The following is a 57,051-nucleotide window of genomic DNA, read 5'->3' on the forward strand; positions in this document are numbered from 1 at the left end:
ATTTTATCACAGCGAATCGTCCGGCGCAAGGCGCAAAGCGCACCAATCGACGCATTCCGCCCCGCGGGTTTTTGGAACGCATGCCCGCGGCAAACACAAAGCGGCATGGCTGACCCGCCATGCCGCTTTGCGCCGTCCCTGTTCCCTTACGGGTTAACTGTTTTGGGATTGGTTTGCGCGCCGGTATCCGCCGTACCGGTCGTCGTGCCGTTGTCGTTGCCTGTCACGGCGTCGCCGGCCTTGTCCATGCCGTTATCAATGGCATTTCCGGCGTTGTCCATGCCGTTCTCCACGGCGTCGCCCACATTGTCCATCCCGTTCTGGATATCGTCGCCGACCGTATTGCCATCATCGACCACACCATCGTGGTTCTGATCCTCGGTCATGTTGTTGTCCGTGCCGTTTTGGTTGGTTTCATCCGTCGTGTTGGAGCAGCCGCAGGCGAACACCATGGTCAGCGCGGCAAGCAAAGCGATAAGCCTTTTCATTGCATTTCCTCCTTGTGCATTTGCCGTTAGTATAGGAGGCGCTTCGCTTTTTTATACGTTAAAATCAATTTTTTGCATGTGCGACAAAACGATCGAGCAGGTCAGCCCGGTCACCAAACCGAGCGGCACGCTCATCACCAGCAGCACCGGCAGATAAGCGACCACCGCGCCGGTCTGCATCCAGATGACCGCTGCGGCGATCTGTCCGATGTTGTGCGCCGCCGCGCCGGCGACGCTCACGCCCAGAAGCGAGCAGAACCGTCCCTCGGCGTGCAGCAGCAGCCACATGACCGCGAGCGACAACAGTCCGCCAAACAGCGAAAACAAAAACGCCGTCACGCTGCCCATGAGCAGACTGGCCAGCGCCACGCGGCACAGCAGCACCGCCAGCGCGTCGCGCGCAGACAGGCGCGTGAGCGCAAACAGCGTCACCACATTGGCAAGGCCGAGCTTGACGCCCGGCACGGGCACGACCGCATCCAGCGGGAACAGCCGCTCGACCAGCGACAGCACGATCGCCAGCGCGGTCAGCATGCCGCACAGCGTCAGCTTTTTCGCTTTCACGTTTTCACGCCCCTTCCGTTATGTGACGATCGCATCGATCTCGCCCGTCTCGCCCACGATTTTTAGCACCACCCGGTTGGGCAGACAAACCGCGACCTGTCCCGCCCGCGTCAGCGTACCCGTGCGCACGCAGACCTGATCGCGGCAGTCCGCCGACTCCATGCGCGCGGTTTTGCCGGACAGCACGATCACGTTATGCCCGTCCAGATCGATCGTGCGGTCGGTGTCATCGGTCAGCGCGACGCGCTCGACCAACTGGTTGTCCTGCCAGACCTCGGCATACAGCCGGTCGCCCGTTGCGCCCGCGGCGAGCACGGCTGTCACCGCCGCCGCCAGCACCAGCACCACGCCGATGATGACGAAATCGCCCCACTTGATCCTACTGCGCATCCGTGTACCCCTTTTCCTCACCGAGGAAGGTGTAGGTGCAGGCCGAAGCCACCGCATCCGAAGGATAGATCTGCTTGTCCGCGGTGATGAACACCGCCGCAATGTTGTTTTCTTTGCAAAACGCCAGCCCGTCATCCAATCCCATGACGAACAGCGCAGTCGTCATCGCGTCCGCCCGGGTGGAATTTTGGTCGATCACAGTCACGCTGCGCAAGCCAGTATCCGCCGGATAACCGGTTTCCGGGTCGAAAATGTGGTGATACCGCTTGCCGTCCTGCTCAAAATAGCGCTCATAGTCGCCCGAGGTGACAACCGATGCGTCCCGCACCTCGACCGTTGCTACGAACTCGGCGTTATTGTCCGGATCGGCAACGCCGACCACCCAGTTTCCGCCGTCGCGCGACGGGTTGTCGCCAAAAGCGCCGATGTTGCCGCCCAACTGCACGAGCGCGCCGGTGGCCGCGCCCTCCGGCTGCTGCGCGAGCAGCGCCGAAACCGCGTCAGTGGCAAAGCCCTTGCCGATGCCGCCCAGATCAAGCTGCGCGCCGTTTTCCAGCTGCACCTGATTGTTGCCGAGCAGCTTGATATTCTGATAGCCGACATGGGTCAGCGCCTCGTCGATCTCGGCCTGCGCGGGCACATGCGCGTTATCCGTATTAATGCCCCACAGGTCGGTCAGCGGCGCCATGGTCGGATCGAACGCGCCGCCGGTCAGCTCGGCGTACTGCACCGCCGCCTCGATCGCGGCATAGGTGTCCTCGCTGACCTCGCACACCGCGCCGCCCGCGTGGTTAAGCCGGTACAGGTCGCCGTCCTCCCGCGTGCGCGACAGCGCAGGCTCGAGCGCGTTGACCGCCTGTTCACAGGCGACGGCCGTCTGCTCGGCATCGTCCTGCTTGTCCCCATAGACGGAAACCGACATAAATGTGTCCATCGCAAAAAAATCCGTCGTATAGCTTGCCTGCTGCCCGGCGCAGCCCGCCAATCCCAAAAGCAGCAAAAATGCCGCAAAAATCCGCTTCATATCGTGCTCCTCATTACAAAAAGTCATGTATCATTATAATACACCCGGAAACGATTCGCAAGGCCGCTTTGTGCGCGGCCTTTTTTATGTGACACAGTCACAGAAGTTCCCCCACCATTCTGCTATGATACAGTCACAAAGAAAAACCACGACAGATAAGGAGAATGAACGATGTCTGTACTGCATATTACCAAGGAAAACTTTGAAGAGCAGGTCCTGCACAGCGACAAGCCGGTGCTGCTCGATTTCTGGGCCAGCTGGTGCGGCCCGTGCCGCATGGTTTCCCCGACCATCGACGAGATCGCAAACGAGAGAAGCGACATCAAGGTCGGCAAGGTAAACGTCGATGAGCAGCCCGAACTCGCCAGCGCTTTTCAGGTCATGAGCATCCCGACGCTTGTGGTCATGAAGGGCGGCAAGGTTGTCAACCGCACGATGGGTGCGCAGCCGAAGGCGCAGATCCTGTCCTTACTTTAATTTGCTTTTTCCCTTTTCACCTTTTCTTTTTTCCCCGCGCAAACAAAAAAGCGCTGCGGCCATGCAAGCCGCAGCGCTTTTTTGCATATTCCGGGTTTAGCCGAGCACAACCTTGTGGAAGGTCTTTTTGCCCTTTTTGACCATGCGCTCCTGGGTAAAGAAATCCTTGTCCAGCATGGTCTTGAAGTCCGCGACCTTATCGCCGTCGATCGACACGCCGCCGCCCTGCACGAGCTTGCGCGCTTCGCCGTTCGAGGAGGCCAGGCCGCACTTGACCAGCAGCGTCAGCACGCCGATCTGGCCATCCGTGAAGTCCGCGTCGGTCAGGGTCGTCGTGGGCATATTCTCGCTCGAACCGCCGCCCGCAAAGATGTTCTTGGCGGCCTCCATCGCCTTGTCGGCCTCTTCCTTGCCGTGTACCAGCGAGGTCAGCTCGTAGGCGAGGATCTCCTTTGCCTTGTTCAGCTGCGCGCCTTCCCACTTGTCCATCTCCTCGATCTGCTCAAGCGGCAGGAAGGTCAGCATGCGGATGCACTTGAGCACGTCCGCATCGTCCACGTTGCGCCAGTACTGGAAGAAGTCATAGGGCGAGGTCTTGTTCGGGTCAAGCCATACCGCGCCCGCGGCGGTCTTGCCCATCTTCTTGCCCTCGGAATTGAGGAGCAGCGTGATGGTCATCGCGTGCGCGTCCTTGCCCAGCTTGCGGCGGATGAGCTCGGTGCCGCCGAGCATGTTAGACCACTGGTCGTTGCCGCCGAACTGCATGTTGCAGCCATAGTGCTGGAACATGTAATAGAAGTCATACGACTGCATGATCATATAGTTGAACTCGAGAAAGCTCAGGCCCTTTTCCATGCGCTGCTTATAGCACTCCGCGCGCAGCATGTTGTTGACCGAGAAGCATGCGCCGACTTCGCGCAGCAGCTCGATATAGTTGAGCTTCATCAGCCAGTCGGCGTTGTTGAGCATGAGCGCCTTGCCGTCGCTGAAGTCGATGAAACGCTCCATCTGCTTTTTGAAGCAGTCACAGTTGTGCTGGATGGTCTCGACCGTCATCATCGAGCGCATGTCCGTGCGGCCGGAGGGGTCGCCGACCATGCCCGTGCCGCCGCCGATCAGGGCGATCGGCTTGTTGCCCGCCATCTGCAGGCGCTTCATCAGGCAAAGCGCCATAAAGTGGCCGACGTGCAGGCTATCCGCCGTCGGGTCAAAGCCGATGTAGAACGTGGCTTTGCCGTTGTTGATCATCTCGCTGATTTCTTCCTCGTTGGTCACCTGCGCGATCAGCCCGCGCGCCTTGAGTTCTTCGTAAAGTGTCATCTGTTTCTTCTCCCGCATTTAATTCGTAAATTTGAAAACTGATGGATACGCCCGCCCGTTCACGGCGCGCGCTCTTGATACCGCTCGTCGATGATAACCATGCCTTCAGCCCTCCTGCCCGGCCGCTTCCAGCAATTCTTCGGCATTGCGGCGCGCCGCATCCGAAATCTGCTCGCCGGACAGCAGCCGCGCGATTTCGTCGATGCGCTGCGCACGGTCCATCGGGCTGACGTCGGTATAGCTGCGCCCGTCGCGCACGGATTTGGCAATGCGCAGATGATGGTCGCCCATCGCCGCGATCTGCGGCAGGTGCGTGACGCACAGCGTCTGCTTCTTTTTCGCGATCGCGGACAGCTTGCGCGCGATCTGCTGCGCGGCATGGCCGGAAACGCCGGTATCGATCTCGTCAAAAATCAGCATACCAACATCCTCGCCCGCCGTCAAGACGTTTTTGAGCGCCAGCATGATACGGCTCAGCTCGCCGCCGGACGCGACCTTGGAAAGCGGCTTCTCCGGCTCGCCGGGGTTGACCGAAATTTCAAACGTCACGGTATCAAAGCCGTGCGCGGTCAGCTTGGCGCCTGTATGCACCGCGACCCGCATTTTGACCTTGTCCATGTCCAGCCCGGCCAGCTCGCGCACGATCTCGGCTTCCAGCCGGCTTGCCGCCTCGCGCCGCCGCGCGGTGATCTCGCCCGCCAGCCGCTTGGCTTCGGCCAGTTCCGCGCGGTACTGCTCGCGCAGCTCTTCGCGCCGGTTGTCCGAATCGGCAAGCGTTTCCAGTTCCGCCGTGATGCGGTCGTGATACGCCAGGATCTCGGCGATCGTGCCGCCGTATTTCTGCCCCAGCCGGTAAATGAGGTCGAGCCGCTGCTCGACCCATTCGCGCTCATCCGGGGAAAAATCCAGATTGTCGCTGCGGCTCACCACGCTGTCGCGCAGATCGGCGGCCAGCAGCCGCACCTCTTCCGCCTGCTCGGCCAGCGCGTCAAACGCCTCGGATACCTCATGCAGCCCGGCCAGCGCCGCCGCGGCCTGATCGAGCAGCGCGCACGCGCCGCCGACCTCATCGTCCCCGTTCAGGGCGAGCCGCGTCTGCTCGAGTGCGCCCGCGATTTTGCCCGCGTGGTCAAAATACGCCTTGCGTTGGGCGAGCGTCTCATCCTCGCCCGGCTGCAGCGCCGCCTGCTCGATCTCCTCCTTGTGGAACGTGAGCATATCGATGCGCTGCAAGCGCTCCTGCTCGCCGGTTTCCAGCGCGGTGATCTCGCGCCGCAGGGCCTGCAGCGCCTGATACTTGGGCCTGTACTGCGCGAGCAGGTCGTCCAGCCCCGCGTACCCGTCCAGATAGTCGATGTGATGCTGCTCATCTAGCAGTTTCTGGCCGTCATTCTGGCCGTGAATGTCGATCAGATAGGGCGCCAGCTGCCGCAGAACGGATACCGATACCGGCTTCATATTCACCCGACAGGTGCTTTTGCCGTCCGCCGTGATCTGCCGCTGCAAATGCAGCGTGTCCGGCTCGTCGCCCGTGAGCGCCAGCTCCTCGAGCAGCGCGGTCAGCCCGTCCGACAGGCCGGTAAACACCGCGCTGACAAAGCCCTTCTGCGCGCCCGCACGCACCAGATCGCGGCTGACGCGCCGGCCGAGGATCGCGCCGATTGAGTCGATCACGATCGACTTGCCCGCGCCGGTCTCGCCGGACAGGACGGTCAGGCCGTCCTCCAACTCGATGTCCGCCCGCTCAATGACCGCGATATTTTCAATGTGGAGTAATTGCAGCACCGCCGCTTCCTCCTCTGCTTACTTCAAAATGTCCTGTGCCTGCTGACAAAAGCGCGCAGCGCTTTCATTGTCGCGCATGACGGCAAACACCGTGTCGTCGCCGCCGAGCGTGCCGACCACGTCGGAAGCGCGCATGGCGTCGATGGCCATGGCAGCCGCCTGCCCGAGTCCGGGCAGCGTCTTGATGACCACCATGTTCTGCGCGGCATTGATCTCGGTGACGCATTCGCGGAAGATGTTGCGCAGGCGGGTGGTGAAACTGTCCGCCGCGCCGCCTGCCGCCGCGGTATATTTATACTTGCCGGTCTCGGCGGATAGCGACTTGATCAGCCGCAGCTCCTTGATGTCGCGCGAAACCGTCGCCTGCGTCGTATTATAGCCGAGCGCCCGCAGGTGGTCGGTCAACTCTTCCTGTGTTTCGATCTCAAACCTGTCGATCAGTTCGAGGATTTTGGCCTGTCTTTGAAATTTCATTTTCGCGCCCCCTGTCAGAGCTTTTTCTGCAAAATTTTATAAAAGCTGATTCCCTTGAGCCGCACCAGACGGGTGCGCAGCGAGGATCGGGTGATCTCCACCCGGTCGTCCGGCCGGATGGCAAAACCCTGTCCGCCGTCCGCGGAGAGGAACACCTCGCTGCCGCCCTCGCAGGCCGCAGACAGCGTGATGCGCCGCTCGGGTGCGAACACGAACGCCTTCGCCGCCAGCGCATGCGCACAGATCGGGATCACCGCGAGGTTTTCCGCGCTCGGCTCGATCACCGGGCCGCCTGCGGACAACCCATATGCCGTCGAACCGGTCGGCGTAGCGACGATCAGGCCGTCGCCGTTGAACTGCGTGACTTCCTCATCATCCGCCGAGATGCACACACACACCACGCGGAACGCCGTGCCTTTTGCCAATACGATATCGTTGAGCGCGTCGTTCTCATACACCACGCGGCCCTGCCGGTAAACCGCCACATGCAGCATCATCCGGCTGTCGATCGAATACTGGCCGCTGAAGAGCTTTTCCATCTCGCCCAGCTCGCCCGGCTCCAGCTCGGTCATAAAACCGACATGGCCGACGTTGATGCCCAGCATCGGCAGCTCCTGCTGCGCGGCTGCGCGCGCCAGCCGCAGCATGGTCCCGTCGCCGCCCAGCACGACCGCCAGATCGGCAAACTGCACCGCCGCGCCGGTTTCCATATAATCCACATCGGTCACGTCGAGCGCCGCCGATCGCAGCTGCATGGGCAGCATCAGCCGGACGCCGTCGCGCCGCAGCCGGTCGCAAACCTGCGGCAGCACGGCATACGCGCCCTCTTTTCGCATGTTGGGATAGATAAAAAAGCGCTTCATTTCTGTCTCAGCCATCCAATTCCTCATGTGCCTGCCGCACCACTTCGCGCAGGTCGGGCACGTTGTCCTCCCCCTGCTTCCATAAGTAGCCCAGAAACTCAATATTCCCCTCCGGCCCCTTGATGGGCGAGAAGGTCACATCGCGCACGGCAAACCCTGCCGCATGCGCGTTTTCGACAAACTGCTCGAGCACTTCCAGATGGATCTCCGGCTCGCGCACCACGCCTTTTTTGCCGACCTTGCCCTTGCCCGCTTCAAACTGCGGCTTGATCAGGCAGGCGACGCGTCCATCCTCGGTCAGCAATCCCGAAACGACCGGCAGCACCAGCCGCAGCGAGATGAACGAAACGTCAATCACGCAAAGCGAGGGCGTTTCCTCGAGCATATCCGGCGTTACATAGCGGATGTTGGTGCGCTCCATGCACTTGACGCGCGGGTCCTGCCGCAGGCTCCACGCCAGCTGTCCGTAGCCGACGTCGATCGAATACACCTTGACCGCTCCGCGGCGCAGCAGGCAGTCGGTAAACCCGCCGGTGGACGCGCCCACGTCCATGACGGTCAGCCCCGCCGGGTCAATCGCAAAGTAATCCAGCGCCTTTTCGATCTTCTTGCCGCCGCGGGAGACAAAAGCATTTTCGTTGCCGCGCACTTCCAGCTCGGCGTTTTCATCCACCATATCGCCCGCTTTGCCCGCCTTCTGGCCCGCAATATAGACGATACCCTCCATGATTGCGGTTTTTGCGCGCTCGCGCGAGGGGCAAAGCCCTTTTTCAAACAGCAGTACATCCAAACGTTTTTTAGCCAAGGTCGTTTTCCTTTCTCGTTCGGTTTTGCAGGACAAACGAAGCGATGCCCTCCGCGTCAATACCGCAGTGGCGATACAGATCGCTTACGCCGCCATGCGGCAGGAAGCGGTCGCCGGTATTGAGCCGGTCCACCCGTCCGTCCAGATGCGCGGCCGCCCATTCGCCCAGACTGCCGCTTTCCACAACATCCTCCACGACCACGCACCAGCCGGACAGCACGTCCTCCCGCTCCCGTAAGGCCTGCTCCAGCGCAGCGCTGATCTGGTTGACTTTATAAACCTGCGCCGGCACGCCCTGCTGCTCGAGCAGCTCGGCCGCAGCCAGCACTTCATTGACCATCACGCCATGCGTCAGCAGCGTCAACTGATGGCCGGCCGCTTCGCGCACGCAGGCCACGGTCTCCCGCGACGTGTCCTTATGGAACGCACCTTCGCCGCCGCGCGGATACCGGATGGCCACTGGCCCGCTCTCATGGTACAGCGCGTCCGACATCATACTGCGCAGCTCGGCAAAATCCGACGGGCAGAAGATCTTCATGCCCGGGATCGAGCGTAGGAACGCCACATCCAGCACGCCGTTATGCGTGGCGCCGTCCGCACCAACGATACCGGCACGATCCACGCAAAACACCACATGCAGCCCCTCGATCGCCACATCGTGGACGAGCTGATCGTAGGCGCGCTGCAAAAAGGTGGAATACATCGCCACCACCGGCACCAGTCCCTGTGCCGCCATGCCGGCCGCCATCGCCACCGCGTGCTCCTCCGCGATGCCGACATCGAAAAAGCGGTCGGGAAAGCGGGAGGCAAAGCGCGTCAGTCCGGTGCCGGACGGCATCGCCGCCGTGATTGCGCAGATGCGCGCGTCCTTTTCCGCAAAAGCACACAGCTCGCGCCCAAAGCAGGCGGAAAAGTCCTCCTTTTTCGCGGCCTTGAACGCGCCGGTCAGCGGGTCAAAGGGCGAAACACCATGGTATTTTTCCGGCTCGCGCTCGCTGGGCACATAGCCGCGCCCCTTCTGCGTCATCACATGCAGCAACACCGGTTTTTTGATTTTTTTCGCCTGCGCCAGCAGCTCGCACACGCTTTTGAGGTCGTGCCCGTCCACTGGGCCGAGGTAGATAAAGCCCATCTGCTCAAACAACGAGGTCGGCAGCAGCAGACGCTTCATGCGCGCCTTGACGCGGGAAATGCCGCGCGACACCGCGCCGCCGCCCGGAATGCGCGCCAGACGCTCCTTGACCCGCGCTTTGGTATGCAGATAGCGCGGGCTGACACGCAGACGAGACAAATGCCGGCTCAGTCCGCCGACATTCTGCGCGATCGACATGTTGTTGTCATTGAGCACCACCAAAAGCGGCTCGCCCGAAGTGCCGGCGTTGCTCAGCGCCTCATATGCCATGCCGCCGGTCAGCGCGCCGTCGCCGATGACGGCGACCACATGGTATTTCTGATTTTTCAACGTGCGCGCATGCGCCATACCCAGCGCGACCGACACCGAATTCGACGCATGTCCGGTTACACAGGGGTCGGCAATGCTCTCCTCCGGCTTCATAAAGCCGGAAAGACCGCCGTACTGCCGCAATGTATCAAAGCGGTCACGGCGGCCGGTTAAAATTTTATGCACATAACTCTGGTGGCCCACATCGTAGATGATGCGGTCGCGCGAGGAGTCAAACTCTCGCTCGAGCGCCACGGCCAGTTCCACAATACCCAGATTCGAGGCCAGATGGCCGCCCGTGCGCGACACCGAATCGACGATGAATTCGCGCAGAGAAGCGCACAACACCCCCAGCGTATCATACGACAATCCGCGCAGATCCGCGGGGCTTGTGATATTGTCCAGAATCCCGTATCTCTTCATCATATCTTTCCCACCAAGGAAGCATTTTTCTCTATCTCTTGCTGTCCAGCGAAAACGGCAGCACGCTCAGAATCCGTCCGCAGATCGCCAGCACCTTGCTGCTGAACGCGATCGCAACGCCCTTGCCGGCGGCCTTGCCGCCGATGGTCATGGCGGAGATCAAACCGGTCACGAGCAGCGACACCAGCACCACCTGCACGCCGTTTAACCCGGCCGTGATGTTGGCCACGATCAGCGCGCCCGTCGCACCCGAAATGATGCCGCAGATATCGCCGACCACGTCGTTGCAGATGCTCGACACCTTTTCCGCGTTGCGCGTCATCCACACCGCTTCCTTTGCGCCGCGCACCCGGTGCGCCGCCATGGAATGGAATTCTTTTTCGGTTGCGGATGCGGCGGCAATGCCGATCATATCAAATACTATGCCCAATGCGATGAAGAAAAACAGCACCACAAAGGACAAAATCGTGCCCGCGCTGTTCAGCGCTTCGTTCGACATGTAACTCATCACGACCGACAGCACAAAGCTGATCGGCATGATGGTCGCCACCCATTTGGTGTTGATCAGCCGCGGCTTTTGCGGCGGCTGGTTCTTTTTTCTCGGTTTATCCGATGCTTCCAACAGAATACTCCTTAATAATTTCAAAAACCTTTCGGTTGTTTTCACCTAAAAAAAGAAGTGACGGCAGGCCGAGTTAATCTTGCGGCTTGAGGTTCGGTTGGCTTTCCCCGCGGACTGCCACGCGTCGCCGTCGTGGGGGTTTCCCATTATAGTCCGTGCCGGGATGTTGCCATCACCGGGACCGAATTGCCACTGAGTCCGCACTGCAATCCTCTGCCTGCCTCATTGCTGAATAGCCTAGGTGATTTCCACTGCAGGCAACACGATTCTTAGCCTCTTTTGCAGACATGGTTTCAACCGTCAATTCCCGCGGCGTTCCTGGCCGGGAAACCGCAGGCGGATACGATATCCACCATGGCCACGCAAGGCAGGCTACACTGTACACAGCGTTTTGGGCAAAACGCGGGCTTCCGGCCGCAATGGCCGGCGTCTTCCGCGCAGTCCCCGCCGCACCGCAATACAGGTTTCATCCTGTACCGTAAGGCATCCGTCAATCGGAATGATGCTATAGGTGCCCCACGCATACAGGTCTCCACGGCGAGAGGGTCGGTACTTCATGCCATTGAAGCGCGCCCGCAAGCCTTAACCTCCAGCATCCACCCCAAACTGGGCGTAAGAAGCAAACACCAGAGACTTCATCGATATGCCCTTCTACGGATTTTTAGGCCCGTCCTGGGAATCGTATGCGCTGACTAGGATACTACGTCACTTATCTGATATTCTATCACATGAATCGGTTTGATTCAAGAAAACCGCGCAAAAAACAGCGTTTTAATTCATCCGATCGGTCAAACTGCGCGCCAGTTCGACCAGAAACGCGCTGTTCTCCTGCCCGGAAACCGCCTGCACGGCCTGCTCGGTCAGGCCCGCCACCTGCCGGCGGCACTCTTCCATCCCCAACAGCGACGGGAACGTGGATTTTTCGCTCTTTTCGTCCTTGCCGACCGTTTTGCCGAGCGTTGCGGTATCGCCCTCGATATCCAGCATATCGTCCCGGATCTGGAACGCAAGGCCGAGCTTTTCGCCGTAAGTGCGCGCCATGGCGAGCGTCTCGTCGTCGGTTTTGCCTGCCGCAACGCAGCCCAGCTCACACGCCGCGCGCAGCAGACAGCCGGTTTTCAGGCTTTGCAGCAGACGCAGCTCGTCGAGCGAAATCCTGCGGTGCTCCGCGCCCATATCGAGCACCTGCCCGCCAATCATGCCGTTCATGCCCGCGGCCTGCCCGAGAATGCGGATGCAGCGAAGTGCGGTCTCCGCGGACACACCCTCGGCCGCGGACGCGGTCTCAAACGCCGCAGTCAGCAGGCCGTCGCCCGCGAGGACGGCAGTCGCCTCGTCAAACGCCTTGTGACAGGTCGGACGGCCGCGGCGCAGGTCGTCGTTGTCCATGCACGGCAGGTCGTCGTGGATGAGCGAATAGGTGTGGATCATCTCGAGCGCGCACGCAAACGGCAGCGCCTTTTGCGTGTCGCCGCCGCACAAGCGGCAGAACTCGAGCACGATCACTGGCCGCAGGCGTTTGCCGCCCGCCATCGCCGAATATTTCGCGGCTTCAAAGATGCGGTCGTACCCCTCGCCCGTCTCGCGGGACAGAAATTGCTCGAGCGCGGGCTCGATGACCGCGATATCCGCTTTCAGCTGCTCTGCAAACGTCATTTGCCCGCCTCCTCCGCGTCAAACGGCTGCTCGGTCAGCTCGCCCTGCATGTTTTCCTGCATGACCGTGACCTTCTGTTCGGCCTTGTCCAACATTTTGCCCAGAGAGGCAGACAGCTTGGTACCTTCCTCAAACAGCTTGATGCTGTCCGCGAGCGGTGCTTCACCCTTTTCCAGCAGGCGGACGATCTCCTCGAGCCGCTCCATCTGGCTTTCAAATGTCTTTTCCGCCATTGTTTCGTTCCTCCTCGATATCGGTCACGCGGCAGTTTGCCGCGCCTTTGGCAAATCGGATATGCAGGCTGTCGCCTGTCTTGAGCACCGCCGCATCGGTGATCACCGCGCCGCGCACGCCCTTGGTCGCTACCGCGTAGCCGCGTGCGAGCACGCGCAGCGGGCTGATCGCGTCGAGCGTAGCAACCGTCCGCGCAAAACGCAGGCGACGGCGCTGTACGCCGTCCCGTCCGGCCGCCAGCAATCGGCGGCGCAGCAGCGTCAGCTTCTGTTCCTCCCGCGCGAGATACGCCGGGAACGCCGAAAGCAGCCGGTCGGTCGTCCGGTCGAGCAGCACACGCTTTTCCTCGATATACCGCGTCGGATTGCGCGCTTCCAGCCGCTGCTGCAAGGTGTGCAGCTGCCGCTGCCGCTGCTGGATCTGTCCCAGCGCCGCCGCGTGCAGCCGCGTATCCAGCGTGCGCAGGCTGAGCGCATACTCCGCGCGGTCGGGCACCGCAAGCTCGGCCGCGCCCGAAGGCGTCGGCGCGCGCAGATCGGCAACAAAGTCCGCAATCGTGACGTCCGGCTCGTGGCCGACCGCCGAGATCACCGGGATTTCGGACGCGAAGATCGCCCGCGCGACCGCTTCCTCGTTGAACGCCCACAGATCCTCCATCGACCCGCCGCCGCGTCCGCACAGAATGACGTCGGCCTCGCCGATCGCGTTGGCAAGACCGATCGCCCGCGCAATGCTGTCCGCCGCGCCCTGTCCCTGCACCTGCGCGGGATAGAGCGTCACCTCCGCCAGCGGCCAGCGCCGGCCTAAAATCCGGATCATATCGCGCACCGCCGCGCCGGTCTGCGAAGTGACGAGCGCGATCTTGCGCGGCATGCGCGGGATGGGCTTTTTGTATGCCGGGTCAAACAGACCTTCGGCCTGCAATTTGGCTTTGAGCTGCTCGAAAGCCAAATTAAGTGCGCCCGCTCCGTCCGGGATCACCTCGGAAATATACAGCTGTACCTGTCCGGTGCGCGGGAACGAGCTGACGCGCGCCCGCACGATCACCTTCATGCCGTTTTCCAGCCGGAATTTCAGGCGCATCGCGTCCGAGCGGAACATCACCGCATTGATGGACGCGCCCGCGTCCTTGAGGCTCATGTAGTGATGCCCGGACGAGTGCGCCTTGTAGTTGGAGATCTCGCCCTGCACCAGCAGATTGCGGTAGCCCGGCACGGCGTCCAGCAGCTCCTTGATTTCGTTATTCAGTTGGGTCACCGAATAGATCGTACTCACGTTTTATCCCTTTCATAAAGCCGCGCGGCAAGCACCGCCACGCCGACCGCGTTGTCGCCCGACAGCACCGGTTCGGCAAACGAAACACGCGCCCCAAACGCTCGCTCCATACGCGCACGCAGCACGCGGCTTGCCATCACGCCGCCCGCGCACAGCACCGGACAGTCGTACTGACCAATCGCCTGCTCGGTCGCCTTGACGACCGCGTTCGCCACGGTTTCGAGCGCAAACCGCGCCATCTGCGAGGCTTTCGCGGTCTTGAACTTATTTTCCACTTGATTCTGCATGCCGGACAGCGAAAACCGGCAGTCCGTCACCTTGGGCCGGTAGCCCTTTTCCGGTTCTGCTTCGACCGCCAGCGCGTCCAGCGCCGCCCCCGACGGAAACGGCAGCCCGAGCAGCGCGCCCGCGCGGTCGATCAGCTGACCGGCGGCAAGGTCGGTCGTGCCGCCGATGCAGGTGCAGTCCGGCAGACCGTCCTTCCCCGGCGTCACATGCAGCAGCTCGCTCGTCCCGCCCGACAGGTGCCACGCGAGGAACGGCTCGTCCAGCAATTCCAGCCGCCCGGCGGAGAGCGCCGCCGCCGCGATATGCCCCTGCTGGTGCGACACGGTAAAAAGGGGCACAGATAGCAAATGCGCCGCGCTGCGCGCGACGCTCTGACCTGCCAGAAAGCAGGGCATATACGAACCCTCGACCGCGCGCGGACGGGTGCTCACGCCGATGGCGCGCACCTCGCCCTGCGGCAGGGCTTCGATTTTCTCATGCAGATGCACGGTATGCTGAAACAGCGCATCCGACTGGCGCAGGCCGATCGCGCCCTCGGGCACAGAAAGCAGGCTGCCCTCGTTGTGCCACGCGCCGCTTTCAGTGTCATACACCGCCGCGGACGTGCGGTAATTCGAGGTGTCGATCCCCAGAAAGCGCTCAGGCATCGCCGTTCTCCTGCGGTACGGCCGCAGCATCCGCTGCCGGCGCGGCATCGGACTGCGCAGCGCGCGCGACCGAACCGAGCACGCCGTTGATGAACGCAGCGGCCTCGTCCGTGTCATATACCTTGGCCAGCTCGACCGCTTCGTTGATCGCCGCGCCCACCGGCACGTCGTCCACATAGCGCATCTCATAAATCGCAAGGCGCAGCACCGCGACCGTCATGCGCGACATGCGGCTGATCTTCCAGCCCTTGGAATAGGCCGCGATCGTCTCGTCCAGCTCCTGCTGGCGCGCGGCCACGCCCTTGACCACCGCGCGGATGTACTCGGTCTGCGCTTCGGACAGTTTGCCCGCATACAGCGCAATATCGCCGCTGATCGAAGCCATGATGGACTCGTCCAGCCGCTCTTCCAAATTCTCGTCGTCAAACTGCTGGAACCCCATCTCGAAGATCAGGTGCAGCGCAATTTCTCTTGCTTTCGTTCTGCTCATCACACTCACGGCGGCAGCTTCCTCCCATTTTTCGGTTACGCCTTATTTTATCCTATTTTCGCCAAACTTGCAAGGTCGTATTCCCGGAAAAGACCGCCCGGACAAAAGAAAACGGCAGGGCGATCCGCCTTGCCGTTTCCGATACGGTTTTTATTCCTGTTCTGCGGGCTGTTCTTCCGCCGCCGGTGCGGGCGCAAAGGTGACGCCGCCGACATGCACATTGACCTCGGTGACCTTGAGGCCGGTCATGGACTCGACCGAGGACCGCACGCTCTCCTGCACCTGTTTTGCCACCTCGCAGATGTTATGGCCGAACAGTGCAAGGAAGCCGATCTCGATTTTGACCGTTCCCTCTTCGCCGATTTCAATACGGACGCCCTTGGAAAGGTTTTTCTTGCTCAGGAAGCTGACGATATCGCTTGTCAACGTGGAATACAGGCCGCTGACGCCGGCCGTTTCCGAAGTGGCAAGCGCTGCAATGGACGCGACAACGTCCTCAGAGATACGGATGGAACCCTGATCGCTCTCGGTTGACCAATATTCCTTGTGATCCGCCATAGTGCTCACTCTCCTTTATAACGGGATTATAGCACAGTTTTGGCAAAATGCAAAGCAAAAATACGCATCCCGGCGGCTCACTCGGCCTCGACGATCTTGACCTGTCCCGCGGTCATGCCGGTCTCACTGACCACAATGTCCTTGATGACCGTCACATCGGTTGCCTGCAAACCGCCGTCCGGCGGCGCGACCACGACGTTGACGCTGCTGTCGCCGATCATCACGACCGCATCCGCATAGCCCTTGGCGCGGATCAGACTTTCGATATTGGCTTCGGCCACCGAATCATCCGCCAGCGCGGAGATCTGCGCGGCCGCCTCGTCCTTTGCGGCCTGATCCGCGTCCTCGCTCTCGCTCAGTTCGCGCAGCGTACTGACCGCCTCATCGCGCGCCTGCTCGCGCGTCAGGCGCGAAGTTGCAAAGTAATCCTCGCCCTCGGTCGGCGATGCGGCATCCGTATCCGCCGCGTCGCCGTCGGTCTGGCCCGCCACCAGCAGTTCCTCCGGCGCATCGACGTAGCTCCAGTTGAAATAAACCGCCGCGCAAAGCAGCAGCGCGATCACACCGTATACCGCGCCGCGTTTTTTGATTTTTTTCATCACTGCTCGCCCTCCTGTATTTGGTTACTTATTTTTATGAAGCATCGGACATTTTCAGAACCGTAACTTTGTCCGTGCCGATGCCGCACACCGTGCTGACCGCCTGCGTCACCGCCAGACGCACCTGCGCGTCGTCCGCGCCGTCGCACAGAACGACCGCGCCGCGGAAGGTCGGCAGCAGGTTTTTGACCGTGACCGGTTTTTCCCCATAGCTGCCGTCGCTGAGCACGGTCAGATCGCTTTCATAGCTCTCGCTGCTGTCCATGCCGGTCGTCTGGCGGGTGTTGACCGCATAGACCGCTTCGCCGCTCTGCTCGAGCGACAGCATCAGCTCGACCCGCCCCACGCCGTCCACCGCCGCGAGTTTGCCGCACAGCTGCTGCTCAAACGAAGCAAGGTCGAACGACGACGGCTCGGCCGATACGTCGGTTGCCGCCGTCTCCTGCTTGGCCCCGCGTCCCCCGGACGCGAGCAGCAGCACGCCCGCCAGCAGCACGATCAGCACCGCGCGGTATTTGACCGCGAGCGGCAGGATTTTTCCCTGCGCCGCCCGCAGCCGCTCCTTCCACTGTTCTTTCATTGCGCTATCCACTCCTGTCTGTCCGCATCCACACCGCAGCCCTCGGAAACCAGCGTTTTCAGTTCGTCCAGCCGCGCTGCATCCGTGCTCTGATAATAAACGGTCACGCGGCCGACCTGTAAGATCCCGTCCGCATCGTTTTCCATCGTCACATGCACCGTGCAGTCAAAGCCCTGTTCCTGCGCGCTGCGCTCGAGCGCATCCGCGATGCTGGAGGCGACCGTGCTCATCGCGGTCTGCGCGTTCTGCGCCTGGATCGCGTCCACGTCCACTTGGGACGCGCCTTCCCAGATGCCGTCCCAGCCGGTCAGCCGCAGCGCCGCCAGCGGCTGGAGCAGCGCCAGCAGCATGAGCAGCCCGGCCGCCAGCTTGACGATCTCGCGCAGCGCGCCGCCCCCGACCACGCGCAGCGCCACCGCGGACGCCACGCCCGCCAGCGTCACGCGCAGCAAAATGGTATGTAACAATTCGGTCATATCGGCTTCACCATCGCAACCACATAAACCAGCTCCAAAAACAAGATCAGGCAGCAGGTGCTCAGCATGCCCAGCAGCAGGCCGAATCCCGTGCTGACCCCTTCCAGCAGCTGCCGCAGGCTGCCCGCGCACAGTGGGGACAGCACGGCTGCGCCCGCCTTGTAACACAGGTAGCTTGCGCCCACACGCACAAACGGGATCAGGCAGATCGCGGCCACGCACAGCATGCCGAACACGCCCACCGAGCTGCGCAGCAGCGCCGCGCCCGAAAGCACGGTCTCGGTCGCGTCCGAGATCACGCCGCCGACCACCGGCACCGCGCCCGAAACCGCAAATTTCGCGGTCTTGAGCGCCATGCGGTCCACGCTGCCCGACACCCCGCCTGCAATGGTCAGATAAGCGGTAAACAGGGTCAAAATCAGCTTGAGCGCGCCCGAGGTCAAGCTTTTGATGCCATCCGCGATGCCGTGCAGCATACCGTTGCCGGTCGCGGCGTCCACCGCGACCACCGCAAGGTACGCGCACGCCGCGGGCACGAGCAGCGTGTTCACCAGCCGGATCACCAGATCGAACACCACCATCGTCGCCACCTGCAAGGCGGTCGCGGTCGCGGCGTTGCCGCCGGAGGCCAGCACGGTCGCCAGCACCGGCTGCAACGTCCCGGAAAACACGCTGATCTCCGACAAGGTTTCGCGGCACAGCGCCAAAACGCCGGTAAAATCCTGCAAAAGCACCGCCGCACAACCCAGCGCGCCCGCCATGTCGATCCACGCATCCGCTGCGCCGCCCGCCGCCGCGGAAAATCCGCGCCCGACCGCGGTCAGGATCACGATCACCGCCACGCGCACCAATCCGCCCAGCGCGTTTTGCAGCGCGCTGCGGCTATCCGCCGCTGTGTTTTCCAGCAGACGGGCAAACGACCCGGTCAGCTCGTCCGCCGTTTCCGGATCGATGCCGTCCAGATACGCGCGCTGCTCTCCCGGCACCGCGCCGCGCAGCGTGTCCCCCTGCGCGGTTTCTCCCTCAGCCGCGGCTGCCCCGGTCATGCACGCCAGCAGCACCAGCAGCACGGCAAACACTCTTTTCATCCGTCCGGTTCCTTTCATAACGTCCAGTCCGCCACCAGTTCGAGCACCTGCTCGAGCAGCGGCAGGCAAAGGGAAAGCGCGAGCACCGCGCCGACGATCTCCAGCTTGGCCGCAAGCGCCGACTGCCCGTTGTCCCGGCACAGCGCGCTCATGATGCGCACCACGACCGCAACGCCGACCGTCTTGAGCACCGGCAGATACAGGCGCTGCGTCAAACCGCCCTGCGCCAGCAGGCCGGAAAACCGCTGCATCGTGCCGCCAAGCATGTCGAACGCGCGCAGCAGTAGGAGCACGCCCGCCGTCAGCGTCAGCAGGAACGCGATCGCGGGCACCTCTTTTTTGAGCGTCATGGACAGCACAAGCACCAGCAGCACCAGCCCGCAGGCCGCGATCAGGCTGTTCAAAACCCGAACACGCTTTTCATCATCGTAAACAGCTGGCTGATCTCCTGCACGATCAGCATCAGCACGACGATCAGCCCCGCCAGCGTGGTCATCAGCGCCTGTTCCTCCCGTCCCGAACGCGTCAGCAGCTGGCCGAGCACCGCCACCAGAATGCCGACCGCCGCGATGCGGAAAATCAGATCAACGTCCATATGTTCCTCCGTCCTCAGATCAGCACCAGCACCACCAGAATGCCCAGCGCAATGCCGCAGGTGCGGTACAGGTTGCCCTTGTTTTGCAGCTCTCCCGCCGCCGTGTCGCGCGCCGCCGACAGCCGCCGCGCGATCTGCTCGAGCCCCGCGACCTGCTCGGACGCGTCATACCGGCCCAGCCACGCCGCCGCCTCGCACAGGATATCGCATTCCGCCTGCCCCAGACCGATTTTGTCCCGACAGTCCCGCAGCGAAGCGCGCCACTGATAGCCGAGCGACAGGCCGTTTTCCTCGCGCAGGCGCCGGCTGAGGCAGCCGAACACCGTGCGTATGACTGCGTTTTCGTTTTCCGCGAGCTGTCCGACGATCTCCGGAATGGGCGCGCGCCGGCAGGAGATCTCCCCTTCCATCAGCCCCAGCGCCAGCAGCATGGCGTCCGCCGCAGCCACCCGCCGCCGCAGGCCCTGCCGCGCGGACAGGCCGAGCGCTGCGCACGCGCCGAAGATCATGACCGAACCCATCAGCTTGAGCATGTTTTTCCCTCCAGTTTTTCCATCCGGTACTGCCGTTTTCCGTTTTCCCGCGTGATGACCACTGCCCGCTCGAACACCCGCAGGTCGAGCAGCGCGCGGTACAGCGGCCGGCGGCACAGATCGTCCACATCCGCCGCGTGCGCGCTGGCCAGCACGGCCGTGCCGCAGTGCGCGCACAGCGAAACCGCCTCCACATCCTCGGGCGCGGTGATCTCGTCAAACGCGATCAGCTCGGGCGACATGGTCTTGAGCAGCATGATCGCCGCCTGCCGTTTCGCGCAATTTTCCAGCACATCCGTGCACCGGCCGACCGCAAACTGCGGCGCGCCGTCCGCGAGCGCCGCGATCTCCCCGCGCTCGTCCGCGACCGAAACCGGATGCCCCGCGTCCGACACCAACCGCACCCATTCGCGCAGCAGCGTCGTTTTGCCGAAGCCGGGCGGCGACAGCAGCAGCACGCTTTGCGGTGCGCCCGTGCCGATCCACGGCCGGATGGTCTCGTCCACCTCTGTCACCTGCCGCGCCACGCGCAGATTGACCGACGATAGGCCGCGCACGCCGATCACCTGTCCGTTTTCCTCGGCCACCGTGCCGCAAAGCCCGAGCCGGTGCCCGCCGCCGAGCGTCACAAACCCGTGCCGCAGGCTTTCCGCATAGCTGTGCACCGAGTACCGCGCCGCCCGGCTGAGCGTTTCGCGCAGCTCCTGCGCCGTGACCGGTGCAAGGTCGGTCTCCCGCTCGCCCGACGCGGTGCGCACCGACGGCGGACGCCCCACGCGCAGACGGATCTCTTCGACCGCCTTCCCGCCGTCCAGCCGCGCCAGCTGCGCCGCCCGCGATACGGGCAGGCAGGCGATCGCCTGCAAATACGCGCCGTCCTGTTTTGCTTCCATTTGCATCACCTGTCCTACTCTATGTCCGGCCTGTCCGGAATATGACTGAAACACAACCGTAATAAAACGGGCATTGACAACGCGCGGCTTTGGGAATATAATAGGTACAAATATTGCACAAAGCGATGACAGAGGAAAGTAATTGTTCCAAGTGCGGCTTTCAGGGAGTGTCCGGCATGACTGGAAACGGACGCAGACGCCGGTACAATGAAGTTCCCTCTTGAGCTGCGGCGCTGAAAAACCCGGTTTCAGTAGGCGCCGACGGACTTCCTCCGTTACAGGGATAGGATATTTTCTGTATCCGAAAAAGTGCGGCATAGCTTTATGCCGAATGTGGGTGGTACCGCGGAACCGTTTGTCTTTCGTCCCTCTTTGTGGATGAAAGGCTTTTTTTGTGCTTTTTTCCGCCGGACAAACGAAAAACCCACTTTTCTATATAAAGGAGAGACAAAAAATGATCATTATCATGAAGCACGGCGCAACGCGCGAACACGTTGAGGAACTTTCCCGCCATATCGAGCGCTGGGGCGTCAAGGCAAACCCGATTTACGGCGAAGGCACGATCGTCATCGGCCTGGTCGGCGACACGGGTGCAGTTGATAAGGACGCGCTGATGCGCGACCCGCAGGTCGAGAACATCCTCAAGGTGCAGGAGCCGTTCAAGCTGGCCAACCGCAAGTTCCATCCGGACAACACGGAAGTGACCATCGCGCCGGACGTGGTCGTCGGCGGCAAAAAGCTGGTCGTCATGGCAGGCCCCTGCTCGGTCGAGAGCGAGGAGCAGATCATCGACGTGGCCAAGCATGTGCAGGCCGAGGGCGCGACCGTGCTGCGCGGCGGCGCATGGAAGCCGCGTTCCTCCCCGTACTCGTTCCAGGGTCTGAAGGCCGAAGGCCTCGAGCTGCTGCACAAGGCGCATGAGGCAACCGGCCTGCCGGTCGTCACCGAGATCACCAACCCCGCACACATCGATATGTTCATGGAAAAGTGCGACTGCTTCCAGGTCGGCGCGCGCAACATGCAGAACTTCGAACTGCTCAAGGAGCTGGGCCAGACCAACAAGCCCGTCCTGCTCAAGCGCGGCTTTGCCAACACGATGGAAGAGTTCCTGATGAGCGCGGAATACATCATGGCGGGCGGCAACGAGCAGGTCATCCTGTGCGAGCGCGGCATCCGCACCTATGAAAAATACACCCGCAACACGCTGGACATCTCGGCGGTGCCGGTCCTCAAGCGCATGAGCCACCTGCCGGTCATCGTGGACCCGTCGCACGCGGGCGGCATTTACTGGATGGTCGAGCCGCTGGCCAAGGCAGCCGTTGCCGCGGGCGCGGACGGCCTGATGATCGAAGTGCACAACGACCCCGCGCATGCCCTGTCGGACGGCGCGCAGTCGCTGACCTACGAATCCTTCCACGAAACCATGCAGAGCCTGCGCGCGGTTGCACAGGCAGTCGGCCGCGAGATTTGATCAAAGGAGGGTTGCAGCCATGCAGATGCTGAACCTGACGGGCGCAAACGGTGTGTCCGAAATCTACATTGAAACCGATCTGCTCAGCCACGCGGGACAGATGATTGCCGACGTGTTCTCCCCCTCCCGCGTGCATATCGTGACCGACTCCACGGTCGCGCCGCTCTACCTTGCACAGCTTGAGCAGCAGTTTACCCTGCCGGTCACCTCGACCATCATCCCCGCGGGCGAGGAGCACAAGCGGCTCTCCACGGTCGAGGGCATCTACCACGACCTGCTCGCCGCGGGCATGACGCGCAAAGACCTCATCATCGCGCTCGGCGGCGGCGTCGTGGGCGACATCACGGGCTTCGCCGCGGCGACCTTCCTGCGCGGTGTATCGCTGTGCCAGATCCCGACCACCCTGCTCGCGCAGGTGGATTCCTCGGTCGGCGGCAAGACGGGCGTGGACCTTGCCGAGGGCAAAAACCTGGTCGGTGCGTTCTACCAGCCGCGGCTGGTGCTGATCGACCCGGAGGTCCTCAAAACCCTGCCGGACGCCACCTTTGCCGACGGCATGGCCGAGGTCGTCAAATACGGCTATATCGCCAACCCCGAAATCCTCGACATGGTGTCCCAGCCGGAGTATCAGGAACAGATCGACGACATCATTTATGAATGCGTCAAGATCAAGCGCGACGTGGTCGCCATCGACGAGCACGACACCGGCCTGCGCATGATCCTGAACTTTGGCCACACGATCGGCCACGCGGCCGAAAAGCTCGGAAACTACACCGAGCTGACCCACGGTCAGGCGGTCGCCATCGGCATGGTCGCCGCGATGCGGCTGAGCGCGATGCGCGGCAACGCCGACCTGACCGCGCCGCTGATCACGCTGCTGCAAAAGATCGGCCTGCCGACCGAACTGACCTATGACCGCGAAGCCATTTTCGGCGCGCTGCTGTCGGATAAGAAGAAATTCGGCAGCACGGTCAACTTCATCCTCGTGCGCGAACCCGGCCGGGCGGAAATCACCCCGATCGAGGCCGAAACGCTGCACGAGTACATTCTCAAACTGTAAGGAGGTTGCCGCGATGGGTTCCACTTGGGGCAACGCCATCAAAATTTTCATCTTTGGGGAGTCGCACGGCGCCGGTATCGGCGTCGTGATCGACGGCTTCCCGTCGGGCGTTCCGTACGACGAAGCCTTTGTGCTGCGCGAGATGGAGCGCCGCGCACCCGGACGCAACAAGCAGTCCACCCAGCGCAAGGAAGCCGACAAGCCGGTCATCCAGTCCGGCATATACAACGGCAAAACGACCGGCACGCCCATCTGCGCGCTGATCCAGAACACCAACCAGCATTCGAACGACTATGCCGCACTGGCCGCGCAGCCCCGTCCGGGCCACGCGGACTACACCGGCATGGTGCGCTATCACGGCTGTAACGATCCGCGCGGCGGCGGCCATTTTTCCGGCCGTCTGACCGCGCCGCTTGTGTTTGCGGGCGCGCTGTGCAAGCTGTGGCTGAAAACGCAGGGCGTCACAGTCGGTTCGCACATCCAGTCGATCGCGCAGATTCAGGATATGCCGTTTGACGACGTGGACGTGCCGGTTTCCCAGCTGGAAACGCTGCGAAACGCGGACTATCCGGTCAACAACCCGCGCGCGCTCGACGCCATGCTCGCCGCGATCGAAGAGGCGCGCGAGGCGCAGGATTCGGTCGGCGGCGTGATCGAATGCGCGGCCGTCGGCCTGCCCGCCGGCATCGGCAGCCCGATGCTGGACACGGTCGAAAGCCGCCTGTCCTCCATCCTGTTCGCCGTGCCCGCGGTCAAGGGTGTGGAGTTCGGCGCGGGCTTTGCCTTCGCGGCGCTGCGCGGCTCGCACGCAAACGACACGCTGTATCAGGACGGAGACACAGTCAAAACCGAAACCAACAACAACGGCGGCATCAATGGCGGCATCACCAACGGCATGCCGCTGATCGTGCGCGTGTGCATCAAGCCCACGCCGTCCATATCGGCCGTGCAGCAGACGCTCAACATCCAGACCGGCAAGGTCGAGCCGCTGTCCATCCATGGACGGCACGACCCCTGCATCGTCACGCGTGCCGCGCCGGTGGTCGAGGCGGCCTGTGCGGTCGCACTTGCTGATTTACTCCGGGAGGCGAACGGTTATGCGTGAATTATCCGAAATCCGGCAGGACATCAACCGCGTGGACGAACAGATCCGCGCGCTGTTTCTCGAGCGCATGGATCTCGCGCTGCAAGTCGCGCAGACCAAGGTCGAGACCGATGACAAGATCTATAAGCCCGACCGCGAGGCCGAGATCATCCAAAAGCGCACCGCGGGCATGGACGACGAGCTGCGCCTGAAATACACCGCGCTTTTACAGAGCATGATCCGCGCCAGCCGCGAATATCAATACAGCGAGGTGCTCCGGCAGCGCCCGGAGCGGTTTCCGCTGCACCCGTCCGGGAACGAACTGGCGCCCAACATCGTCTATTATCAGGGTGTGCCGGGCGCGTATCAGGAACTGGCCGCGCGCGCGCTGTTCCCGCAGTGCGAGCCGCAATGCGTGCCGACGTGGGAGCAGGTGTTCCAGTCCGTGCGCGACGGCGTGGCGGATGTGGGCGTGGTGCCGGTCGAAAACTCGACCGCCGGCACGGTCAGCGAGGTCTATGACCTGCTGCTCGAATACGACCTGTCGATCAACAAGTCCTATATCAAGAAAATTTCGCACTGTCTGGCCGCCGTGCCGGGCGCGACGCTTGCCGACATCCGCAGCGTCTGCTCGCACCCGCACGCCCTGCCCCAGTGCCATGCCTTTATCACCGAACACGGGCTGGAGGCGATCGAAGTTGCCAACACGGCGATCGCGGCGCAGAACGTGCAGCAAAAAGGCGACAAGCACCTTGCCGCGATCTGCTCGCGCGAGGCGGCAGGCCGGTACGGCCTGACCATTCTGGCCGAAGGCATCAACGACCTAAAGCACAACGAAACCCGCTTTATCGCGGTCAGCCGCACGCTGACCAGCCGTCCCGAGGACAACCGCATCGAGATCGCGTTCCGCATCCCGAATGTCGCCGGCTCGCTCGGCCGCGTGCTGGATGTCTTTACGCATTACGGCATTGACATGACCGGCATCTATTCCCGTCCGCTCAAGGACAGCCCGTGGTGCTATGTGTTCTATGTGGACTTCACCGGCAACATGCAGGACCATGCCGTGCAGTCCCTGTTATACCAGCTCCATGAGGAGCTGCCCTACATCAAAGTCATCGGCAGCTATCCGGTTTCCGATGCAACGGAGGAGTAAAGCAACATGCAAATCCAACCCTGCGGCCCGCTGCGCGGCGAAATCACCGTGCCGGGCGACAAATCCATTTCGCACCGCGCGATCATGCTGGGCGCGCTGGCAAACGGCACGACCCATATCACCGGCTTCCTGATGGGCGACGACTGTCTGTCCACCATCGACTGCTTCCGCAAAATGGGCGTACAGATCGAGATCACGGACAACGAGGTGATCGTCGAAGGCGTCGGCCTGCACGGCCTGTGCGAGCCCGAGGAAACGCTCTACACCGGCAACAGCGGCACGACTACCCGCCTTTTGTGCGGCATTCTGGCCGGCCAGCCGTTCACCGCGACCTTAAACGGCGACGCTTCCATCCAAAAGCGCCCGATGGGCCGCATTATCAAGCCGCTGCGCGAGATGGGCGCCTCGATCGAAGGCAAAAACGACAACTACTGCCCGCTGACGCTGTATCCAAGTGAGCTGCACGGCATTGAATACCGTCTGCCGGTGGCCTCCGCGCAGCTCAAAAGCGCGATTTTGCTCGCGGGCCTGTACGCCGAGGGCCAGACCACGGTCATCGAGCCCGCGCCCTCGCGCGACCACACCGAGCGCATGTTCCGCGCGCTGGGCGTGGAAATCGAGACCGAGGGCAACGTCATCACGCTTGACCCGCCCGAGGACCTGCATGCGGTGGACATCGCCGTGCCGGGCGATATTTCGTCCGCGGCGTTCTTCCTTGTCGCGGGTGCGATCGTGCCGGGCAGCGAGCTGACGATCAAAAACGTGGGCGTCAACCAGACCCGCACGGGCATTCTGGACGTGCTGCGCGACATGGGCGCGGATATCACGGAATCGAACTTCCGGGACGACGCCGAGCCGGTCTGCGACCTGACCGTGCGATACAGCCATCTGCACGGTGTGGAGATCGGCGGGTCGATCATCCCGCGCCTGATCGACGAGTTGCCCGTCATTGCGGTCGCGGCGGCTTTTGCCGAGGGCGAAACCGTCATCCGCGACGCGCAGGAGCTCAAGGTCAAGGAGTCCAACCGCATCGCCGCGATGGTGACCGAACTGTCCCGCGCGGGCGTGGACGTGGAGGAAACCGACGACGGCATGATCATCCGCGGCGGCAAAACACCGTGCGGCGCTTCGTTCCAGACCTACAAGGACCACCGCATCGCGATGAGCCTTGCCGTGCTCGCGCTGGCAGCCCAGACCACCAGCCGCATCAACGACCCCGAGGTCGTTTCGATCTCCTATCCCGACTTTTTCGACACGCTCAAGGCACTGGGAGGCTGAACACTATGCTGCTAACCATGGAAGAGTTCCGCGCCTTTGAGCCGAAAAAACCGACCTACGCGCTCATCGGCTGGCCGCTCGGCCACACGATGAGCCCCGAGCTGCACGCACAGCTGTTTGCAGCCTCCGGGCAGGACGCGGAGTACATCGGCGTGGCCGTGCCGCCCGAGGATCTGGCTGAGGCATTCGAGCTGGCAAAGCGCAAGCTGCGCGGCATCAACTGCACCATCCCGCACAAAAAAGCGGTCATTGAGCTGCTCGACGAGGTGGACACCGCCGCGCGTGACCTGCATTCGGTCAACACCGTCGCCTTCCGCGACGGCCGCGCCATCGGCTACAACACCGATATCCTCGGCTTTGCCGAATCGCTCACGCGCGACGGCATCAAACTGCGCGGCAAAAAGGTGCTGCTGCTCGGCTACGGCGGCGCTGCCGCGGTCATGGCCTACTACTGCGTCACGCAGGGCGCCTATCTGACCATCACGGGACGCCATCCGGAAAAGGCGGCCGTGCTGCAGCAGCAGCTCTGCGAAGCCGTCCCCGGCGCGCACGTCTCCGTGTTCAGCCGCCGGCACATTCCGCGCGACATCCAGATCGTGCTCAATTCCACGCCGGTCGGCATGTATCCCAAGGAGAACGTCGCTCCCCTGCACTACCTGCCGCACAAGACCGAATACGTCCTGGACGCAATCTACAACCCGCCGGTCACCGCGACGATGAAACTGGCCAACCCCAAAAAGACCCGCGTACGCGACGGCATGTTCATGCTGGTCATGCAGGCCGCCCACGCGGAAACCATCTGGTCGGGCGTCCAGTTCACGCCGCAGACCTGCGAAACCATCCTGCGCCGCACCTACGGCAAGCTGGCGGTCAAGCGGCTGCATGAAAAATACGGCAAGCAGAACATTGTGCTGTGCGGCTTTATGGGCAGCGGCAAAACCACGGTCGGCCGCAAACTCGCGCGCCTGACCGGGCTGGAATTTGTCGATGCCGACCAGTATCTCGAAGCGCAGGAAGGCAAAAAGATCTCGGAGATCTTCGCCGAAAAAGGCGAAGCCTATTTCCGCGACCGCGAAAGCGCGTACATCCGCGAATTGTCCGAGCGCGAGGGCATCGTCCTCTCCCTCGGCGGCGGCGCCGTGCTGCGGCAGGAAAACGTGGACGCTGTCCGGCGGACCGGGCTGCTCATCCATCTGGATACGCCCTATTTCCGCATCGTCAAAAACCTGTCTTATTCCAATACCCGGCCGCTGCTGGACAAACCGGACAAGCAGGCCGAAACCCGCCGCCTGTACAACGCACGCAAGGGGATCTACCACCGCGTCGCGGATGTATCGGTGCGCAGTCCGAAAATTTCCGAAGTGTTGGAAAAGCTCGTCAAGAGCTTTTAAGCAAATTTTCATCCCAAAATGCACCGCTTTTGCGGGGCTGCAATCCTTTCCACCATTCTGAGAAATCGAGGAGGACCATGAAACATTTTGCAAAGCATTCCATCCGTCTGCTGGCAGCCTCACTGGCCGTAATACAGCTGGTTTCCGCCGCTGCCGGCGCCGCCTTCACCAACAGCTTTTCCTATTCGTATCCGGTTGGCGAAGGGCTGACCTACACCCGCTCGGAAGGCAAGAACAGCGCCGGCCTGCAAAAGGCCAACATCCTGACCTATACGCCCAACACCGGGGTTTCCCCCATCATGGTGTATGCGGATGAGCAGCTCTACGGCAGTCAGGCCACCATTACCAATGCCGTAAAGTATCTGGCAAATCAGGGAAAGACCGTCATCGGCGGCACCAACGCCGACTTTTTCGTCATGTCCAGCGGCATCCCGATCGGTTTGGTCATCGATGAAGGCGAACTGATCTCGTCCGACGCATGGCAGTACGCGGTCGGCTTCAAGGCCGACGGCACCGCCGTCATGGGCCGCCCGACGATGAACATGACGGTGTCCGGCGCATCCGGCACGGTTTCGGTCTCCTACTTCAATAAAACCCGCACCACCGCGGGCGCGTACCTGCTCGACCGCAACTACGACGATTCCACGCATTTCTCGGCCAACGGCAGCTACATCATCCTCGAGCGCGTGGATGATACGCCGGTGCAGGTCAACCACTCGGTCAAGCTCAAGGTCGTCAGCAAGGGCACAGGCAGCAGCGCGTTCACCATTGCCGACAACCAGATGGTGCTGACCAAGTCGGACGGCGCAAACGTCCCCTCCTGGGTGGATTTCCCGGTCGGTGAAGAGGTCACGCTCTGGGTCGGCGCGAACGACAGCAACTGGGCCCAAGTGGAATACGCGGTCGGCGGCAAGCTACTCATCGACAACAGCACGGTCACGACTTCGGGCATTGACGCCGCCTCCTCGCGCCGCGCGCGCAGTGCGATCGGCGTCAAGGCAGACGGCACGGTCGTCCTCTACGAAATCGACGGCAACCAGTCCTCGGTCAGCATGGGCCTGACCGCCGCGGAGCTCGGCAACGAGCTGCTCGCGCTCGGCTGCGTGCGCGCCATCTGTCTGGATGGCGGCGGCTCGTCCGCCATGGCGCTGCGCAAGCCCGGCGAAAGCACGGCTTCGCTGATCACCAGCCCGTCGGACGGCTCCCAGCGCTCGTGCGCCAACTACATTTTCTTCATCAGCAATATCGCTTCTGACGGCGTGACCGCACATGCGGTGCTCACGCCGAGCCACCGTTACGTCATGCCCGGCGGCTCGACTTGGTTCTCGGTCAAGGGTGCGGACGCGTCCTACGGTCCGGCCGATGCGCCGACCGACCTGACCTTCTCGGTCGCGGATAACATGGGCACGGTCAGCGGCCAGACCTTCACCGCCGGCATGACCACCGGCAAGGCGGTCATCACCGGCTCCAACGGCGCGGTCGAAGGCTCGATGATGGTATGCGTCACCGGTGACATCCAGTCCATCACCCTGCAAAACGACGGCAAGGATGTCAGCGCGATCTCGCTCAAGCCGGGTCAGAGTATCAACATGGACGGCGTCGCTTATCACCTGGGCCAGAAGATGGGCTCGGTTGACACTTCGTTTACCTGGAGCGTATCCGGCGGCGTGGGCACGGTGAGTGAAACCGGCTTATTCACCGCGGGCGACAGCATGGCCAGCGGCACGCTCACCTGCTCGTACGGCAACACCAGCAAAACCATTCCGGTCACCATCGGCATGGGCGATCCGCAGACCGCCGAAACCGTTGCCGGTTTTGAGGGCTCGCAGCCCTGCACGGCGACCGACGGCGTCACCCTGTCCACCGTGACCGATTACACCGAAGTCGCCCGCGGCACCGGCTCGCTCAAGGCCGCCTACGACGGCAGCAAGGTGATGACCGCGACGATCTCCGTACCGCAGACCAACGTTTCCGATATGTCCTATCTGACGCTGTGGGCGCGCGGCGAAAACACGCAGAGCACGCTGACCGCGGTCTTTACCGACGCGGAAGGCAACGAGCTGACCGCTCCCCTCTCCGCCGCCACGACCGGCAGCTGGAAACAGCTGACCGCCTCGATTCCGGACGGCGCCCAGGTGCTGACCGGCATCCGCTTTGACCGCAGCGGCGCGGGCACGGCCAGCAGCGCGCTCTACCTCGACCAGATCGTCGTTTCCGCCGATCACGCCGTGACCAACACGGATGCACCGGCCGTCAAGCTAAGCAGCACCTCGGTTACGGTCAGCGCCGGCGCGAGCGCGACCCTGACCGGCACCGCCACCATGGAAAACGGCAAGTATCCGGCGCGCGCCTCCAATATTGAGGTCAAGGTGGACGGCAAAACGGTTTCCGGCGCGGCCCGCATGAGCGGATCGACCCTGTCGGTCACCACCGGCGCGCTGAGCCAGGGCACGCACTGCGTCACGATCGACATTTCGGACGACGCGGGCAACCGCACGCGCGTCTCGGCCACGGTCACCGCCGGCAGTGCGCAGAACGTCTTTGCCGACACCGCAAACCACTGGGCGCGCGGCTACGCTTCCCTACTCAACGCCAACGGCATCATGAAGGGCGAAACCGGCAGCGACGGCAAGACCTACTTTAACCCCGATCGCAACCTGACCCGCAAGGAATTTGCCGTCACGATGGCACGCCTGCTCGGTCTGGACACCTCCTACACCGGCAAAACCGAATTTGCCGATGACAGCAAGATCCCCGCTTGGGCGCGCGGCGCGGTTTACGCCGTTTCGCAGGCGGGCATCATGCAGGGCTCGAACAACGGCGGCGAGCTGTACTTCAACCCGGACGCGGATATGACCCGCGCCGAAGTAATGACCGTCATCGGACGCTGCCTGCCGCGCGGCTATGCAGCGGCGGCGCTGACCTACTCGGATGCGTCCTCGGTTCCCGCATGGGCGCTCGATCAGGTCAAGACCTGCGTTTCCGCCGGCATCATCGGCGGCTATAAGGACAACACCCTGCAGCCGCTCGGCAAGATCACCCGCGGCGAAATCGCCAAGATTCTGGCGCTGTTCTGAACCGAATCAACTGCTTTCCGCCCCGTGCCTTTTTCGGCGCGGGGCGGTTTTTTCTGCCGCTTGACAGCGTTTTTTTGCCGTGCTATACTGGATTTTGCAAACTGCATCCACCCGGATTTTTATCGCCGGATAAAAATTTGAGCGTCATTCTTTCCATCGTAGGCCTTTGAAGATGGAAAGGCTGGCGCTTTTTTGTTTTAGGAGGAAACCCATGAATCAAACCGCCAATCTGCGCACATTCGGCCACTATGCTTGGCTGAACATCCTCGGCATGATCGGCATTTCCTGCTATATCCTTGCCGACACCTTTTTCGTCTCCCGCGGCACAGGCGCGACCGGTCTTGCCGCGCTCAACATCGCGATTCCCGCGTTTAACCTGCTCAACGGACTGGGGCTGATGACCGGCGTGGGCGGCGCGACGCATTTTTCCATCTGCCGCGCGCAAAACGATACGCAAGGCGCCGACCGCGCGTTTACGCATGCGGTTTTTCTCGGTCTGGGCATCGGCGTGGTGTTTCTGCTGCTCGGCGGATTGGGTGCGGCGCCGCTTGCCCGCCTGCTGGGCGCGGATGCGGAGACCTTCCCGCTGACCAGCGTCTATCTGCGCACGCTTTTGAGCTTTTCGCCCTTTTTCGTGATGAACAATGTGCTGCTTGCCTTTGTGCGCAACGACGGTGACCCCGGCCGTGCCATGCGCGGCATGGTCATCGGCAGCCTGTCCAATATCGTGTTTGACTACCTGTTCATCTTCCCGCTTGGCATGGGTATGTTCGGCGCGGCGCTCGCCACCGGCGTGTCCCCCATCATCAGCATCCTGCTGCAGATCGGCCATCTGCGCCGCCCTGACCGCGGCTTCCATCTGCTGCGCTGCCGTCCGCAGCTGCGCGCGCTGCCCTCGCTGTGCGCGCCCGGCCTGTCCTCGCTCATCAGCGAAGCGTCCTCCGGCGTGGTGCTGCTGCTGTTCAACCTGATCCTGCTGCGTCTGGCGGGCAACACCGCCGTTGCCGCCTATGGCATCATCGCCAACCTGGCGCTCGTCGCCATCGCGATCTTTCAGGGCCTCAGCACCGGCATGCAGCCGCTGGTCAGCCGCAGCAGCGGCGAGGGCGACCATGCTGCCCTGCGCCGCCTGTACCGCTATGGTATTGTCACCGCGCTCGGCATCGCAACCTTGCTGTATGTGCTGGTGTTTGCCTTTGCGGTGCCCATTGCCGCGGCATTCAACAGTGCGGGCGACCCGGTGCTGACGGGCTATGCCGTGCCCGGCCTGCGCATTTACTTTCTCGGCTTCTGGTGCGCGGGGCTCAACATCGTTTCCGCCTCGTTTTTCAGCGCCTCCGACCACACCGCCACCGGCTTTGCCATTTCGCTGGTGCGCGGCGTGGCGGCGATCCCGCCCATCCTGTTCGCGCTAGCGGCGCTGTTCGGCGTCGCCGGTGTCTGGGCTGCCTTCCCCGCCGTCGAAGCCGTGACAGCCATTCTGACGCTCCTATGCGTCCGGCACGCGTTTTCCTCCGGCAAAATATAAACGAAAAGGCCTTCGGCACATTGCCGAAGGCCTTCTTTTCTTTGGATTATATGCCGTTACAGCGCTTCCACCAGCGATTTAAACAGCTTGCCGCGCTCCATAAAGTTCTTAAAACGGTCAAACGAAGCGCTGGCCGGGCTCATGATGACCACGTCGCCCTCTTCCGCGCGTGCCGCCGCTTCGCGGACTGCGGTCTCAAGGTTTTCCACCTCGAGGATGGGCGGATGCTCGCCCTCGACCGCAAGCACACAGTCGCGGATCTTGGGTGCGGTCGCGCCGGTCACCAACAGCAGCTTGACATGGTCGCAGATCGGCTTGCCCAGCACATCATACGGGATGTGCTTGTCATAACCGCCCGCGATCAGGATGACCTTCTGCTGGAAGGACTCCAATCCCGCAATCGTACGGGTCGGGCTGGACGCGATCGAGTCGTTATAGTACTTGACGCCGTCCTTTTCGCGCACAAACTCGATGCGGTGCTCGACACCGCCGAACGTGGTCGCCACCGCGCGGATATCGTCGTCCGAGGCATAGCCCTGCACGATGGCCGCCGCCATCATCATGTTATACACGTTATGCGCGCCGGGAATCCGGATATCGGCCGCCGGCATCAGCTCACGCCGCGCGCCGTTGTCCGCGATATAGATCACATCATCCTTGAGGAACACACCGTTGGCAAGTTCCTGCTTTTTGCTCGTGCAGAACAGGTTGCCCGACGCATGCAGCGTGCGCGTGACCTCGTCGTCCAGATTGAGCACCAGACGGTCATTCTCGGTCTGGCTGCGGTAGATCGCCGTCTTGGCCTGCACATACTCGTCGAAATCCTTGTGATAGTCCAGATGGTTGGGCGTCAGGTTGGTGATCGCCGCAACATGGGGCGAATGCTTCATCCCCATCAGCTGGAAGGAGGAAAGCTCGACGACCGCAAGGTCCTTCGGCTTCATTTCGCCGACCCGCGGCAGCAAGGGCGTGCCGATATTGCCGCCCAGATGCACGGTATAGCCCGCGTGCTTCAAAATCTCGCTGACCAGCGTCGTGGTGGTCGTTTTGCCGTCCGAGCCGGTGATGCCGATGATCGGGCACGGGCAAACCGTGAAAAACAGTTCCATCTCGCTGGTGATCTCCGAGCCGCGCTCGCGCGCCTTTTCCAGAAACCGCGGATGCACGCCCGGCGTGCGGAAGATCACGTCTTCGTCCAGCGCATCCAGATAATGCTCGCCCAGCACGAAATCCACGCCGAGCGTCGCCAGTGTGGCATAGCCGTCCCCCAGTTCGGTGGGGTCCTTTTTGTCATGTACGGTCACCCGAACGCCGGCTGCACGCAGCATGCGGATGAGCGGCATATTGCTCACCCCTGCGCCGATGACCCCGACCCGCTTATCCGACAGGCCGCCCAAGTATTGTTCTAAAGCTGTCATAATTTGCGTTACACCGCCTTTTTCACAGGTTACAGTATACAGGATTTTTCCCCTTTTTGCAAGTCCGGTTTGACGGGGACGTTTTTTTGCGGTATACTGGATGTCGTGACTGGTGCTGACGGTCGCGTGCCTGACGGCATGAGGAAAGTCCGGGCTGCACAGGGCAAGGATAACGGATAACGTCCGCCGGGGGCGACCCCAGGAATAGTGCAACAGAGATATACCGCCGGTCTTCTGACCGGTAAGGGTGGAAAGGCGAGGTAAGAGCTCACCGCGCCCCATGGTGACATGGGGGGCCTGTAAACTCTATCCGCAGCAACGCCGACAGGGACCATGGCTTGCCCGGCCGTCCCGACCGGCGGCTTGAGGCGCGCGGCAACGCGCGTCCCAGATAGATGACCGTCCACGACAGAACCCGGCTTACGCACCAGTCATACCAACACAAAAAAGGCGCTCATTTGAGCGCCTTTTCTTCTTTTTTCCTTAGTTTAAGAAATCCTTCAGCTTTTTCGAGCGCGACGGATGGCGCAGCTTGCGCAGCGCCTTCGCCTCGATCTGGCGGATGCGTTCACGCGTGACATTGAACTCCTTGCCGACTTCCTCGAGCGTGCGGGTGTGGCCGTCCTCGATGCCGAAGCGCAGGCGCAGCACCTTTTCCTCACGCGGGGTGAGCGTCTTGAGCACTTCCACCAGCTGCTCCTTGAGCAGCATGAAGGACGCCGCCTCGGCCGGTTCGGGCGCATCGTCGTCCGGGATGAAATCGCCCAGATGCGAATCCTCTTCCTCGCCGATCGGGGTCTCGAGCGACACCGGCTCCTGCGCGATCTTGAGGATGTCGCGCACGCGGTCTACCGGCATGCTCATCTCCTTGGCGATCTCCTCCGGGCTGGGATCGTGGCCCAGCTCCTGCAGCAGCTGGCGCGACACGCGGATGACCTTGTTGATGGTCTCCACCATGTGCACCGGGATACGGATGGTGCGCGCCTGGTCCGCGATCGCGCGCGTGATCGCCTGACGAATCCACCAGGTCGCGTAGGTCGAGAACTTAAAGCCCTTGGTCGAGTCGAACTTCTCGACCGCCTTGATCAAACCGAGGTTGCCTTCCTGAATCAGGTCGAGGAACAGCATGCCGCGGCCGACGTAACGCTTGGCGATCGAAACCACCAGACGGAGGTTGGCCTCCGCCAGACGCTTTTTCGCCTTTTCGCCGGTCTTGACGTCACGGTCGAGCTGGGCGCGCTCCTCGGCGGGAATGGCGTCGCCCTCGGCCTTGATGCGGGCCTCGGCCTCGTTGCCCTTCTGCATCTGCTCGGCGAGCGTGACCTCTTCCTCCGGCGAAAGCAGATCCACCTTGCCGATCTCCTTGAGGTACATGCGCACCGGGTCGTCGATGGCAAAGGTCTCGGCCATCGCCGAGGTATCGATCAGTTCCTCTTCGGGCACTTCCTCGACGTCCTTAGGCTCAAACACTTCGTCATCATCGTCGCCCAGCGCCTTTTCCAGCACGCCTTCGGTTTCCACCTCGATGCCCATGCTCTCGAGCGTTTCGTACAGTTTATCGATATCGTCGCTTTCCAGGTCCAGCTGGCCGAGCGCATCCGCGATCTCCTTGAGCGTCAGCCGTCCGTTTTTCTTGCCCAGCGCCAGCAGATCCTTGAGTACCTGCTGCTGGTCCACTGCCTGCTCCGGTGCGTTTGCATTGCCCGTCGTCGTCATATCGTTTGTCCTCCCGCGTTTTGTTTTTTTATTCGTCCAAAGGTCAGCAGCGGGTCCTCGCCCGCTTCGGTGATCGTACCGTCTCTGACTCGCTGCATGCGTATGGTGTTTATGTATTCCTGCATTTCCTGCCGGTGTTCGCCCGGTGGGATGCCCTGATCGAGGATAGCGGACAGGAGGCTCATTTCATTCGCCTCCAGCCAGCCCTCAAACGACAGGATATCCACCATCTGGCCTTCCCGGTCGAGCGCGAGCACGCGCTCATATATCTTACGCAGCACAGGCGCGGAAAACCACGCCGGCGGCAATTCTTTTTCCAGACCCACGGCCAGCTTCTGATCGTAAAACAGCAGCCGCAGCACGTTCTCCTCCGCCTTGGCGCTTTTGACATCTGCATAGGCAAGCGTGCGGTCCTTGGGCTGCGCCATGCCGACCGGCGAGCGGATCTCGCGCCGTTCGGCGGCCTTCTGCTTTTTCTTGCGGATGTTCAGCTCGCGCCGCACCTCGACATTCATCGCCTCGGCGGTCACGCCCGCCATCTTGGCCGCGCGGCCGGCATATACCTCGCGCTCAATGCTGCTCTCGATGCCGGCAAGCATGCGCGCCGCGTCCCGCAAAAACTGCACGCGCGCTTCGTCGTCCTCCAGATCGTACTTGGCCGCGATCTGCTCGAGCCGGTAGGCGTTGTGGTCCTCGCTGCGCTCGATGAGCGCGCGGAACGCATCCGCCCCCTTGGCCTTGATGAACTCGTCCGGGTCCTTCGCCCCGGGAATCCGGAGCACCTTGACCTGCAAATCGCATTTTTTCAAAATGTCGATCGCGCGCTGCGCGGCCGACTGCCCCGCGCCGTCCGCGTCATAGGAAATGACGATGCGACCGACATGCCGGGCGATGATGCGCGCCTGTTCCTCGGTCAGCGAGGTGCCGAGCGAGGCGACTGCACAGTCAAATCCCGCCTGATGCAGCGCGATGACGTCCATATACCCCTCGGCTAAGATGAAATAGCCGCTTTTCGTGGTCTTGGACAGGTTGAGCGCAAACAGGTTGCGGCTCTTGTGGAAAATCGGCGTTTCGGGCGAGTTGAGGTATTTCGGCTTGGAATCGTCCAGCACACGCCCGCCGAACGCGATTACGTTGCCGCGCACGTCGATGATCGGGAACATCACGCGCCCGCGGAAGCGGTCGTACACATGTCCTTTCTCGCTGCGGCTCAATAGTCCCGCGTCCAGCATCTCGTCGCGCGTGTAGCCCTTGGCGGTCATCGCGTCGAGCAGCGCGTGGAACGAGTCGGGCGCATAGCCCAGCCCGAAGCGGTTCATCGTGCGCCGGTGCAGGCCGCGGCCGAGAAAATACTGCTGCGCCACACGGTTCTCCGGCTTCCACAGCGTATCGTAATAAAACCGCGCCGCATCCTTGCACAGGGCGTACAGCCGCTCGCGATGGCGGGCCGCCTTCCGGTCGGCCTCGCCCTGTTCGGGCACCTGCATGCCCGCACGCGCGGCCAGATAGCGCACCGCGTCGGGAAACTCCAGCCCTTCGGCCTTCATCGTGAACGTGATGACCCCGCCGCCCGCGCCGCAGCCGAAGCAGTGGAAAATCTGCTTGTCGGGCGAGACCGAAAAAGACGGGGTTTTTTCGTTGTGGAAGGGGCACAGGCCAAAATAGTTGGCGCCGCTTTTTTTCAGCTGCACATATTGGGATACGACATCCACAATATCGTTCCGCGCGGACAATTCATCCAGAAACACGCGGTCAAACGCCATTTGCCCACCTCCTTTGTAGGATAGCCGGATTTTTTATCCGTCAATCTTGTTCCAGCTTCTAGGAATAAATAATTTTTTATAGACCGAGATCGAATACCGGTCGGTCATGCACGCGATATAGTCGCACACGACGCGCTCGAGCGGCTCGCCCTGTGTCATCAGCACAAAATAGTCGCCGGGCAGCTCATCCGGATGGGCGACGAAATATTCATACAGTCCGCGCAGCATTTTCTTGGCGCGGGATTCCTCGCGCTGCGCCTCGGTGCCGTGATAGACATGGTCGAACATAAACTGGCGCAGCTCCATCATATCGTCGTGCACCTGCTCGTCCATGCCAATCTCCTGGTGCGTCATGCCGTATTCGATCATGGCCGTCACCATGGTGTCGATGCGCTTGCCGTGGCTGTCGCCCAGACGGCGCCGCAGATACTGCGGGATATCGGCGTTGCGGATCAGACCGGCGCGGATCGCGTCGTCGATGTCATGGTTGATATAGGCAATGCGGTCGGCATAGTGGATGATGCGCCCTTCGGGCGTGTCCGCTTTTTTCGCGCCCGTGTGGCACACGATGCCGTCGCGCACTTCATAAGTAAGGTTCAGATCCTCCAGCAGGTCCACCATGCGCAGGCTCTGCTCGTTGTGCCGGAAACCGAACGGGCATACCTCGGCCAGCGCGCGCTCGCCCGCGTGGCCGAACGGCGTGTGTCCCAAATCATGGCCGAGGGCGATCGCCTCGGTCAGGTCCTCATTCAGGCACAACGCGCGCGCCACCGTGCGCGCGATCTGCGAAACTTCAAGCGTATGCGTCAGCCGGGCGCGGTAATGGTCGCCCTCGGGCGAGATGAATACCTGCGTCTTATGGCTCAGCCGCCGGAACGCCTTGGAGTGGATGATGCGGTCACGGTCGCGTTGGAAACAGGTGCGATAGGGGCACGGCTCCATTTCGCGCTGCCGTCCCTTGGAATGGTCCGCAAACGTGGCCCAAGGGGCAAGGATGCGCCGCTCCCGCTGCTCCTGCTGTTCCCGGATCGTCATGCGGCATGCACCTCCCCTATTTTTGTCCGGAAAAAATCGTCTAAATGATTTATACCAGATCGATCGTCAAAACCCTTCTTTTGTGTGCAAAAAATTTGTATTATTTTATGCGCCGCCCCATGAAACGGGTCTCCATCACCTCGGCATACACCTGCCCCGCCGTCGCTTCGGCCAGCGCGGCGTTGAGTTTTTCCTCCCCGCCCGCGGGCAGCGTGACCGTCAGCGTCACATCCGCGCCGAAATCGGTCTGTTCGACCGCGCAATCGCAGTCCGGCAGCAGATGGAGCACCAGTTCATATAAGTTATACGGGCAGGCGATCAGCGCGACCGAAAACAGGCTCATGCGCTGCACGCCCGCGGCTGCGACCGCAATCTGCGCGCCCTTGGTATAGGCGCGCACCAGCCCGCCCGTGCCGAGCAGGATGCCGCCGAAATAGCGCGTGACCACACACAGGCAGTTTTCCAGCTGCTCGTGCCGCAGCACATCCAGAATCGGCATGCCGGCCGTGCCCTGCGGCTCGCCGTCATCCGAATAGCGCATGGCATTGCCCTCGCGCAGGATATAGGCATAGCAATTGTGCGTCGCGTCCCAATAGGTCTCGCGCATCTCCTTGATGCGGGCGACCGCTTCCTCCGCTGTCTCCACGCGCCACAGCCGCCCGGTGAATTTGGAGCGTTTTTCTTCAAATTTATCCTCGCCATATGCGGCGAAGGGCACAAAATAATCTTTTTCCATCGTGTTTCCCCGTTTGCGCGTTATTCCTCCACCCGGTACTGCATCACGCGGCCGTAGGTCTTATCGTCCACGATCGCCTCGACCAGCGTGCCGTCCGCGGCATAGTCGGTCGCCTCGATCTGTGCCTCGCGGTGCAGCATATCAAGCACCGCGCCGTCGGCATAGGGAATGAGCAGCTTGACGCGGTGTTTGCCGCGGCCGAGTGCATGCTCGATGGCCACAAGCAGCGCGTCCACGCCCTCGCCCGTCTTGGCCGAAATCTTGACGCCTTCGTCCGGCCGGAAAAACGGGATGACGTCCGGATCGCACTTGTCCGCCTTGTTGTACACCATCAGTCGCGGGATATCCTGTGCGCCCAGCTGCGCGATGACGCTTTCGACCGTTTCGGCCTGCATGCGCCAGTCCTCATCGGACACATCGACAACATGCAGCAGCAGGTCGGCGTAGGCCAGCTCTTCGAGCGTCGCCTTGAAAGCACTTACCAGATGATGCGGCAGCTTGCGGATAAAGCCGACCGTGTCGGACAGCAAAATCTCCTGCGTGTCCGAAATGCGCTTTTTGCGCGTGGTCGGGTCGAGCGTGTCGAACAGGCGGTCGTTGGCTTCGATGCCCGCGCCGGTCAGCGTATTGAGCAGCGTGGACTTGCCCGCGTTGGTATAGCCCACGATCGCGACCAGCGGCAGCTCGGTCTTTTTGCGCTGGCGGCGCTGCACCGCGCGCACCTGCCGCACCTGCTCAAGGTCAGCTTTCAGCTTGTCGATGCGCTTGCGGATATGACGGCGGTCGGTCTCAAGCTGAGTCTCGCCCGGGCCGCGCGTGCCGATCGGGCTTTTGCCGCCGCCCGCAGTCTGGCGCACCAGATGCGTCCACATGCCGGCCAGCCGCGGCAGGATATACTGATACTGCGCCAGCTCCACCTGCAGCTTGCCTTCGCCCGTGCGGGCGCGCTGCGCGAAAATATCCAGAATGAGCGCCGAGCGGTCAAGCACGGTGCATTTGGTCAGCTCCTCAAGGTTGCGCGTCTGCGAGGGCGACAGCTCGTTATCGAACAGCACGAGCGTGGCCTCGTTGGCCTCCGCCAGCTGCCGCACTTCCTCGGCCTTGCCCTCACCGATAAAGGTGCGGGCATCCGGCGCCGGGCGGCGCTGCAAGGTCACGGCAACGGCCTCGGCGCCCGCGGTCTCCGCCAGCGCGCGCAGCTCGTCCATCGTGCGCTCGTCCGCGTCCTGCTGCGCGTTGAACGACGGACAGCTCAGTCCGACCAATACCGCACGCTCCGGCTGCGTCTTGTTTTCCAATTCAGTCATATTACAGATTCCTCCCCTCTCCGGGGCGTGCCCGCATCAATCGGGCGGATTTTCAAACAGAAAAGCCACCGAAACGCGCCTCATGAGCAACCGTTTCGATGGCTTTCTCTTACTTGTCCAGATTGAAACGCTTCTTGAAGCGATCAACACGTCCGCCGGTGTCTACCAGCTTCTGCTTGCCCGTGAAGAAGGGGTGGCACTTGGAGCAAACGTCAACGACGATATTCTCCTTAGTGGAGCCGGTCTCAATGACATTGCCGCAGGCACAGCGGATCGTGGTCTGCTTGTACTCGGGATGGATGCCCTGTTTCATGTTGTTTCACCTCTTTCCACGGGAAATCACAAAATTTCTCTTGCAGTCGTAAGGATATGATACCATACCCGGCGACAAAATGCAAGCATTATTTTTCATATACCAGATTTTCTTCCGTCCAATCTTTCAGCACCGGAATCATGGACGCGGCAAGCGCCTTTGCGCCCGCCAGATCGTGCAGCAGATAGTTGCCGCACTCGATGCGGCTCGCGCCCGGGATCTCCCCTTCGTAAGACGCGATGAACGCCATGCTCTCACGCACCAGATCAATCGCGTCCGCGGGCGCCATATCGCGCACGAGGAAGTAAAAACCGGTCTGGCAGCCCATCGGGCCGCAGTAAATGATGCGGTCGGCAAAGCGCGAGTTGCGCGTAAACGTCGCAAACAGGTGCTCGAACGTGTGCCCGGCCGCGGGCTGGATGTAAGTACCGGCATTGGGATACACCATGCGGATATCATAGGTCGTGATATCGCCGTCGATGCGCGAGGTGTACATGCCCGGCTTTAATTTATCGTGATTGACTTCAAAGCTCGCAATGCGCTTCATGATTTCTTCTCCTTTTCCGCGCCCAGATACCGCAGCTCCGTGCAGTACTCACGCCACAGCAGCACATACGAAATAAAGAACGCTGCGATCTCCGCGATCGGGAACGAGTACCAGATCGCAGCCAGACCGAAGAACTTGCCCAGCAGCCATGCTGCCGGCAGGATGATGACCAGCTGACGGCAAACCGACACGATCAAGCTGTTCATGCCGCGCGCCGTCGCCTGGAACAGGGTGGAATTGATGATACCGAAGGCCGCGCCCAGGAAGGACAGGCTGATGATTTTGAGCGCCGGCACACCGACCTCGAGCATGTCCGCAATTGCGGCTTCGTCCGTGCGATCGACGAACATCATCAGCATCTGCTCCGGAATGATCTGGAACACGATCAGGCCGATAAACATGATGACCACCGCCGCTGTCAGCGTGATCTTATAGGCGCCGAACAGACGGTTCTTGTTGCGCGCGCCGTAGTTATAGCCCATGACCGGCAGCGCGCCCTGGTTGAGGCCGAACACCGGCATAAATACGAAGGTCTGCAACTTGAAATAAACCGCCAGAACATTGACCGCAGTCTGCGAAAAACCGATCAGGATGGCGTTGAGTCCGGCCGTCATCACGGAAACCACGCTCTGCATGACGATGCCGGGCAAGCCCACGCGATAAATATCCTTGACCGTCTGGATGCGCCATCTGAATTCGCGCATGTTGACCTGCAGCACCTTCTGATGGACAAACACACCCCACAGACCGATCAGCATACCGAAGATCTGGCCGATGACGGTGGCGAGCGCCGCGCCGCGCACGCCCATTTCCGGGAACGGGCCGATACCGAAGATCATCAGCGGGTCGAGAATGATGTTGATGATGGCGCCGGTAAGACCCTGGCACATCGGGATAATCATGTTGCCGGTGGACTGCTGGAGCTTTTCACACATCATCGAGATCATAACGAAGATGCTCAGGCCCACGGCGATATGCGAATACTGGATCGCCTGCACCGTGACGTCCTCCGCCGCGCCGAACGCGCGCACGAATACGCCCGACAGGCCAAAGCCCAGCACCAGGAACACGATGCCGCCGATCACCGCCAGCGCAATGCCGTGTTCGGCCGCCGAATTGGCATGCAGACGGCGCTTTTCGCCCAGACGGCGCGCGATCAGCGAGTTGACGCCGACGCCCGTGCCGACGCCGATCGCTACGACCAGCGTTTGCAGCGGAAAGACCAGCGAAACCGCAGCCAGTGCGCTCTGCGAATACTGCGCCACGAAGATACTGTCCACGATGTTGTACAGCGCGTTGATAATCATCGAGATCATCGCGGGCAGCGCCATCGAGAAGATCAGCGGGCCCATGCGCGCCGTGCCCATTTTGTTTTGTTCTTCCAAGACTCATTCCCCCTAGCCAAAACGAAGCCGCCCCGGAACTTGTCCGGCGCAGCTGCTTTTTTACCTACTTAATAGTGTACGAAAAATAAAAAAAGATTGCAAGCCATTTCTCACAGTTTTCCGCATAATTCGTCAAAGGATTGTTCCACCACGATGTCGCTCGCCGCGCGCAGCTCGTTTTCCCCCGCAGCGTAGGCCGGCTCCACCATGCCGCAGACCTGAAACCCGGCCTTTTTCGCCGTGGTGCAGGCATAGGGCGCATCCTCAAACACCATGCAGTCCGCGGGCGCAAGCCCCATTTTCTCAGCCGTCATCAGATAGATATCCGGCTGATGCTTGGAAATGCCCACATCCTCAATGGTCAGCATAAACTCAAAATAGCCCATCATATCCCGGTCGCGCAGCGCCTTTTCCGCGTGGCGGCGTGCGGTCAGCGTCGCGATCGCCATCTTGACGCCCCGCGCGCGCAGCCCATCCAAAAACGCGATCACGCCGTCCTTGGGCTTTGCGATCGTCTCATAGCGCGATGTGATCAGCTTGTCCATCCCCCCCACCAGCCCCGCCGCACCGCCGGGCAGGTCGTAACGCTCGGCGAAATACTGCGCCACCTGCGGCTGGGAAAAGCCCTCGCACGCCGCATACTCCTCGTCCGTCACGTTCAGGCCGAACTGCTTGAGATATCCCTGCGTCAGCCGTTTCCACACCGGCATGGAGTCGAGCAGCGTGCCGTCCATATCAAAAATCGCGCCTTTTACTTCGTGCATGTCGTTCTTTCCTCCCGGAAACAATCTCATTTGGTTTTGCGGTCGATAAACTGTGGCCGCATCTTGGAATACAGGATCTTCTGCTCGCTGTACAGGCCGTAATAGCCGCTGAGCATATAGGAAATGGCGATCACCAGCGCAAACAGCGCAAGGCCGTCGCCGCCGAACAGCTCAAACGCCAGCAAAATCGAGGTCAACGGCGAATTGGTCACGCCGCAGAATACCGCCGTCATGCCAAGCCCCGCCGCAAACGAAGGCGACAGACCGAAAAAGCCGCCGTAGGCCGCGCCGAACGTCGCCCCGATGAACAGAACGGGCACGATTTCGCCGCCTTTGTAGCCCACGCCGATCGTGACCGCCGTCAGCACCAGCTTGATAAAGCACGCCGCATAGTCGGCCTCGCCCGCGACTGCGCGTTCGATGACCGCCATGCCCGCGCCGTTATAATCCCGTGTGCCGAGCAGCAGGGACGCGATGACAACCACCAGACCGCCCACAGCGATGCACAGATATTGATTCGGAATGTACTTTTTGAACAGATGGCCGATGCGGTGGAACACGATGCACACCACCGCGCTGAGCACGGCGCACACCACGCCGAACAGCACGAGCTTGACCAGCAGCAGCGGCTCCACCTCGTGCGGAACGCCGGAAAGCGAAAACGCGGTCGTCGCACCGCCAAGGGCCAGCGCCACGCGGTGCGCGATCACCGACGCGAGCACGCACGGGAACAGCGCCGCGTAATACATCACGCCCACGCTGATGACCTCCATGGCGAAAATGCTCGCCGCCAGCGGCGTGCCGAACAGCGCGGCAAACCCCGCCGCCATGCCGCACATCGTGATCGTGCGGCTGTCCTTATCGTCCAGATGCATCCAGTGGCCGATGTTGCCCGAGATCGCGCCGCCCAGCTGGATCGCCGCGCCCTCGCGGCCGGCCGAGCCGCCGCACAGATGCGTCAGGATCGAGGTGATAAAAATGCTCGGCGCAAGGCGCAGCCGCACCGGATGGTTTTCCCGTACGGATGTCAGGATGAAATTCGTGCCGCGCTCGAGCGGCATATCCGCCCGCTTGTACCAAAAGGCGATGAACACGCCGACAAACGGCAGCAGATACAGCAGCCAGTCATACACAGCGCGCATCTCCTGCGCCCATTCGAGCGCCAGATGGAACGCCGCGCCCACCGCGCCGACCACCAGGCCGATCACCACCGAGAACACACACCAGCGCAGGAACACACCGCCGCCGCGCCGGGTCCGATACGCCAAGCCATGCAGCAGACGAACCGCCGCGCCGAACGTTTTCCGGCTTCCACTCTCCATATTCATTCCCCTTTCCGACAAGAATTGCCCCGCAGATGTCCTGCGGGGCAATCTTTTCAGACGCAGTTTGCGGTCCTTTGCCGCAGTGATGCTTACTTGCTGGTTGTGGAAGTCTCTTTGAGCACAACGTCGTGCGCGCCGCCTTCGACGATCGAAGTGGCGGATACCAACGTGATCTTGGCCTTCTTCTGGAACTCCGGAATGGAGAGCGAGCCACAGTTGCACATGGTCGAACGGACCTTGCTCAGCGTCAGGCCGAGGTTATCCTTGAGCGAGCCGGCGTACGGTACATAAGAATCGACGCCTTCCTCGAAGGACAGCTTGGCCTCGCCGCCCATATCGTAGCGCTGCCAGTTGCGCGCGCGGGACGAACCTTCGCCCCAGTATTCCTTCATGTAGCTGCCGTTGATGTTGACCTTGTTGGTCGGGGACTCGTCAAAACGCGAGAAGTAACGGCCGAGCATGAGGAAATCCGCGCCCATCGCGAGCGCCAGCGTGCAGTGATAGTCGTGTACGATGCCGCCGTCCGAGCAGATCGGCACATAAATGCCGGTCTCGAGGAAATACTCGTCGCGCGCCGCGGCAACCTCGATCAGTGCGGTTGCCTGACCGCGGCCGATGCCCTTCTGCTCACGGGTGATGCAGATCGAACCGCCGCCGATACCGACCTTGACGAAGTCCGCGCCCGCGTCCGCCAGGAAGCGGAAGCCTTCGCGATCCACCACGTTGCCCGCGCCGACCTTGACACTGTCGCCGTAGTTCTCACGGATCCAGGCAAGCGTGCGGCTCTGCCACTCGGAGAAGCCTTCGGAAGAGTCGATGCACAGCACATCCGCACCGGCATCCACCAGCGCCGGCACGCGCTCCGCATAGTCACGGGTGTTGATGCCCGCGCCGACCACATAGCGCTTGTGCTCGTCGAGCAGCTCGAGCGAGTTGGCCTTGTGGCTGTCATAGTCCTTGCGGAACACCATATAAACCAGATGCTGCTCGTCATCCACGAGCGGCAGCGAATTGAGCTTGTGATCCCAGATGATGTCGTTTGCCACCTTGAGGGTGGTGTCCGCCGGCGCGGTGACCAGCTTTTCAAACGGCGTCATAAACTCGGATACCGGCACGTTGCGCTCCATGCGGGAAACGCGGTAGTCACGGCTGGTGACGATGCCGAGCAGGCGGCCGGTGGCCGTGCCGTCGTCGGTGACGGCCATGGTCGAGTGACCGGTCTTTGCCTTCAGTTCGAGTACATCCGCGAGCGTCTGCTCCGGGCGCAGGTTGGAATCGGATACGATGAAACCTGCCTTGTAGGACTTTACGCGAGCGACCATCGCCGCTTCGCTTTCAATGGTCTGCGAACCATAAATAAAGGAGATGCCGCCCTCCTGTGCCAGCGCAATTGCCATGCGGTCGTCCGAAACCGCCTGCATGATGGCCGAAACCATCGGGATGTTGGCATACAGCGCCGACTGCTCGCCCTTGTGGTACTTGACGATCGGGGTGCGCAGGCTGACGTTCGCCGGGATGCATTCAGCGGAGGAATACCCCGGCACAAGCAGATATTCGTTGAACGTATGCGAAGGTTCACTGAAATAATATGCCATAAAGTTTCTCCTTTTCTCCATTCCTGTTTTCCGAATTCTATGTTGATCTTTATTATATCCTTTTTGCGGAACAAAGTAAAGCGGGCATGTGACAGTTTTTGCGCTTATTTGCCAGCCGTCCGTTATGCAAAAACGCAAAAAGAAAGAACCGCGGTTTATCTGGCAAACCGCGGTTCCCTCTTTTGGAAATGAGGAATGAATGTTATGGGCGAGTAAATGGTTGCGGGGTCGTCCGGTCTTTGTCCGGTTCCCCTTGCTTTTTTCGTTTTCAGGTTAGCATGTTCCCTGTGCCCTGTCAACCGCCCGCCCGTGATTTTAACGCAATCTTAACTGTCCTCGGTCTGCCAGCTTGCGCCGCTGTGGAAGAAATACAGCACACACTGCCGCACCGGACGCGCAAACACCTCGCGCACCGCCAGCGCGTAGGCCTGCATCTGCGCGCGGTACTGCGCGGCGCGCGCCGGGATGCCGTCCTCGCTCACCCGGTCGGTCTTGAAGTCCAGAATCACGAACCCCTCCGGCGTGTCGATCAGGCAGTCAATGACGCCTTGCAGCAGCACCTTTTCCTCCGGCGCCTGCTCCGCCACGGGGAAATACCGCGCCGCCGGCACCAGAACGGAGAACTTGAATTCACGCCGTACGGGATTGTGCGCCATCAGGCCGCAGTACAGGTCGGACGCGAAAAACGCCTCGATCTTGCCCGGGTCGATCGCCGCCGCCTGTTCGGGCGAAAGCAGCCGCGCCTGTTCCAGCCGCTGCCGCTCGCACTCGACGCCGCCCGGCGCCGCGGCCGCGTCAAAGTCGCAGAACTGCATGAACAAATGGTGCGCCGTGCCGACTTCGGTCGGCGTCAGGCGGCGCTGCCCCTGCTCGAACAGCGGCGCGCGCAGCTTGGCCTCGCGGCGCGGCGGCGGGGTCTGCTCGGCAGCCTCGTCCGCGCGGTAGCCGCGCCCCAGACCGGTCGCAGTCAGCTTGCTGGGCAGCTCGGACAGAAACGCGTTGGGATACCGCAGGTACGGCTGCACCTTGTAATCCTGCGTGTCCGCATCGGCAAAGCGCAGCACCTCGGGCAGCGTGGGTTCGGCCACCTCGTCCGGCCGGAACACCTGCAAAAGGAATGCGTCGCAGTCCGTGCCGTGTTCGGGCACTTGCAGCCCGTAGGTTTCCCGCAGGGCGCGCGACGCGGGATGCCGCAGCAGCGGCGCAACGATCCACGCCAGCGGCGCACGCACCGCGCCCATGGCGTACTGCGGCAGCTCGTCGAGCATGGCCCACTGCGCCCATTTTTGCAGCGATTTTTCCAGCGTGCCGCTCGCGGCCGTGATAATCAGCTTTTCTTTCGCCCGTGTCAGCGCAACATACAGCACGCGCAGCTCCTCGCTGACCATTTCGCGTCGCTGCTGAACCGCGACCGCCGTGCGCTCGACCGTCTGATACTGCACGCCGCGCGCCAGATCGCGGCACTTGGAGCCGAAGCCCAGCTCCTTGTGCACCAGCACCGGCTCGCGCAGGTCGATCTCGTTAAACTGGCTCGCGCAGCCCGCCACGATCACCACCGGGAACTCCAAGCCCTTGGATTTGTGGATGGACAGAATGCGCACCGCGCCGCCCGTCGCCTCCGCGCCGACGGTCTGGAAGTCCTCCCCGGTCTCCTGCATGCCGCGCAGCAGCCGCACAAAATCGAACAGGCCGCGGTAACCCTGCGATTCAAACACGCGCGCCCGCTCGAAAAAGGCGAGCAGGTTTGACTGCCGCTGCGCACCGTTCGGCAGCGCACCGTACAGGCCGAGCGCGCCCGTGCGGTCGTAAATCTCCCACAGCAAGCGGTACACCGGCTGGTCGCAGGCAAACGTGCGCAGATCGTCCAGCTGCTGCAAAAACAGTTCGGCCTTGTCAAACTGACTGCGGGACGCGGCCAGCGCGTCGTAAAAGCTGACGCTGCGGTTGGTCAGGCGGATGTCGGCCAGCTCCTGCTCGGTAAAGCCATAGAGCGGTGAGCGCAGCACGCCAATGAGATCGACATCCTGCCGCGGGTTGTCGATGACCGACAGCATGGACACCATCGTGCCGACCTCGGCCGTGCCCAGCAGCCCGCCGCGCTCCTCCGCGCTCGCGGTCAAACCGGCCTGCTCGAGCTGCGCGATAAACGCCTGCGCGCGCGGTTTGGGCGAGCGCAGCAGGATGACGATATCGCCCGGCGTCACCGGACGCATCGCCCCGGTCTCCTTATCCCGCACCGGAAAGCCCTCGTCGATGAGCGCGCGAATGCGGTTTGCCACCAACCGCGCTTCCAGCGTGGTTTTATCCGGCGCGTCGTCGTCCTCGCCCAGTCCCGCGGCGTCCAGCAGCAGCACTTCAGTTTTGTAGCGTGCGTGCCCTGCGTCCGGGTACTCCATGCCCAGATGCAGCGCCTCGCGGTCGGTGTATTTCAGGTCGCCCACGGTTTCGCCCATGACCGCCGAAAACAGGTAGTTGCACGCGTCCAGCACCGCTGCGCGCGAGCGGAAGTTCTGCCCGAGCACCACGCGGCGCGGCGCGCCGTCCTCCGCTTTGTCCGCGTCGGCAAAGGCGCGGTATTTTTGCAGGAAGATGGACGGGTCGGCCAGGCGGAACCCGTAAATGCTCTGCTTGACGTCACCGACCAGAAACAGGTTGCGCTCGTCCTGTGACAGCGCACGAAAGATCGCGTCCTGCACGGCGTTGGTGTCCTGATACTCGTCCACCGCAATCTCCGCATATTGCGCGGACAGCGTTTTGGCCAGCGCCGAGGGCTGCGCCCCGTCGTACAGCAGGCGCACCGCAAAGTGCTCGAGGTCATTGAAATCCGCGGCGTTCCGCGCGCGCTTGGCCTCGGAAAACGCCTGCTCAAACGCGTTTACCATGTCGATCAGCGCGGAGAGCGCGGGCGCGGTCAGCGCGCGGTCCTCGGCCGCCTCCTGCGCGGTCACGGTCAGCCACTTTTCGCGGATGGTCTTGGCAACCGTTTTCCACTCCTCGCGCAGCGCCTTGATCTCCTCGAGAAACGCCTTGTCCTCGAACTTGCGCGCAGCCTTAAGCCGGTCAAACGTGATCGACCGCGCCGCCTCAACGCAGGCGTCCCAGTCGCCGCCGCGCAGCGCGTCCAGCAGGCGCTCGGCTTGGTTCAAGTCGCTTGTCAGCGCGGGCAGATAGGTGTCATACAGCTCGTCGATGCCGGTCACGGCGTCCACCGCCATGCGCAGGAAGGCCGCGCCGTGCTCGGCCGCGGCACGCGCCTGCGCGCGCAGCACGGCAGCGTGCGGCGTGTCCATGCCGTCCGCGTACAGCCCCTGCCGCACGGTTTCAAGAAACGCGCGCGGGTCGGGATGCGCCTGAATTTTCTCGTAGGTGCCCAAAATCACGTCGCCCAGCTTTTTGTCGTCGCGCCCAGCGGTCAGCAGATCGCACAGCGCAAAAAAGCCCGGCTCGCCGCGCTCATAGGCCGCGTCGAGCACCTCTTCCAGCACTTCGGCGCGCAGGATTTTGCCCTCCTGCTCATCCATCAACCGGAAATCGGGCGCGATGCCGAGCGCAGCGGCCTGCTCACGTGCGAGCGACAGGCATAGCGCGTGCACGGTCGTGATCTTCGCCCGGTGCACCAAAAACAGCTGGCGGCGCAGGCGGGTATCCTGCGGGTCGCGCGCGACTGCCTGCGCCAGCGCCGCGCCGATTCGCTCGCGCATCTCGGCCGCGGCAGCGTTGGTGAAGGTCACCAGCAGCAGCCGGTCGATGTCCACCGGGTCGCGCGGATCGGTCAGGCGGGTCAGCACCCGCTCGACCAGCACGGCAGTCTTGCCCGAGCCGGCCGCCGCCGAAACGAGCAGCGTGCCGCCCCGGTTTTCGATCGCGGTCTGTTGGTCTTTTGTCCACTGCGGCATGTCACTCACCTCCCGTCTGCTGCCAGAATTCTTCGTCGGTCAAATGCTTCAAAAAGCGCGCCTTGTCGCCCGCCGTTTCGTCAAAGCGGCAGGCCGCGCGAAATTCGCACCAGTCGCAATAGCTCGACTGCTTATCCTTTTTGCAAGGATCGGCCGTCACGCTGCCCGCGCGCAGCTCCTTGCCCATTTCGAGCAGCTTTTTGTGCGTGTAGCGTGCGAGCCGCCCGAACTTCTCCAGATCGGCCACCGCGCTTTTGGCCGCAAGCGAAGGCGCGTCCTCGCCCTTTTTGACCTTGATGGACACGGGCAGAAAACGGCCGTCGCCCTCCAGTCCGTGCTCCATCGCGTCGAGCAGCTCCATGTCGTCCGACAGCAGGCCGCTGCGGCGCAGCGCCTTGTCGCGCAGGGCGCGCAGCGTGTCCTCATCCGTGTTGCGCGCGGCTTCGGGCAGTTCCTCCCGCACCGGTACATATAATACGCCCGCGGGCACGATCTCGCTCAGCTCGGCTTCCAGCCGCGTGCGGTAGCGCTCAAGTCCCTCCTGCTGCAAGGCGTACAGATAAATCACCAGCTGCATGTTCAGCCCATACCAGATATCCGACAGCGAGAACGACTTTTTGCCGCTCTTGTAGTCCATCACGCGCAGATACAGCCGCCCGTTTTTGATATAGCCGTCCACGCGGTCCACCTTGCCGGACAGCGACACATCGCCGTCCTCATCCTCGCAGGTGACCGGCGGCAGATCGCCCCCGCGCGAGAAATCCACCTCGTAGTCGATGGGTTCAAAGTCGGACACGCGCAGCTCTTCCAACACATTTTCCACAATCTGCTCGGCCGTGCGCGCCAGCCGCCCGAACAAGTAACGGAAGCGCGCCGTGCGCGTTTCCAGTCCGCCCAGTTCCTCGCGCACATACTGCCGCACGACCGCGCGGCACACACGCCTGACAGTCTCCTGGTCGGCAGATGCCGCGCCGCCCTCGCGTTTGCCCAACTCGGCCAGCGCATGCTCGAGCACATAATGCAGGAACGTACCGGTTTCAAGCGCGTCAAACCGCGCCACCTTGCGCGGCTTGGCCTTGAGGCCGTACTGCATGAAAAACGCAAAGCGGCAGGAATAAAAGGTATCCACACGCGACGCGGTCAGGTTGAGATGCTTGCCGTACAAGCCCTCGATCGTGTGCAGATTTTCCAGCGGGCCGCGCCCACGCCGCTGTGCCGCGGCGCGATGCACCCGCTCGTCATCCTGATAAAAGTCATAGGCGGCGCGCACCGCGGGCGAACGGTCGCCCGACAGATAGGCGCACGCGAGCTCGACCGCCGGGCGCTCAGCCTGCAAGCGGTCGCGCACGGTTTGCGCCTGATGTGCGTCCAGCGGCACGCCGGGCAGCAGGCTGCGCACCGTGCCGATAAAATACGAAGGCCGCGTCTCGCCGCCGGCGGCGTCCGCCGTGTGATACGACAGCAGCAGCTCGTCCGACGGGCACGCCAGCGCGCGGTACAGCGTCTCCTGCTCCATGAGCAGGCGCTCGGCGCCATATGCCTTGAGCTCCACGCCCAGCGCGTCCAGCTTGTCCCGGTCCATATCGCTCAAGAGCGAGGTCGACGCCGTCGTTTTCGGAATCAGCCCGTCGTTGACGCCGAGCAGAATGACATATTTGACCGTTTCGCCGCATACGCGCTCGATGTTGCCGCAGGTGACGCGGTCGAGCGAAACCGGGATCGACCCGACGTCATATTCGCCCAGCACCAGCCGGAACAACTGCGCAAACCGCTCGGCGGTGAGCATGGTCTCCCCACACACCCACGCGAACTGCTCCATCGCGGAAACCAGGATCTCCCACAGCTGGCGGTACTCGTCCGCCAGCTGCAGCCGCCCCGCCTGCTCGTGCGCCGCGGCGCGGTCCGCCATGCGCTGCGGCGCGTCCACTGCAAGCAGGAAATCATACAGCGCGCGCACACAGTCGGCAGCAGGGTTTTCGCCGCGCAGCCGTTCGCGCAGCGCGGCAAACGGCGCAATCGCCCGCGCGCGCAGGGCGTTGAGCTCGTCCAGCGTGGCGCGGACGTGCTCGTCGACCGGCAAGCCGTAGCCATCCGGATGCTCGGTCCAGTCGCGCTCCCACGCGCCGCCGCGGATGTTCCACGTCAGCACATAGTTTTCCAGCCGGTCCACCTCGTCGCGTGTCAGGTTAACCAGCCCGGTTTTGAGACACGAAAACATCTCTTCATACCGGAAGCCCGTGCGCACCGCGTCCAGCGCACCCATCACCAGCGCCATCGGCGGGCGGGACAGCAGGTCGGGCTTTTCCGCCAGGAACACCGGCACGTCGTACCGCGCCATCGCCATCGCCAGAAACGCGCTGTACGGCTCGATATCCCGCGCCGTGACCACGAAGTCCCGATAGCGCGCGCCCTCGTCGCGCACCTTGCGGCGGATGTAAGCCGCTGCATGTTCACACTCGTCAAAGGGAGACGCCGCCGCATACAGGCGCACGCCCGCGCATGCCTCTTCGTGCACGCCGCGCACCGGCAGCAGGCTTTCCGCCTCGACCGCGGCCAGCCCCGCCGGACGGGACAAGCGGCTTGCCCCCAGTTCGATGCGCTCAACCGGCTGGTTGTGCCGCTTTGCCATGCGGGTGAGCGTCTTGACCGTCTTACAGCCGGTCACAAAGATTTCGGGCTGGGTCAAGTCACAGGTGACCGCCGCCGCCAGCGGCACGCCCGCGGCGAGCATCGCCTCGATGACCGCCAGCTCCTGCGCAGTAAAGCCCAGAAAGCCGTCCAGATAGACCTGTGCGCCCGCCAGCACATGGCTTTCGGGCAGACGGTCGCGCAGATGAGTCAGGCGGTCGCGCGGGTCGGGCAGCGACTGCTCACACAGGCGCTCATACGCGGTCAGCAGCTGCGCGAGATCGGACAACTTGGCAGCAAGCGCCGCGTCCTCACTCTCCTGCGACGCATCAAACAACATTTGAGGCGAAACCGCACAGGTCTTGCACTCGTCCACCAGCTGCAGCGCCTCGCGCAGCAGTTCGGGCTTGTCCGCCAGCCCGCTCCACACCGACAGGCCGCCCTGTACGCGGCGCGCCGCTTCCTGCAAGGTGAGCAGCTGCCCCGCCGGGGTCAGCATCTGCTGCGCAAGCCCCCCGACCTCGGAAAACACGCGGTCGGCCAAACGCGAAAACGTCAGCACTTCCGCCGTGCGCGCACCATGATTTTCGGTGGCTTCCGCCAGACGGCGTTCCATCTGATGCGAGTTCAGTTCCGGAACCAGCAGAACCTGTTTGCCCTCCCCGTTCCGGCAGGCCTGTGCGATCTCCCGCAAGATCGCCGTGGTTTTGCCGCTTGCTGCGCGGCCCGTCCAAATGCGCATGGTACACGCTCCTTTCGCTTGGTCTATCATACCATGTCCCGGCGGCCGGACGCAACCGATTGAAAAAAATGAAAATTTATGGTTGACTTTTCTCCATGATTCGACTATACTATATCTCGTGCTGCAAACGCCTCTGTAGCTCAGTCGGTAGAGCAGGGGACTGAAAATCCCCGTGTCGGTGGTTCGATTCCGCCCGGAGGCACCATAATATGCGGCTGTAGCTCATCTGGTAGAGCGCCACCTTGCCAAGGTGGAGGTAGCGAGTTCGAGCCTCGTCAGCCGCTCCAAAATAAAAAGACCTGTCTCAGACAGGTCTTTTTATTTTGTCTCACGGCCCGAGGCTCGAAAGCCCGGCAAAAAAACATGCCGGCGGCATGTTTTTTCGGGCGTGTGATTAGGCCGACTGCCCCAGTCGGCCGGAGCGACGCCAAATCCGACCTCGACGGACGGATTTTGTGTCTCGCGACAGGCAGCAGTTTTGCGCTGCAGCACCTGAAATCTCCCAAAGCGGACAAGATCTGCAACTCTGCCCCTCGGTTTCCAGCCCTCCCCGCTTGTCCGCCTCCCCGCTCTGTGGTATACTCTGACCATACTATATTGAGAGGTTTTCCACATGCTGCATGAGTTTTCCCGTGAAGAATTGCTGCTCGGCGCGCAGGCGCTGCACAAACTTGCTTCGTCGCACGTCGCGGTGTTCGGCATCGGCGGCGTCGGGTCGTTCGCCTGCGAGGCACTCGCCCGCGCGGGCGTCGGCGAACTGACGTTAATCGACAACGACACGGTTTCCCTGACCAACCGCAACCGTCAGCTGATCGCGCTAGCTTCCACGACCGGCCAGGCCAAGGTCGAGGTCATGCGCGCACGCATCGCGGACATTAACCCGCGCTGCACCGTACACGCACGTCAGGAGTTCTACACCCCGGACAGCACGCTCGATCTTGCGCAGTTCGACTATGTGATCGACGCGATCGACACGGTTACCGCAAAGCTGCACCTGATTACCGAATGCGACCGGCTGGGCGTGCCGCTCATCTGCTCGATGGGCACGGGCAACAAGCTCGACCCGACCCGCTTTGAAGTTTCGGACATCTACAAAACCTCGGTCTGCCCGCTCGCGCGCGTCATCCGGCTGGAATGCAAAAAGCGCCGCATCCGCCGTCTCAAAGTCGTCTACTCCAAGGAAGAGCCGCGCACGCCCCTGCCCTCGGACGAGCAGAAAGGCACGGCGGGCCGCGCCGTCCCCGGCAGCGTGTCCTTTGTGCCGCCGGTCGCCGGCATGATTCTCGCGGGCGAAGTCATCAAGACACTTGCCGCGCAGGCGCAGCCCTGAGGGCGCACCTTGCCATTTGCCCGCTTCCGTGATATGATAAAGCCAGAATCCACAAGAAAAGGTGTTCAAATGGAATATATCACCCACTCGCCCGAGGAGACCGAAGCCTTGGGCGCGGACTATGCCGCGTCGCTGCATCCGGGCGACGTTGTCGCCTTTTCCGGCGACCTCGGCGCAGGCAAAACCGCGTTCACCCGCGGCGTGCTGCGTGGCCTCGGCTATACCGGACGCGTCACCAGCCCGACCTTTGCCATCGCCAATGAATATGACACCCCCGGCGGCCGTGTGGCACATTTTGACCTGTACCGCATTCTGGACAGCGAAGCGCTGTTCGAAATCGGCTTCGAGGAATATCTGGACGGCAGCCGGATCGTTCTGATCGAATGGAGCGAAAACGCGGCCGATATCCTGCCGCCGCAGTACAAAACCGTGCACATTGCCTACGGCAGCCAGCCGGACGACCGGTTCATCACCACCGGGGAGGTGAACGCATGAAAATTCTTTCCCTTGAGTCCTCCGCCATCAGCGCGTCCGTCGCCCTGACCGAGGACGAAAAACTGATTGCCCAATCCTTTCAAAACTGCGGCCTGACCCACTCGCGCACCCTGCTGCCGATGGCGGAAAGCCTGCTGCAAAACTGCGGCGTAACGCTCGGCGACGTGGACGCCATTGCGGTGGCGCACGGTCCGGGCTCGTTCACCGGCGTGCGCATCGGCGTGGCGACGGTCAAAGGGCTGGCGCTCGGCGCGGACAAGCCGTGCATCGGCGTTTCCACGCTGGAAGCGATGGCACACGGTGCGCGTGCGCTCGGCGGCCGGCTGTGCTGCGTGATGGACGCGCGTGCCGGACAAGTTTATAACGCGCTGTTTGCCATCGAAAACGGCAGCGTACAGCGTCTGTGCGACGACCGCGCCATCAAGCTGACCGACCTTGCCGAAGAAATCGGCACGACGCCGTATTTTCTGGTTGGAGACGGGGCCGAACTATGTTATAATACCATTAGGGAGAAATGTACCGGCCTGCGTCTTGCACCGCCCGAGCTGCGTTACCCCACCGGCTACGGTGTGGCCGCTGCCGCTCTGCCGTTATTACAGGCAGGTAAAGCCTGCTCCCCGCAGGAGTTGGACGCCTTTTACCTGCGCCGTCCGCAGGCCGAACGCGAACGTATGAAACGGCTTTCCGGCGAGGCATCAAACTAACATCAAAGGAGACAAACGATTATGGCTACCGTTCATGAAATGGATCACCCGCTGATCAAGCATAAGCTCAGCCTGATGCGCGACAAGACCACCGGCGTTAAGGAGTTCCGCGAAGCGACCCGCGAGATCGCGATGCTGATGTGCTACGAAGCGACCCGCGACCTGCCGCTCAAGGAGATCACGATCGAAACCCCGCTGGCAGACGCCCGTGTGCAGGTCATCTCCGGCAAGAAGATCGCACTGGTGCCCATCCTGCGCGCAGGCCTCGGCATGGTGGATGGCATGCTGGAAATGATTCCGGCAGCAAAGGTCGGACACATGGGCATGTACCGCAATCCGGACACGCTGCAGCCGATCGAATACTACTGCAAGCTGCCGGGCGACATCCAGGACCGCGACGTCCTGCTGCTCGACCCGATGCTCGCGACCGGCGGCTCGGCGGTTGCCGCGATCGACGGCCTCAAGCGCCGCGGCGTCAAGCACATCAAGCTGATGAACCTGATCGCAGCGCCCGAAGGCATCGAAGCCGTACAGAAGGCGCATCCGGATGTGGAAATCTTCGTAGCCGCTATCGATGAGAAGCTCAACGACCATGGCTACATCGTCCCCGGTCTGGGCGACGCAGGCGACCGAATCTTCGGCACCAAGTAACAAGAGAACAAAAAAACGGTGCGGCGTTTCGCTGCACCGTTTTTACAGGAGTCAACTTCATGGAAATTCAG

Annotated in this window: 53 protein-coding genes, 2 tRNA genes, 1 other RNA gene and 1 other annotated feature (1 of these 57 cut by a window edge); of the genes, 17 read left to right on the forward strand and 39 right to left on the reverse strand. The window is 62.1% G+C overall.

Going from position 1 to position 57,051, the window contains the following annotated elements:
• Positions 1 to 146 precede the first annotated feature (146 nt).
• From EJL02_RS09560 to EJL02_RS09575, 4 genes are read right to left on the reverse strand one after another with little or no spacing between them, the layout of a single operon-like run.
• Positions 147 to 488: a hypothetical protein gene (locus EJL02_RS09560; RefSeq protein WP_125116186.1), complete on the reverse strand. Its 342-nt coding sequence runs from the start codon at positions 486 to 488 to the stop codon at positions 147 to 149.
• A gap of 51 nt (positions 489 to 539) precedes the next feature.
• Complete coding sequence (locus EJL02_RS09565; protein WP_243114450.1) at positions 540 to 1,052, reverse strand: Gx transporter family protein; 513 nt, start codon at positions 1,050 to 1,052, stop codon at positions 540 to 542.
• Positions 1,053 to 1,070: 18 nt separating this feature from the next.
• Positions 1,071 to 1,442 carry a NusG domain II-containing protein gene (locus EJL02_RS09570; RefSeq protein ID WP_164510369.1) on the reverse strand — a complete coding sequence of 124 codons (372 nt, stop codon included), beginning with the start codon at positions 1,440 to 1,442 and terminating at the stop codon, positions 1,071 to 1,073.
• Positions 1,432 to 2,466 (reverse strand): FAD:protein FMN transferase, encoded by a 1,035-nt coding sequence (locus tag EJL02_RS09575; RefSeq protein WP_164510370.1) that lies wholly within the window; start codon positions 2,464 to 2,466, stop codon positions 1,432 to 1,434. Before EJL02_RS09575 ends, EJL02_RS09570 begins: the two co-directional genes overlap by 11 nt.
• A gap of 171 nt (positions 2,467 to 2,637) precedes the next feature.
• On the opposite strand from EJL02_RS09575, the gene trxA reads away from it, so the two are divergent.
• Positions 2,638 to 2,943, forward strand: coding sequence for a thioredoxin (trxA, locus tag EJL02_RS09580; RefSeq protein ID WP_125116189.1), 306 nt, complete (start codon positions 2,638 to 2,640; stop codon positions 2,941 to 2,943).
• Positions 2,944 to 3,039: 96 nt separating this feature from the next.
• Here the strand turns inward: trxA and tyrS are convergent, their stop codons facing one another.
• The 21 genes from tyrS to EJL02_RS09685 all read right to left on the reverse strand — a co-directional run bounded on the left by tyrS (position 3,040) and on the right by EJL02_RS09685 (position 20,588).
• On the reverse strand, positions 3,040 to 4,263 hold the full coding sequence (gene tyrS, locus EJL02_RS09585; RefSeq protein WP_125116190.1) for a tyrosine--tRNA ligase: 1,224 nt from the start codon (positions 4,261 to 4,263) through the stop codon (positions 3,040 to 3,042).
• 105 nt (positions 4,264 to 4,368) lie between these two features.
• On the reverse strand, positions 4,369 to 6,048 hold the full coding sequence (gene recN, locus EJL02_RS09590; protein WP_125116191.1) for a DNA repair protein RecN: 1,680 nt from the start codon (positions 6,046 to 6,048) through the stop codon (positions 4,369 to 4,371).
• An 18-nt stretch (positions 6,049 to 6,066) separates the two neighbouring features.
• Positions 6,067 to 6,522 (reverse strand): arginine repressor, encoded by a 456-nt coding sequence (locus tag EJL02_RS09595; RefSeq protein ID WP_125116192.1) that lies wholly within the window; start codon positions 6,520 to 6,522, stop codon positions 6,067 to 6,069.
• A 14-nt stretch (positions 6,523 to 6,536) separates the two neighbouring features.
• Complete coding sequence (locus EJL02_RS09600; RefSeq protein ID WP_164510371.1) at positions 6,537 to 7,400, reverse strand: NAD(+)/NADH kinase; 864 nt, start codon at positions 7,398 to 7,400, stop codon at positions 6,537 to 6,539.
• Positions 7,393 to 8,190, reverse strand: coding sequence for a TlyA family RNA methyltransferase (locus EJL02_RS09605; protein WP_125116194.1), 798 nt, complete (start codon positions 8,188 to 8,190; stop codon positions 7,393 to 7,395). The genes EJL02_RS09600 and EJL02_RS09605 overlap by 8 nt, the downstream gene beginning before the upstream one ends.
• Entirely contained in the window at positions 8,183 to 10,057 is a 1,875-nt protein-coding gene (gene dxs, locus EJL02_RS09610; protein ID WP_125116195.1) for a 1-deoxy-D-xylulose-5-phosphate synthase, read from the reverse strand. The genes EJL02_RS09605 and dxs overlap by 8 nt, the downstream gene beginning before the upstream one ends.
• Before the next feature lie 28 nt (positions 10,058 to 10,085).
• A complete protein-coding gene (locus EJL02_RS09615) occupies positions 10,086 to 10,676 on the reverse strand; it encodes a hypothetical protein (protein WP_243114451.1) in 591 nt (196 codons plus the stop codon).
• Between the two features lie 771 nt (positions 10,677 to 11,447).
• On the reverse strand, positions 11,448 to 12,332 hold the full coding sequence (locus EJL02_RS09620) for a polyprenyl synthetase family protein (protein ID WP_125116196.1): 885 nt from the start codon (positions 12,330 to 12,332) through the stop codon (positions 11,448 to 11,450).
• Complete coding sequence (gene xseB, locus EJL02_RS09625; RefSeq protein ID WP_125116197.1) at positions 12,329 to 12,565, reverse strand: exodeoxyribonuclease VII small subunit; 237 nt, start codon at positions 12,563 to 12,565, stop codon at positions 12,329 to 12,331. The genes EJL02_RS09620 and xseB overlap by 4 nt, the downstream gene beginning before the upstream one ends.
• Positions 12,546 to 13,841 carry an exodeoxyribonuclease VII large subunit gene (xseA, locus tag EJL02_RS09630; RefSeq protein WP_125116198.1) on the reverse strand — a complete coding sequence of 432 codons (1,296 nt, stop codon included), beginning with the start codon at positions 13,839 to 13,841 and terminating at the stop codon, positions 12,546 to 12,548. The genes xseB and xseA overlap by 20 nt, the downstream gene beginning before the upstream one ends.
• A complete protein-coding gene (locus EJL02_RS09635; protein WP_125116199.1) occupies positions 13,838 to 14,776 on the reverse strand; it encodes a DNA-binding protein in 939 nt (312 codons plus the stop codon). Before EJL02_RS09635 ends, xseA begins: the two co-directional genes overlap by 4 nt.
• Positions 14,769 to 15,266, reverse strand: coding sequence for a transcription antitermination factor NusB (gene nusB / locus EJL02_RS09640; RefSeq protein WP_125116248.1), 498 nt, complete (start codon positions 15,264 to 15,266; stop codon positions 14,769 to 14,771). The genes EJL02_RS09635 and nusB overlap by 8 nt, the downstream gene beginning before the upstream one ends.
• Positions 15,267 to 15,416: 150 nt before the next feature.
• Positions 15,417 to 15,824, reverse strand: coding sequence for an Asp23/Gls24 family envelope stress response protein (locus EJL02_RS09645; RefSeq protein ID WP_125116200.1), 408 nt, complete (start codon positions 15,822 to 15,824; stop codon positions 15,417 to 15,419).
• A 77-nt stretch (positions 15,825 to 15,901) separates the two neighbouring features.
• Positions 15,902 to 16,423, reverse strand: a complete 522-nt coding sequence (locus EJL02_RS09650; RefSeq protein WP_125116201.1) for a SpoIIIAH-like family protein — start codon at positions 16,421 to 16,423, stop codon at positions 15,902 to 15,904.
• Positions 16,424 to 16,457: 34 nt separating this feature from the next.
• Positions 16,458 to 17,003: a hypothetical protein gene (locus EJL02_RS09655; protein WP_125116202.1), complete on the reverse strand. Its 546-nt coding sequence runs from the start codon at positions 17,001 to 17,003 to the stop codon at positions 16,458 to 16,460.
• Complete coding sequence (locus EJL02_RS09660) at positions 17,000 to 17,479, reverse strand: hypothetical protein (RefSeq protein WP_125116203.1); 480 nt, start codon at positions 17,477 to 17,479, stop codon at positions 17,000 to 17,002. Before EJL02_RS09660 ends, EJL02_RS09655 begins: the two co-directional genes overlap by 4 nt.
• Complete coding sequence (locus EJL02_RS09665) at positions 17,476 to 18,567, reverse strand: stage III sporulation protein AE (protein ID WP_164510372.1); 1,092 nt, start codon at positions 18,565 to 18,567, stop codon at positions 17,476 to 17,478. The genes EJL02_RS09660 and EJL02_RS09665 overlap by 4 nt, the downstream gene beginning before the upstream one ends.
• A gap of 14 nt (positions 18,568 to 18,581) precedes the next feature.
• On the reverse strand, positions 18,582 to 18,971 hold the full coding sequence (locus tag EJL02_RS09670; protein WP_125116205.1) for a stage III sporulation AC/AD family protein: 390 nt from the start codon (positions 18,969 to 18,971) through the stop codon (positions 18,582 to 18,584).
• Positions 18,968 to 19,162, reverse strand: coding sequence for a stage III sporulation protein AC (gene spoIIIAC / locus EJL02_RS09675; protein ID WP_125116206.1), 195 nt, complete (start codon positions 19,160 to 19,162; stop codon positions 18,968 to 18,970). Before spoIIIAC ends, EJL02_RS09670 begins: the two co-directional genes overlap by 4 nt.
• 14 nt (positions 19,163 to 19,176) lie before the next feature.
• Positions 19,177 to 19,695, reverse strand: coding sequence for a stage III sporulation protein AB (locus EJL02_RS09680; RefSeq protein WP_125116207.1), 519 nt, complete (start codon positions 19,693 to 19,695; stop codon positions 19,177 to 19,179).
• Positions 19,683 to 20,588: a stage III sporulation protein AB gene (locus EJL02_RS09685; protein ID WP_243114452.1), complete on the reverse strand. Its 906-nt coding sequence runs from the start codon at positions 20,586 to 20,588 to the stop codon at positions 19,683 to 19,685. Before EJL02_RS09685 ends, EJL02_RS09680 begins: the two co-directional genes overlap by 13 nt.
• A 116-nt stretch (positions 20,589 to 20,704) precedes the next feature.
• Positions 20,705 to 20,961, forward strand: a binding site (T-box leader).
• Between the two features lie 81 nt (positions 20,962 to 21,042).
• Here EJL02_RS09685 and aroF point away from each other — a divergent pair.
• From aroF to EJL02_RS09725, 8 genes are all read left to right on the forward strand, one after another.
• Positions 21,043 to 22,059: a 3-deoxy-7-phosphoheptulonate synthase gene (gene aroF, locus EJL02_RS09690; RefSeq protein ID WP_125116209.1), complete on the forward strand. Its 1,017-nt coding sequence runs from the start codon at positions 21,043 to 21,045 to the stop codon at positions 22,057 to 22,059.
• 19 nt (positions 22,060 to 22,078) lie between these two features.
• Positions 22,079 to 23,119, forward strand: coding sequence for a 3-dehydroquinate synthase (gene aroB / locus EJL02_RS09695; protein ID WP_125116210.1), 1,041 nt, complete (start codon positions 22,079 to 22,081; stop codon positions 23,117 to 23,119).
• Positions 23,120 to 23,132: 13 nt separating this feature from the next.
• Complete coding sequence (gene aroC, locus EJL02_RS09700) at positions 23,133 to 24,224, forward strand: chorismate synthase (protein WP_125116211.1); 1,092 nt, start codon at positions 23,133 to 23,135, stop codon at positions 24,222 to 24,224.
• Positions 24,217 to 25,356, forward strand: a complete 1,140-nt coding sequence (pheA, locus tag EJL02_RS09705) for a prephenate dehydratase (protein WP_164510373.1) — start codon at positions 24,217 to 24,219, stop codon at positions 25,354 to 25,356. Before aroC ends, pheA begins: the two co-directional genes overlap by 8 nt.
• Before the next feature lie 6 nt (positions 25,357 to 25,362).
• The gene (gene aroA, locus EJL02_RS09710; protein WP_125116213.1) at positions 25,363 to 26,634 is read left to right on the forward strand and encodes a 3-phosphoshikimate 1-carboxyvinyltransferase; all 1,272 of its coding nucleotides are present in this window, start codon (positions 25,363 to 25,365) and stop codon (positions 26,632 to 26,634) included.
• Between the two features lie 5 nt (positions 26,635 to 26,639).
• Positions 26,640 to 28,025 (forward strand): shikimate kinase, encoded by a 1,386-nt coding sequence (locus EJL02_RS09715; protein WP_125116214.1) that lies wholly within the window; start codon positions 26,640 to 26,642, stop codon positions 28,023 to 28,025.
• A 77-nt stretch (positions 28,026 to 28,102) separates the two neighbouring features.
• The gene (locus EJL02_RS09720) at positions 28,103 to 31,102 is read left to right on the forward strand and encodes a phosphodiester glycosidase family protein (RefSeq protein WP_125116215.1); all 3,000 of its coding nucleotides are present in this window, start codon (positions 28,103 to 28,105) and stop codon (positions 31,100 to 31,102) included.
• A 211-nt stretch (positions 31,103 to 31,313) separates the two neighbouring features.
• Positions 31,314 to 32,630, forward strand: a complete 1,317-nt coding sequence (locus EJL02_RS09725; RefSeq protein WP_125116216.1) for an MATE family efflux transporter — start codon at positions 31,314 to 31,316, stop codon at positions 32,628 to 32,630.
• 56 nt (positions 32,631 to 32,686) lie between these two features.
• Here EJL02_RS09725 and murD read toward each other — a convergent pair whose 3' ends face one another.
• Positions 32,687 to 34,048, reverse strand: coding sequence for a UDP-N-acetylmuramoyl-L-alanine--D-glutamate ligase (gene murD / locus EJL02_RS09730; protein WP_125116217.1), 1,362 nt, complete (start codon positions 34,046 to 34,048; stop codon positions 32,687 to 32,689).
• A 106-nt stretch (positions 34,049 to 34,154) separates the two neighbouring features.
• Between murD and rnpB the strand changes: the two genes are divergently transcribed.
• Positions 34,155 to 34,486, forward strand: an RNA gene (gene rnpB, locus EJL02_RS09735) — RNase P RNA component class A.
• Positions 34,487 to 34,531: 45 nt separating this feature from the next.
• Here rnpB and rpoD read toward each other — a convergent pair.
• The 13 genes from rpoD to EJL02_RS09800 form a co-directional block, all read right to left on the reverse strand.
• The gene (gene rpoD / locus EJL02_RS09740) at positions 34,532 to 35,764 is read right to left on the reverse strand and encodes an RNA polymerase sigma factor RpoD (protein WP_125116218.1); all 1,233 of its coding nucleotides are present in this window, start codon (positions 35,762 to 35,764) and stop codon (positions 34,532 to 34,534) included.
• Complete coding sequence (dnaG, locus tag EJL02_RS09745) at positions 35,761 to 37,527, reverse strand: DNA primase (RefSeq protein WP_125116219.1); 1,767 nt, start codon at positions 37,525 to 37,527, stop codon at positions 35,761 to 35,763. The genes rpoD and dnaG overlap by 4 nt, the downstream gene beginning before the upstream one ends.
• A 33-nt stretch (positions 37,528 to 37,560) precedes the next feature.
• Positions 37,561 to 38,562: a deoxyguanosinetriphosphate triphosphohydrolase gene (locus EJL02_RS09750; protein ID WP_125116220.1), complete on the reverse strand. Its 1,002-nt coding sequence runs from the start codon at positions 38,560 to 38,562 to the stop codon at positions 37,561 to 37,563.
• Positions 38,563 to 38,662: 100 nt separating this feature from the next.
• On the reverse strand, positions 38,663 to 39,298 hold the full coding sequence (locus EJL02_RS09755) for a YigZ family protein (RefSeq protein WP_125116221.1): 636 nt from the start codon (positions 39,296 to 39,298) through the stop codon (positions 38,663 to 38,665).
• 20 nt (positions 39,299 to 39,318) lie between these two features.
• Entirely contained in the window at positions 39,319 to 40,605 is a 1,287-nt protein-coding gene (gene hflX, locus EJL02_RS09760; protein WP_125116222.1) for a GTPase HflX, read from the reverse strand.
• 109 nt (positions 40,606 to 40,714) lie between these two features.
• Positions 40,715 to 40,918, reverse strand: a complete 204-nt coding sequence (gene rpmE, locus EJL02_RS09765; protein WP_031475830.1) for a 50S ribosomal protein L31 — start codon at positions 40,916 to 40,918, stop codon at positions 40,715 to 40,717.
• Between the two features lie 88 nt (positions 40,919 to 41,006).
• Positions 41,007 to 41,465: an S-ribosylhomocysteine lyase gene (locus tag EJL02_RS09770; RefSeq protein WP_125116223.1), complete on the reverse strand. Its 459-nt coding sequence runs from the start codon at positions 41,463 to 41,465 to the stop codon at positions 41,007 to 41,009.
• On the reverse strand, positions 41,462 to 42,850 hold the full coding sequence (locus EJL02_RS09775; RefSeq protein WP_125116224.1) for an MATE family efflux transporter: 1,389 nt from the start codon (positions 42,848 to 42,850) through the stop codon (positions 41,462 to 41,464). Before EJL02_RS09775 ends, EJL02_RS09770 begins: the two co-directional genes overlap by 4 nt.
• Positions 42,851 to 42,960: 110 nt before the next feature.
• Positions 42,961 to 43,614 carry an HAD family hydrolase gene (locus EJL02_RS09780; protein ID WP_164510374.1) on the reverse strand — a complete coding sequence of 218 codons (654 nt, stop codon included), beginning with the start codon at positions 43,612 to 43,614 and terminating at the stop codon, positions 42,961 to 42,963.
• A 26-nt stretch (positions 43,615 to 43,640) separates the two neighbouring features.
• Entirely contained in the window at positions 43,641 to 44,936 is a 1,296-nt protein-coding gene (locus tag EJL02_RS09785) for a chloride channel protein (protein WP_125116226.1), read from the reverse strand.
• Positions 44,937 to 45,028: 92 nt separating this feature from the next.
• The gene (locus EJL02_RS09790) at positions 45,029 to 46,534 is read right to left on the reverse strand and encodes an IMP dehydrogenase (protein WP_125116227.1); all 1,506 of its coding nucleotides are present in this window, start codon (positions 46,532 to 46,534) and stop codon (positions 45,029 to 45,031) included.
• Positions 46,535 to 46,860: 326 nt separating this feature from the next.
• Positions 46,861 to 50,430, reverse strand: coding sequence for a helicase-exonuclease AddAB subunit AddA (gene addA, locus EJL02_RS09795; protein WP_125116228.1), 3,570 nt, complete (start codon positions 50,428 to 50,430; stop codon positions 46,861 to 46,863).
• 1 nt (position 50,431) lies between these two features.
• Positions 50,432 to 53,800, reverse strand: a complete 3,369-nt coding sequence (locus tag EJL02_RS09800) for a PD-(D/E)XK nuclease family protein (protein WP_164510375.1) — start codon at positions 53,798 to 53,800, stop codon at positions 50,432 to 50,434.
• A gap of 129 nt (positions 53,801 to 53,929) precedes the next feature.
• On the opposite strand from EJL02_RS09800, the gene EJL02_RS09805 reads away from it, so the two are divergent.
• The 7 genes from EJL02_RS09805 to EJL02_RS09835 form a co-directional block, all read left to right on the forward strand.
• A tRNA-Phe gene (locus tag EJL02_RS09805) sits at positions 53,930 to 54,005 on the forward strand.
• A gap of 6 nt (positions 54,006 to 54,011) precedes the next feature.
• A tRNA-Gly gene (locus tag EJL02_RS09810) sits at positions 54,012 to 54,087 on the forward strand.
• Positions 54,088 to 54,413: 326 nt separating this feature from the next.
• Positions 54,414 to 55,130, forward strand: a complete 717-nt coding sequence (locus tag EJL02_RS09815; RefSeq protein ID WP_125116230.1) for a tRNA threonylcarbamoyladenosine dehydratase — start codon at positions 54,414 to 54,416, stop codon at positions 55,128 to 55,130.
• A gap of 69 nt (positions 55,131 to 55,199) precedes the next feature.
• Entirely contained in the window at positions 55,200 to 55,625 is a 426-nt protein-coding gene (gene tsaE, locus EJL02_RS09820) for a tRNA (adenosine(37)-N6)-threonylcarbamoyltransferase complex ATPase subunit type 1 TsaE (protein WP_125116231.1), read from the forward strand.
• Positions 55,622 to 56,329 (forward strand): tRNA (adenosine(37)-N6)-threonylcarbamoyltransferase complex dimerization subunit type 1 TsaB, encoded by a 708-nt coding sequence (gene tsaB, locus EJL02_RS09825; RefSeq protein WP_125116232.1) that lies wholly within the window; start codon positions 55,622 to 55,624, stop codon positions 56,327 to 56,329. The genes tsaE and tsaB overlap by 4 nt, the downstream gene beginning before the upstream one ends.
• A gap of 21 nt (positions 56,330 to 56,350) precedes the next feature.
• The gene (gene upp / locus EJL02_RS09830) at positions 56,351 to 56,980 is read left to right on the forward strand and encodes a uracil phosphoribosyltransferase (protein ID WP_125116233.1); all 630 of its coding nucleotides are present in this window, start codon (positions 56,351 to 56,353) and stop codon (positions 56,978 to 56,980) included.
• Between the two features lie 59 nt (positions 56,981 to 57,039).
• On the forward strand, positions 57,040 to 57,051 hold the beginning of the coding sequence (locus EJL02_RS09835; protein WP_125116234.1) for a GNAT family N-acetyltransferase. It continues 549 nt past the right edge of the window; 12 of the gene's 561 nt are visible here — the first part of the coding sequence; it begins with the start codon at positions 57,040 to 57,042; its stop codon lies beyond the right edge, outside the window.

This window comes from Agathobaculum sp. Marseille-P7918, assembly GCF_900625105.1.
Lineage (GTDB): Bacteria > Bacillota > Clostridia > Oscillospirales > Butyricicoccaceae > Agathobaculum.

Excerpts from the sequence above, each read along its gene's own strand:
- EJL02_RS09560 (WP_125116186.1), bottom strand. The coding sequence starts at position 488 with ATGAAAAGGCTTATCGCTTTGCTTGCCGCGCTGACCATGGTGTTCGCC.
- EJL02_RS09570 (WP_164510369.1), bottom strand. The coding sequence starts at position 1,442 with ATGCGCAGTAGGATCAAGTGGGGCGATTTCGTCATCATCGGCGTGGTG.
- EJL02_RS09575 (WP_164510370.1), bottom strand. The coding sequence starts at position 2,466 with ATGAAGCGGATTTTTGCGGCATTTTTGCTGCTTTTGGGATTGGCGGGC.
- trxA (WP_125116189.1), top strand. The coding sequence starts at position 2,638 with ATGTCTGTACTGCATATTACCAAGGAAAACTTTGAAGAGCAGGTCCTG.
- tyrS (WP_125116190.1), bottom strand. The coding sequence starts at position 4,263 with ATGACACTTTACGAAGAACTCAAGGCGCGCGGGCTGATCGCGCAGGTG.
- EJL02_RS09595 (WP_125116192.1), bottom strand. The coding sequence starts at position 6,522 with ATGAAATTTCAAAGACAGGCCAAAATCCTCGAACTGATCGACAGGTTT.
- EJL02_RS09600 (WP_164510371.1), bottom strand. The coding sequence starts at position 7,400 with ATGGCTGAGACAGAAATGAAGCGCTTTTTTATCTATCCCAACATGCGA.
- dxs (WP_125116195.1), bottom strand. The coding sequence starts at position 10,057 with ATGATGAAGAGATACGGGATTCTGGACAATATCACAAGCCCCGCGGAT.
- EJL02_RS09620 (WP_125116196.1), bottom strand. The coding sequence starts at position 12,332 with ATGACGTTTGCAGAGCAGCTGAAAGCGGATATCGCGGTCATCGAGCCC.
- xseB (WP_125116197.1), bottom strand. The coding sequence starts at position 12,565 with ATGGCGGAAAAGACATTTGAAAGCCAGATGGAGCGGCTCGAGGAGATC.
- EJL02_RS09635 (WP_125116199.1), bottom strand. The coding sequence starts at position 14,776 with ATGCCTGAGCGCTTTCTGGGGATCGACACCTCGAATTACCGCACGTCC.
- nusB (WP_125116248.1), bottom strand. The coding sequence starts at position 15,266 with ATGAGCAGAACGAAAGCAAGAGAAATTGCGCTGCACCTGATCTTCGAG.
- EJL02_RS09645 (WP_125116200.1), bottom strand. The coding sequence starts at position 15,824 with ATGGCGGATCACAAGGAATATTGGTCAACCGAGAGCGATCAGGGTTCC.
- EJL02_RS09650 (WP_125116201.1), bottom strand. The coding sequence starts at position 16,423 with ATGAAAAAAATCAAAAAACGCGGCGCGGTATACGGTGTGATCGCGCTG.
- EJL02_RS09655 (WP_125116202.1), bottom strand. The coding sequence starts at position 17,003 with ATGAAAGAACAGTGGAAGGAGCGGCTGCGGGCGGCGCAGGGAAAAATC.
- EJL02_RS09660 (WP_125116203.1), bottom strand. The coding sequence starts at position 17,479 with ATGACCGAATTGTTACATACCATTTTGCTGCGCGTGACGCTGGCGGGC.
- EJL02_RS09665 (WP_164510372.1), bottom strand. The coding sequence starts at position 18,567 with ATGAAAAGAGTGTTTGCCGTGCTGCTGGTGCTGCTGGCGTGCATGACC.
- spoIIIAC (WP_125116206.1), bottom strand. The coding sequence starts at position 19,162 with ATGGACGTTGATCTGATTTTCCGCATCGCGGCGGTCGGCATTCTGGTG.
- EJL02_RS09680 (WP_125116207.1), bottom strand. The coding sequence starts at position 19,695 with ATGCTCAAGCTGATGGGTTCGGTCATGATCTTCGGCGCGTGCGCAGCG.
- EJL02_RS09685 (WP_243114452.1), bottom strand. The coding sequence starts at position 20,588 with ATGGAAGCAAAACAGGACGGCGCGTATTTGCAGGCGATCGCCTGCCTG.
- aroF (WP_125116209.1), top strand. The coding sequence starts at position 21,043 with ATGATCATTATCATGAAGCACGGCGCAACGCGCGAACACGTTGAGGAA.
- aroB (WP_125116210.1), top strand. The coding sequence starts at position 22,079 with ATGCAGATGCTGAACCTGACGGGCGCAAACGGTGTGTCCGAAATCTAC.
- aroC (WP_125116211.1), top strand. The coding sequence starts at position 23,133 with ATGGGTTCCACTTGGGGCAACGCCATCAAAATTTTCATCTTTGGGGAG.
- pheA (WP_164510373.1), top strand. The coding sequence starts at position 24,217 with ATGCGTGAATTATCCGAAATCCGGCAGGACATCAACCGCGTGGACGAA.
- aroA (WP_125116213.1), top strand. The coding sequence starts at position 25,363 with ATGCAAATCCAACCCTGCGGCCCGCTGCGCGGCGAAATCACCGTGCCG.
- EJL02_RS09715 (WP_125116214.1), top strand. The coding sequence starts at position 26,640 with ATGCTGCTAACCATGGAAGAGTTCCGCGCCTTTGAGCCGAAAAAACCG.
- EJL02_RS09720 (WP_125116215.1), top strand. The coding sequence starts at position 28,103 with ATGAAACATTTTGCAAAGCATTCCATCCGTCTGCTGGCAGCCTCACTG.
- EJL02_RS09725 (WP_125116216.1), top strand. The coding sequence starts at position 31,314 with ATGAATCAAACCGCCAATCTGCGCACATTCGGCCACTATGCTTGGCTG.
- murD (WP_125116217.1), bottom strand. The coding sequence starts at position 34,048 with ATGACAGCTTTAGAACAATACTTGGGCGGCCTGTCGGATAAGCGGGTC.
- rpoD (WP_125116218.1), bottom strand. The coding sequence starts at position 35,764 with ATGACGACGACGGGCAATGCAAACGCACCGGAGCAGGCAGTGGACCAG.
- dnaG (WP_125116219.1), bottom strand. The coding sequence starts at position 37,527 with ATGGCGTTTGACCGCGTGTTTCTGGATGAATTGTCCGCGCGGAACGAT.
- EJL02_RS09750 (WP_125116220.1), bottom strand. The coding sequence starts at position 38,562 with ATGACGATCCGGGAACAGCAGGAGCAGCGGGAGCGGCGCATCCTTGCC.
- EJL02_RS09755 (WP_125116221.1), bottom strand. The coding sequence starts at position 39,298 with ATGGAAAAAGATTATTTTGTGCCCTTCGCCGCATATGGCGAGGATAAA.
- hflX (WP_125116222.1), bottom strand. The coding sequence starts at position 40,605 with ATGACTGAATTGGAAAACAAGACGCAGCCGGAGCGTGCGGTATTGGTC.
- rpmE (WP_031475830.1), bottom strand. The coding sequence starts at position 40,918 with ATGAAACAGGGCATCCATCCCGAGTACAAGCAGACCACGATCCGCTGT.
- EJL02_RS09770 (WP_125116223.1), bottom strand. The coding sequence starts at position 41,465 with ATGAAGCGCATTGCGAGCTTTGAAGTCAATCACGATAAATTAAAGCCG.
- EJL02_RS09780 (WP_164510374.1), bottom strand. The coding sequence starts at position 43,614 with ATGCACGAAGTAAAAGGCGCGATTTTTGATATGGACGGCACGCTGCTC.
- EJL02_RS09785 (WP_125116226.1), bottom strand. The coding sequence starts at position 44,936 with ATGGAGAGTGGAAGCCGGAAAACGTTCGGCGCGGCGGTTCGTCTGCTG.
- EJL02_RS09790 (WP_125116227.1), bottom strand. The coding sequence starts at position 46,534 with ATGGCATATTATTTCAGTGAACCTTCGCATACGTTCAACGAATATCTG.
- addA (WP_125116228.1), bottom strand. The coding sequence starts at position 50,430 with ATGCCGCAGTGGACAAAAGACCAACAGACCGCGATCGAAAACCGGGGC.
- EJL02_RS09800 (WP_164510375.1), bottom strand. The coding sequence starts at position 53,800 with ATGCGCATTTGGACGGGCCGCGCAGCAAGCGGCAAAACCACGGCGATC.
- EJL02_RS09815 (WP_125116230.1), top strand. The coding sequence starts at position 54,414 with ATGCTGCATGAGTTTTCCCGTGAAGAATTGCTGCTCGGCGCGCAGGCG.
- tsaE (WP_125116231.1), top strand. The coding sequence starts at position 55,200 with ATGGAATATATCACCCACTCGCCCGAGGAGACCGAAGCCTTGGGCGCG.
- tsaB (WP_125116232.1), top strand. The coding sequence starts at position 55,622 with ATGAAAATTCTTTCCCTTGAGTCCTCCGCCATCAGCGCGTCCGTCGCC.
- upp (WP_125116233.1), top strand. The coding sequence starts at position 56,351 with ATGGCTACCGTTCATGAAATGGATCACCCGCTGATCAAGCATAAGCTC.